39 protein-coding genes and 2 pseudogenes (1 of these 41 running past the window's edge) are annotated in these 57,671 nt (G+C 72.1%); 24 read left to right on the forward strand and 17 right to left on the reverse strand.

Annotated elements, in window-relative coordinates; genetic code table 11:
* Nucleotides 1-78: 78 nt before the first annotated feature.
* Nucleotides 79-1,026 (reverse strand): nucleoside hydrolase, encoded by a 948-nt coding sequence (locus tag ABT084_RS18620; protein ID WP_351044779.1) that lies wholly within the window; start codon nucleotides 1,024-1,026, stop codon nucleotides 79-81.
* A 249-nt stretch (nucleotides 1,027-1,275) separates the two neighbouring features.
* Between ABT084_RS18620 and ABT084_RS18625 the strand changes: the two genes are divergently transcribed.
* Complete coding sequence (locus ABT084_RS18625; RefSeq protein ID WP_351044781.1) at nucleotides 1,276-3,342, forward strand: SpoIIE family protein phosphatase; 2,067 nt, start codon at nucleotides 1,276-1,278, stop codon at nucleotides 3,340-3,342.
* A gap of 27 nt (nucleotides 3,343-3,369) precedes the next feature.
* Here ABT084_RS18625 and ABT084_RS18630 read toward each other — a convergent pair whose 3' ends face one another.
* The 5 genes from ABT084_RS18630 to ABT084_RS18650 all read right to left on the reverse strand — a co-directional run bounded on the left by ABT084_RS18630 (nucleotide 3,370) and on the right by ABT084_RS18650 (nucleotide 11,082).
* On the reverse strand, nucleotides 3,370-4,512 hold the full coding sequence (locus ABT084_RS18630) for a substrate-binding domain-containing protein (protein WP_351044784.1): 1,143 nt from the start codon (nucleotides 4,510-4,512) through the stop codon (nucleotides 3,370-3,372).
* 30 nt (nucleotides 4,513-4,542) lie between these two features.
* Nucleotides 4,543-5,586, reverse strand: a complete 1,044-nt coding sequence (locus tag ABT084_RS18635) for an ABC transporter permease (protein WP_351044787.1) — start codon at nucleotides 5,584-5,586, stop codon at nucleotides 4,543-4,545.
* Nucleotides 5,583-7,148: a sugar ABC transporter ATP-binding protein gene (locus ABT084_RS18640; RefSeq protein WP_351044790.1), complete on the reverse strand. Its 1,566-nt coding sequence runs from the start codon at nucleotides 7,146-7,148 to the stop codon at nucleotides 5,583-5,585. Before ABT084_RS18640 ends, ABT084_RS18635 begins: the two co-directional genes overlap by 4 nt.
* A 97-nt stretch (nucleotides 7,149-7,245) precedes the next feature.
* Nucleotides 7,246-10,038: a SpoIIE family protein phosphatase gene (locus ABT084_RS18645; protein WP_351044996.1), complete on the reverse strand. Its 2,793-nt coding sequence runs from the start codon at nucleotides 10,036-10,038 to the stop codon at nucleotides 7,246-7,248.
* A 102-nt stretch (nucleotides 10,039-10,140) separates the two neighbouring features.
* Entirely contained in the window at nucleotides 10,141-11,082 is a 942-nt protein-coding gene (locus tag ABT084_RS18650) for a cyclase family protein (RefSeq protein ID WP_351044792.1), read from the reverse strand.
* A 205-nt stretch (nucleotides 11,083-11,287) separates the two neighbouring features.
* Here ABT084_RS18650 and ABT084_RS18655 point away from each other — a divergent pair, with 205 nt between their 5' ends.
* The 4 genes from ABT084_RS18655 to ABT084_RS18670 all read left to right on the forward strand — a co-directional run bounded on the left by ABT084_RS18655 (nucleotide 11,288) and on the right by ABT084_RS18670 (nucleotide 16,303).
* A complete protein-coding gene (locus ABT084_RS18655; RefSeq protein WP_351044795.1) occupies nucleotides 11,288-12,478 on the forward strand; it encodes a PP2C family protein-serine/threonine phosphatase in 1,191 nt (396 codons plus the stop codon).
* Between the two features lie 517 nt (nucleotides 12,479-12,995).
* A complete protein-coding gene (locus tag ABT084_RS18660; protein WP_351044798.1) occupies nucleotides 12,996-13,829 on the forward strand; it encodes a class II glutamine amidotransferase in 834 nt (277 codons plus the stop codon).
* 56 nt (nucleotides 13,830-13,885) lie between these two features.
* Nucleotides 13,886-14,302 carry an SHOCT domain-containing protein gene (locus ABT084_RS18665; protein WP_351044801.1) on the forward strand — a complete coding sequence of 139 codons (417 nt, stop codon included), beginning with the start codon at nucleotides 13,886-13,888 and terminating at the stop codon, nucleotides 14,300-14,302.
* A gap of 126 nt (nucleotides 14,303-14,428) precedes the next feature.
* Complete coding sequence (locus tag ABT084_RS18670) at nucleotides 14,429-16,303, forward strand: glycoside hydrolase family 15 protein (protein ID WP_351044803.1); 1,875 nt, start codon at nucleotides 14,429-14,431, stop codon at nucleotides 16,301-16,303.
* A gap of 33 nt (nucleotides 16,304-16,336) precedes the next feature.
* Here the strand turns inward: ABT084_RS18670 and ABT084_RS18675 are convergent, their stop codons facing one another.
* Nucleotides 16,337-16,984: a dihydrofolate reductase family protein gene (locus tag ABT084_RS18675; protein WP_351044806.1), complete on the reverse strand. Its 648-nt coding sequence runs from the start codon at nucleotides 16,982-16,984 to the stop codon at nucleotides 16,337-16,339.
* A gap of 281 nt (nucleotides 16,985-17,265) precedes the next feature.
* Here ABT084_RS18675 and ABT084_RS18680 point away from each other — a divergent pair, with 281 nt between their 5' ends.
* Nucleotides 17,266-19,056, forward strand: coding sequence for a virginiamycin B lyase family protein (locus tag ABT084_RS18680; RefSeq protein ID WP_351044808.1), 1,791 nt, complete (start codon nucleotides 17,266-17,268; stop codon nucleotides 19,054-19,056).
* A 97-nt stretch (nucleotides 19,057-19,153) separates the two neighbouring features.
* On the opposite strand, the gene ABT084_RS18685 is transcribed toward ABT084_RS18680, so the two are convergent.
* From ABT084_RS18685 to ABT084_RS18695, 3 genes are all read right to left on the reverse strand, one after another.
* Nucleotides 19,154-20,272: an alpha/beta hydrolase gene (locus ABT084_RS18685; RefSeq protein ID WP_351044811.1), complete on the reverse strand. Its 1,119-nt coding sequence runs from the start codon at nucleotides 20,270-20,272 to the stop codon at nucleotides 19,154-19,156.
* Between the two features lie 75 nt (nucleotides 20,273-20,347).
* Complete coding sequence (locus ABT084_RS18690; protein WP_351044814.1) at nucleotides 20,348-21,187, reverse strand: hypothetical protein; 840 nt, start codon at nucleotides 21,185-21,187, stop codon at nucleotides 20,348-20,350.
* A gap of 85 nt (nucleotides 21,188-21,272) precedes the next feature.
* Entirely contained in the window at nucleotides 21,273-21,827 is a 555-nt protein-coding gene (locus ABT084_RS18695; protein ID WP_351044816.1) for a winged helix-turn-helix transcriptional regulator, read from the reverse strand.
* A 90-nt stretch (nucleotides 21,828-21,917) separates the two neighbouring features.
* On the opposite strand from ABT084_RS18695, the gene ABT084_RS18700 reads away from it, so the two are divergent.
* From ABT084_RS18700 to ABT084_RS18710, 3 genes are all read left to right on the forward strand, one after another.
* Nucleotides 21,918-23,312: an MFS transporter gene (locus ABT084_RS18700; protein ID WP_351044818.1), complete on the forward strand. Its 1,395-nt coding sequence runs from the start codon at nucleotides 21,918-21,920 to the stop codon at nucleotides 23,310-23,312.
* 65 nt (nucleotides 23,313-23,377) lie between these two features.
* Entirely contained in the window at nucleotides 23,378-24,274 is an 897-nt protein-coding gene (locus ABT084_RS18705) for a TIGR04222 domain-containing membrane protein (RefSeq protein WP_351044820.1), read from the forward strand.
* Nucleotides 24,275-24,401: 127 nt separating this feature from the next.
* Nucleotides 24,402-24,629: a hypothetical protein gene (locus ABT084_RS18710; RefSeq protein WP_351044823.1), complete on the forward strand. Its 228-nt coding sequence runs from the start codon at nucleotides 24,402-24,404 to the stop codon at nucleotides 24,627-24,629.
* A 47-nt stretch (nucleotides 24,630-24,676) separates the two neighbouring features.
* On the opposite strand, the gene ABT084_RS18715 is transcribed toward ABT084_RS18710, so the two are convergent.
* Nucleotides 24,677-26,461 carry a PucR family transcriptional regulator gene (locus ABT084_RS18715; protein WP_351044826.1) on the reverse strand — a complete coding sequence of 595 codons (1,785 nt, stop codon included), beginning with the start codon at nucleotides 26,459-26,461 and terminating at the stop codon, nucleotides 24,677-24,679.
* Nucleotides 26,462-26,857: 396 nt separating this feature from the next.
* Between ABT084_RS18715 and dnaK the strand changes: the two genes are divergently transcribed.
* From dnaK to ABT084_RS18755, 8 genes are read left to right on the forward strand one after another with little or no spacing between them, the layout of a single operon-like run.
* Nucleotides 26,858-28,771, forward strand: coding sequence for a molecular chaperone DnaK (gene dnaK, locus ABT084_RS18720; RefSeq protein ID WP_351044999.1), 1,914 nt, complete (start codon nucleotides 26,858-26,860; stop codon nucleotides 28,769-28,771).
* A gap of 8 nt (nucleotides 28,772-28,779) precedes the next feature.
* Nucleotides 28,780-29,391 (forward strand): nucleotide exchange factor GrpE, encoded by a 612-nt coding sequence (locus ABT084_RS18725; protein ID WP_351044829.1) that lies wholly within the window; start codon nucleotides 28,780-28,782, stop codon nucleotides 29,389-29,391.
* Nucleotides 29,392-29,397: 6 nt separating this feature from the next.
* The gene (locus tag ABT084_RS18730; RefSeq protein ID WP_351044831.1) at nucleotides 29,398-30,372 is read left to right on the forward strand and encodes a DnaJ C-terminal domain-containing protein; all 975 of its coding nucleotides are present in this window, start codon (nucleotides 29,398-29,400) and stop codon (nucleotides 30,370-30,372) included.
* Nucleotides 30,369-30,776 (forward strand): chaperone modulator CbpM, encoded by a 408-nt coding sequence (locus tag ABT084_RS18735; protein WP_351044834.1) that lies wholly within the window; start codon nucleotides 30,369-30,371, stop codon nucleotides 30,774-30,776. Before ABT084_RS18730 ends, ABT084_RS18735 begins: the two co-directional genes overlap by 4 nt.
* A complete protein-coding gene (clpB, locus tag ABT084_RS18740; protein ID WP_351044837.1) occupies nucleotides 30,767-33,406 on the forward strand; it encodes an ATP-dependent chaperone ClpB in 2,640 nt (879 codons plus the stop codon). The genes ABT084_RS18735 and clpB overlap by 10 nt, the downstream gene beginning before the upstream one ends.
* Nucleotides 33,403-33,861 carry a thioredoxin gene (gene trxA, locus ABT084_RS18745; protein WP_351044840.1) on the forward strand — a complete coding sequence of 153 codons (459 nt, stop codon included), beginning with the start codon at nucleotides 33,403-33,405 and terminating at the stop codon, nucleotides 33,859-33,861. The genes clpB and trxA overlap by 4 nt, the downstream gene beginning before the upstream one ends.
* A 7-nt stretch (nucleotides 33,862-33,868) precedes the next feature.
* Nucleotides 33,869-34,129, forward strand: coding sequence for a UBP-type zinc finger domain-containing protein (locus ABT084_RS18750; protein WP_351044843.1), 261 nt, complete (start codon nucleotides 33,869-33,871; stop codon nucleotides 34,127-34,129).
* Nucleotides 34,129-35,910: an FAD-dependent oxidoreductase gene (locus ABT084_RS18755; RefSeq protein WP_351044846.1), complete on the forward strand. Its 1,782-nt coding sequence runs from the start codon at nucleotides 34,129-34,131 to the stop codon at nucleotides 35,908-35,910. Before ABT084_RS18750 ends, ABT084_RS18755 begins: the two co-directional genes overlap by 1 nt.
* A 48-nt stretch (nucleotides 35,911-35,958) precedes the next feature.
* Here the strand turns inward: ABT084_RS18755 and ABT084_RS18760 are convergent.
* A pseudogene (locus ABT084_RS18760) lies at nucleotides 35,959-37,047 on the reverse strand (alcohol dehydrogenase catalytic domain-containing protein).
* A gap of 126 nt (nucleotides 37,048-37,173) precedes the next feature.
* Here ABT084_RS18760 and ABT084_RS18765 point away from each other — a divergent pair.
* Together ABT084_RS18765 and ABT084_RS18770 are read left to right on the forward strand one after the other, a co-directional pair.
* Nucleotides 37,174-38,070, forward strand: a complete 897-nt coding sequence (locus tag ABT084_RS18765) for a LysR family transcriptional regulator (RefSeq protein ID WP_351044848.1) — start codon at nucleotides 37,174-37,176, stop codon at nucleotides 38,068-38,070.
* Between the two features lie 518 nt (nucleotides 38,071-38,588).
* Entirely contained in the window at nucleotides 38,589-39,083 is a 495-nt protein-coding gene (locus ABT084_RS18770; protein WP_351044851.1) for a hypothetical protein, read from the forward strand.
* Between the two features lie 266 nt (nucleotides 39,084-39,349).
* Here ABT084_RS18770 and ABT084_RS18775 read toward each other — a convergent pair whose 3' ends face one another.
* Nucleotides 39,350-39,754 carry an FKBP-type peptidyl-prolyl cis-trans isomerase gene (locus ABT084_RS18775; protein WP_351044852.1) on the reverse strand — a complete coding sequence of 135 codons (405 nt, stop codon included), beginning with the start codon at nucleotides 39,752-39,754 and terminating at the stop codon, nucleotides 39,350-39,352.
* A 280-nt stretch (nucleotides 39,755-40,034) separates the two neighbouring features.
* Here ABT084_RS18775 and ABT084_RS18780 point away from each other — a divergent pair, with 280 nt between their 5' ends.
* Together ABT084_RS18780 and ABT084_RS18785 are read left to right on the forward strand one after the other, a co-directional pair.
* Nucleotides 40,035-40,946 (forward strand): hypothetical protein, encoded by a 912-nt coding sequence (locus tag ABT084_RS18780; protein ID WP_351044855.1) that lies wholly within the window; start codon nucleotides 40,035-40,037, stop codon nucleotides 40,944-40,946.
* 87 nt (nucleotides 40,947-41,033) lie between these two features.
* Nucleotides 41,034-45,440 (forward strand): AAA family ATPase, encoded by a 4,407-nt coding sequence (locus tag ABT084_RS18785; RefSeq protein WP_351044857.1) that lies wholly within the window; start codon nucleotides 41,034-41,036, stop codon nucleotides 45,438-45,440.
* 60 nt (nucleotides 45,441-45,500) lie between these two features.
* Here ABT084_RS18785 and ABT084_RS18790 read toward each other — a convergent pair whose 3' ends face one another.
* Nucleotides 45,501-45,746 (reverse strand): hypothetical protein, encoded by a 246-nt coding sequence (locus tag ABT084_RS18790; protein ID WP_351044859.1) that lies wholly within the window; start codon nucleotides 45,744-45,746, stop codon nucleotides 45,501-45,503.
* A gap of 129 nt (nucleotides 45,747-45,875) precedes the next feature.
* Nucleotides 45,876-46,739, reverse strand: coding sequence for a Gfo/Idh/MocA family protein (locus tag ABT084_RS18795; protein ID WP_351044861.1), 864 nt, complete (start codon nucleotides 46,737-46,739; stop codon nucleotides 45,876-45,878).
* Nucleotides 46,740-46,801: 62 nt separating this feature from the next.
* Here ABT084_RS18795 and ABT084_RS18800 point away from each other — a divergent pair.
* Both ABT084_RS18800 and ABT084_RS18805 read left to right on the forward strand, forming a co-directional pair.
* Nucleotides 46,802-47,542 (forward strand): annotated as a pseudogene (locus ABT084_RS18800) (helix-turn-helix transcriptional regulator); the annotation flags it as partial.
* Nucleotides 47,543-48,033: 491 nt separating this feature from the next.
* A complete protein-coding gene (locus ABT084_RS18805; RefSeq protein ID WP_351044863.1) occupies nucleotides 48,034-48,159 on the forward strand; it encodes an SRPBCC family protein in 126 nt (41 codons plus the stop codon).
* Between the two features lie 9 nt (nucleotides 48,160-48,168).
* On the opposite strand, the gene ABT084_RS18810 is transcribed toward ABT084_RS18805, so the two are convergent.
* Nucleotides 48,169-48,498: a TfoX/Sxy family protein gene (locus ABT084_RS18810; RefSeq protein ID WP_351044866.1), complete on the reverse strand. Its 330-nt coding sequence runs from the start codon at nucleotides 48,496-48,498 to the stop codon at nucleotides 48,169-48,171.
* Between the two features lie 90 nt (nucleotides 48,499-48,588).
* Between ABT084_RS18810 and ABT084_RS18815 the strand changes: the two genes are divergently transcribed.
* Nucleotides 48,589-49,701 carry a sulfite oxidase gene (locus ABT084_RS18815; RefSeq protein ID WP_351044868.1) on the forward strand — a complete coding sequence of 371 codons (1,113 nt, stop codon included), beginning with the start codon at nucleotides 48,589-48,591 and terminating at the stop codon, nucleotides 49,699-49,701.
* A 1,305-nt stretch (nucleotides 49,702-51,006) separates the two neighbouring features.
* On the opposite strand, the gene ABT084_RS18820 is transcribed toward ABT084_RS18815, so the two are convergent.
* Nucleotides 51,007-57,671, reverse strand: the 3' portion of a protein-coding gene (locus ABT084_RS18820; RefSeq protein ID WP_351044871.1) for a LamG domain-containing protein. Its footprint extends 658 nt past the window's final position; only the last 6,665 of its 7,323 coding nucleotides appear in the window; its start codon lies off the right edge, out of view; it ends in the stop codon at nucleotides 51,007-51,009.

The raw sequence follows: 57,671 nt of genomic DNA on the forward strand, positions 1-57,671 counted from the left end.
TACACCTGTTAACTCACAATCTGTCCCCCCCCGACGCTCTTCCTTTCCCGGGTCAGGCAAACGTTGCCTGACGCGGCACTAGCGCGGCGCTCGGGCGCCGAGCGCCGTGACGGCGGCGATCATCCGGTCCCAGAACAGGTCGGTCTCCAGCCCCACCGCCACCCGGGCGTTGACCGGGCGGTCCACGTAGCGGTGCAGGTCCACCACGGTGGCGCCGCGCGTGTACCGGCCGTGCAGCTCCACGACGACGTTCGCCTCCGCGCAGTGCACGATCCCGGAGTCGATCACGCGGGCCACCGCGACGGGGTCGTGCACCGGCGGGTGCGGGAATCCCCACAGCGTGCGGTAGGTGGACGCGAAGAAGGTCAACAGCTCGGCACAGGTGCGCCCGAGGGGCGTGCCGAGCCCTTCGAAGCGGGCCACCACGTCGGGCGTGGCCAGGGCCTGGTGGGTGACGTTGAGGCCGCACATGGTGACGGGCACGCCGCTGCGGAAGACGATGTCGGCGGCCTCCGGATCCGTGTGGACGTTGAACTCGGCCGCCGGGGTCCGGTTGCCCCCGTTCGTCGAGCCGCCCATCAGGACGATCTCGCGGATGCGGGAGGCGTCCTCGGGATGGCGGGTCAGCAAGAGGGCGATATTGGTCAGCGGGGCGGTCGGGACGAGGGTGACCGGCTCGGGATGCCCGTTCAGGATCCGGTGGATGAGGTCCACCGCGTGCTCCGCGACGACGTCCACAGTGGGCTCGGGGAACATCGGCCCGTCGAGGCCGGAGGCACCGTGCACGTCGTCCGCGACGCCGAGCGGCTGGACGAGGGGCCCCGCGCAGCCTGCCGCGACGGGCACGTCGGTGATGCCCGCGACCGTGCAGACGCGTCGGGCGTTCAAGGTGGTCTTGTCGAGCGTCTGATTCCCCGCGACCGTGGTGATGGCCAGCAGATCGACCGCCGGATCGCCGGCCGCCAGCATGATCGCGAGGGCGTCGTCGTGTCCGGGATCGCAGTCGATGATGATCGGTACTGGCACGTCGCTCCTGCCGCCGCGGGGTCGGGGTTCCCTCAGTGTGCCGCCGTGCCGGTCCCGTGACCAGAAGGCGCCCGCGCGCCACGACGAGGCGCCGAGGGCACCCAGGGTGAGCGGATGCGCGCGGTGCGTCGCGGCGCCCGGGCCGGGAGGCGGCGGCAGGCCACCAGGCAGACGATGGAACCGTGGACACGTGGTTCCCGGTCCGCCCGCCGGAGCGACTCGGGGTGCCGGATGAATGAGCCCCTCCCGATGAACGAGCCCCTGCCGGTCGACGAGCTGATCACCAGCGCCGCACAGGCCGCGGGCGGCTGGCTGGGCGCCCTGCCGGTCGCGCTGGTCGCCGTCAGCGCCGACGGGATCATCGTGCGCTGGAACCAGGCCGCTCAGGGACTGCTGGGCTACACCCCGCCCGAGATGGTGGGGCGTCACATCGCCGACCTCCTGCATCCGGGATCCGACCGCAGTCTGGGCCGCTCGCTGTGGGAAGCCGCCGCCACCGGGCGGGGCGTGATGGGCACGGTGACCGCCTGGCACCGGGACGGGCGTCCGCTGGAGGTGGAGATCTGGGCCTCCCCGGTGTCCGACCGCCGGCACGGCGCCGCCGCGGTGCTGGTCTTCGCCGCCGATGCCCACGCGGCACGGCGCATCCGGGGCGCGTCGGCCGTGTGGGACGGCCTGTTCTCCCGCTCTCCGGTCGGCATCGCCATCCTCGACACGCAGCTCCGGTTCCTGCAGGTCAACCCCGCGCTCGAAGTCATGAACGGCCTGCCGGAGTCCGCGCACGTGGGGCGCGGCCTGGCCCAGATCCTGCCGGAGGTGAACGCCCGCGAGATGGAGGACGCCATGCGGCAGGTCCTGGAGACCGGGCAGCCGGTCCTGGACCGCAGGCGGGTCGGACGGACGCCGGCCGAACCGGACCACGACCGGGTGTGGTCGTGCTCGTACGTCCGGGTGGAGGATCCCGCGGGCATGCCGATCGGTGTCATCGCCTCGCTCGTCGACATCACCGAGCAGCAGCGCGACCACGTGGAGGCCGAAGCCGGACGGCGCCGGCTGGCCATGCTCAGCGAGGCCAGCATCCGCGTCGGCTCCAGTCTCGACCTGGAGCGCACCGCGCAGGAACTCGCCGACCTCGCCGTGCCGCGCCTCGCCGACGCCGTCACCGTCGACGTCCTGGACACACTGGCCCGCGGGGACGAGCCCGGTACGGGGCTGGACGGCGGGGCCGCCCTGCGGCGGCTGGGCAAGGCGCCGCTGTCCGGATCCCGGGTGACCGACGTCCTCGCCCCCCTCGGCAGGACCCTCGTCTTCCCCGCGAACGCTCCCTACACCCGGGCCCTCGCGGCCCGGCAGCCCTTCCTGATCGCCCGGCTCGACGAGCAGGCCACCGCGGCGGCCGCCCGGTACTCGGTCAAGCCGGCGCAACTGGTCGCGGTGGGCGTGCACTCGTTCGTCATGGCGCCCCTGATGGCCCGGGAGACGGTCCTCGGCGTGGCCACCTTCTACCGCACCCGCCCGGTGGGACCCTTCGGAGCCGAGGACGTGACCCTCGCCGGTGAACTCGCCGCCCGCGCCGCCCTCAGCATCGACAACGCGCGCCTCTACCACCGCGAACACGAGACCGCGGTCATCCTCCAGCGCAGCATGCTCCCCCAGCACATCACCCCGCCGCGCGGCCTCGAGGTCAGCCACCGCTACCTCCCCGCGAGCGACGTCAACGAGGTCGGCGGGGACTGGTACGACGTCCTGCCCCTGACGGGCGGCAAGGCGGCCCTGCTCATCGGCGACGTCATGGGGCACGGCATCGCCGCCGCCGCGGTGATGGGCCGGCTGTCCGCCTCGGTACGGGCCCTCGCGCGCCTGGACCTGTCGCCCGTACGGCTGTTGCACCAGCTGGAATCCACCCTCGGCGATCTCGCCGAGCCCATGCTGGCCACCTTCCTGTACGTGGTCTGCGACCCGGCCACCGGCCGCTGCACCCTCACCCGGGCCGGGCACCCGCCGCCCGCGCTCGCGCTCCCCGACGGCACGGTACGGCTCCTGGACACCCCGCCCGGGGTCCCGCTGGGGGTCGGGGGCATCGCCTTCACCCCCACCGACATCACGGTGCCCCCGGGGAGCGTTCTCGTGCTCTACACCGACGGACTGATCGAGGCCCGCGGCTGCGACCTGGACGAGCGGCTGGCCGAACTCACGCGCCTGCTCGCGCAGCCGCGGCGGCAACTGGACCAGGTGTGCGACTCGCTGATCACCCACCTCGTCCCGGCGGCGGCCGACGACGACGTCGCGCTCCTGGTCGCCCGCATCGGCGGCTAGTGCCGCGTCCCGCGGCCGCGCCCGGTGTCATGCGCGCCGCCAGATGCTCCGGTACGCCTCCCGGTAGCCCCGCGGGTCCCAGGACGTGGCCCCGCCGCTGTTCTCGGCCGTCACCACATGGACGGGGGCGACGTAGCCGCTGGGCGGACGGTCGGCGAAGGCGCGGTTGAACTCGTCGATGATCTGCCAGCCCTGCTGGGCCAGCGGTTCGGGGACGGTGGCCGCCTGGAACTGCCGGCCGGCGATGCGCTGGAAGGCGGAGGGATCGCCGTCTCCCGCCCCGATGTTGAAGGGCGGACCCCCGCCGGGGCGCCCGGCGCCGCGCAGCGCCGGGGCGGCGTCGGCGAAGTACAGGTCGTTGATCGCGACGGAGTCGGTCCACCGGTCCCGGAAGCGGGACACCAGCGACGAGACCTGCTGCGGGGTGCGCTGACCCGCGTCCGGGATGGGGATGTTCTCGGTCGCCAGCAGCGAGACCCCGGGGCAGGTCGCGAGCTGCCGTTCGATCAGCTCGGACTTGTTGCGGGCGAACGGGATCGAGTCGTCGGTGAAGACCACGACCCCGGCAGCGCCGCCGGACCGGGCGATGACCCAGTCCGCGCTGATCCGCGCGACGTCCTCCACCTTCGTGGTGACGTTGGTGAAGAGCGGGGGGCTCGTGCTCGGTCCGGGGGAGTCGAGCGCGTGCCAGCCGATCAGCGCGATGCCCGCGGCCGCTGCCCGCGCCGTCTGCTGCGCCGTGAGCCGGGGATCGAAGCCGCCGATGACGATGCCCGCGGGCTTGAGGGTGACCGCCTGGCTGAACGCGGCCTGGATGCCCGCCGGGGTGCCGTCCCCGTCGATCACCCGGACCTGCCAGCCGATGGCCGCCGCCGCTTCCCGCAGGCCCTGGGCGACCCCGGCGACACCGGGGTTGGTCATGGTCTGGGCGACGTAGACGACGGTCTTGTCCGGAACCGCCGCGGGGCCGGTCGTGGGACCGTTCCAGACGAGGTCCGTGCGCTCGGCTCCCGCGACGGCCCCCTTCGCCCGCGCGAGTGCGGCCGGGCAGCCCGCGGACGGGGCCGTGGCGGCGGTCCGCGACGGGCCGCCCCCGCAGCCGGCGAGGAGGGTGGAGGCGGCCGTCCAGAGGGCCGCGGCCGCGAGGACGCTGGTGCGATTCGGGTACACGGTGCTCCTGAGCGGGGGTGCGCTGGTGGTCTAGGGGGTGTCGTCCGCCCGCGGCGCCGACGGCCCGGGCGGGGCGGCGGGCGGGTGCGGGTCCGTCGCGGCCCGGGCGCGCAGCCGGCGCCGGGCCGTGTAGCCGGCCAGGCCGACCGCCATCAGCAGGGTGCTCCCGTTGAACAGCGGCGTGGCCCAGAACTGGGCGCCGAGCTGGCCGATTCCGGCGAGCCCGATGGCGAGCACGCTGACGGCGACGAGGGTCCCGAGCGCGTTGGCGCGGCCGGGCCTGATCGTGGTGGAGCCCAGCAGCGCGCCGACGAAGGCGGGCAGCAGGTAGTCCAGGCCGACGCTCGGGTTGCCGGTCTGCTGCTGCGCGGCGAGCAGGACCCCCGCGATGCCGGTGACCAGGCCCGATCCGGCGAAGGCGTAGACGCAGTACCGGCGGGTGGGGATGCCGATGATGTCGGCGGCGCGGGGGTTGGAGCCGACGACGTACAGGTACCGGCCGAACGGCAGCCGTTCCAGCACCACCCAGAGGACGACGACGGCGGCGAGGACGCAGAAGGCGGGCACCGGCAGACCGAGGAACCGGGCGTCGTACAGGTCGGTGAAGGAGGCGGGCAGGCCCTCCGGGCCGGGCACGATCCGGCTGCCGTCGGTGAGCCACCCGGTGAGGGCGTACATGATGCTGCCGGTGCCGAGCGTGGCGATGAGGGAGTCGATCCGGGCGAAGGCGACGACCGCGCCGTTCAGGGCGCCGACCAGCGCCCCGCCGAGCACGACGGCGAGGCAGGCGAGCGGCCAGGGCGTCCCCTCCTCGACGACGAGGTGCATCACCAGGACGTGCGCCAGGCCCAGCCCGTAGCCGAGGGAGAGGTCGAACCTGCCGGCGGCGATGGGGATCGTCACACCGAGGGCGAGGAGGGCGGGGATCGACTGGTCGGACAGGATCGAGGACACGTTGTCCCGGGTGGGGAAGGTGTCCGGCAGGGCGATGGAGAAGACCAGGAAGAGCAGGGCGGCCAAGGCCGGCAGGCCGTAGGTCCCGAGGACGTGTCCGCGCGCGGACCAGGAGGTCACGGGGCCGTGGTGCTTCCGGTGACGGCGGGCATCGCCGAGGCGGCCCGGGTGAGTTCGGCCGGGGTCAGGGCGGCGCCCGCCGGCTCGGCCGCCACCGTCCCGCGGACGAAGACCAGGGCGCGGTGGCACAGGTCCGCGACCTCCTCGAAGTCGGTGGACACGAGCAGGACCGCCAGGCCCTCGGCGACCGCTTCGTCGAGCAGCCGGTGGAGGGCCGCCTTGGCGCCGACGTCCACGCTCGCGGTCGGCTCCTCGAGGATCAGCAGTCGCAGCCGTCCCCGCAGCGCCCGGCCGAGGACCACCTTCTGCTGGTTGCCCCCGGACAGGGTCGCCAGGGGCACCTCGCCGTCGCGGGGGCTCACCGAGAACCGTTCGATCAGGGCGGCGCACTCGCGCCGCTCCCGCCGGGGCCCGAGCCAGCGCCATGCCGGCACACCGGCGGCCCGGGGATTGGCCAGGAAGTTCTCCCGGACCGTCAGATCGGGTGCGCAGCCCTCCTCCTGGCGGTTGGCGGCCACGAAACCGACACCCCGGCCGAGGGCTGCCGCCACGCCGCGCGGCTGGTACGGCGTGCCGCCGAGCAGGACCCGGCCGCCGAGCAGCGGCAGCGCGCCGGCGAGGGCGCGGCCCAGGTGCATGTGGCCGGCGCCGGTCAGCCCGACCATGCCGAGGATCTCCCCGGGCGCCAGGTCCAGGCTGACGGGCCCGGTGCCCCGCGTCGTCACGGCGTCGAGGCGCAGCACGGGAGGACGCCCGGCGGGTACGGCGGTGGCGGGCCCGCGCCCGGCCGGTACCCCGCCCGTGATGTCCCGTACCAGGCGGGCGGGTCCGTACCCGGCGAGCGGCCCCGCGCTGACGAGGCGGCCGTCGCGCAGCACGGCGAAGGTGTCGGCGACCCGGTACACCTCGTCGAGCCGGTGGCTGACGTACAGGACGGCGTGGCCCCGGTCGCGCAGGGTGTGCAGGACGTCGAAGAGCCGGGCGCAGTCGGCTGCCGGGAGCGTGGCGGTCGGCTCGTCGAGGACGAAGAGCTCGGCCCGCCGCGCGAGGGCCCGGGCGATGGCCACCAGGGAGCGTTCGGCGGGTGCGAGGTCCGCGATCCGGGCATCGGCGTCCAGGTGACCGGCGACGATGCCCAGGGCCTCGGCGCACCGCTCCCGGGTCCGCCGCCAGGAGATCAGGCCGTGGCGGCGCGCGTAGCCCGTCCCCAGGGCGATGTTCTCGGCGACCGTCATCCATGCGACCAGGCCGAGGTCCTGGTGGATGAAGGACATCGCCCCGGAGGCGGCATCGGATCCGAGCGGGTGCCCGGCCACCGTCACCTCACCCCCGTCGGCCCGCTGGACGCCCGCGAGCACCTTGATGAGCGTGGACTTCCCGGCGCCGTTGGGGCCGAGGAGGGCCAGTACGCTGCCGCGGTGCAGGTCGAGGGTGACGCCGTCCAGGGCGACGGTGCCGCCGAACCGCTTGCCGAGGCCGCGGATCCGGACGAGCGGCTGTGCGCCGGGGTGCCGGGGGCGACCGCTCGCCGGGGTGGCGGAAGTGTCATGGGCGTCATGCACGGACGTCTCCGGGGCCGGCCTCGGATCCCCCTCTCGGGAGGGCTGGGTCAGGAAGGATGCTAACGGCAGGTGAGGGCATTCCCGCGGATGCCGGTTGTTATGCCGCATCCAGGGCGCATTCGGCCCAGATGACCTTGCCGCGGTGGGTGTAGCGGGTGCCCCACGACTGGGCCAGCTGTGCGACGAGGAACAGGCCGCGACCGCCTTCGTCCGTGGTGTCCGCGCGCCGCAGGTGCGGGGCGGTGCTGCTGCCGTCGGAGACCTCGCAGATCAGCGCGCGGTCGTGGATCAGGCGCACCTGGATCGGCTCGGTGCCGTAGCGCACCGCGTTGGTCACCAGCTCGCTCAGCAGCAGTTCGGCGGTGAACGCGAGCTCGTCCAGCCCCCAGCGGGCCAGCTGGTCCGTGGCGGCGGCGCGGACCGCGGACACTTGCGCGGGATCGGCGGGCAGGTCCCAGGTCGCGATCCGGTCGGCGGGCAGGGTGTGCGTGCGGGCGACGAGCAGGGCGATGTCGTCGGCGGGATGATCGGGCGCCATGGCGTCGATGACCGTCCGGCAGGTGTCCTCGGGACTGCGGCCCGGGTGCGCGAGGGTGCGCCGCAACCGGTCGAGGGCGACGTCGATGTCGCGGCGGCGGTCCTCGACCAGCCCGTCGGTGTAGAGGACGAGCGTGCTGCCCTCGGGGAGCTCGATCTCGGCCGTCTCGAAGGGCAGCCCGCCGAGGCCCAGCGGGGGCCCGGCGGGCAGGTCGGCGAAGCTCGCGCTGCCGTCCGGACGGACCACGGCGGGCGGGAGGTGACCGGCCCGGGCCATGGTGCACTGGCGCGAGGTGGGGTCGTAGATGGCGTACAGGCAGGTGGCGCCGACGATGCCGGTGCTGCCCGTGGAGGGGTCGTCCCCCTCCTCCCGGTCCAGGCGCACCAGCAGGTTGTCCAGGTGGGTGAGGAGTTCGTCCGGGGCGAGTTCCAGCTCGGCGAAGTTGCGCGCGGCGGTCCGCAGCCGCCCCATCGTGGCGGCGGCGTGCAGCCCGTGGCCGACGACGTCGCCCACGAGGAGCGCGACGCGGGCGCCGGACAGCGGGATGACGTCGAACCAGTCGCCCCCCACCCCGGATTCGGCCGGCAGATAGCGGTGGGCGACCTCGACGGCGCCCTGCTCGGGCACGCCGCGCGGGAGCAGGCTGCGCTGCAGCGCCAGGGCCAGGGTGTGCTCCCGCGTGTAGCGGCGGGCGTTGTCGAGGCACAGCGCCGCGCGGGCCGCGAGCTCCTGGGCCAGCCGCCTGTCGTCGTCCCCGTACGGCACGGGGTCCTGGGAGCGGTAGAAGCTCGCGATGCCCAGCAGGACGCCGCGGGCGAGCAGCGGGACGGCGATGAGGGAATGCACTCCGCGCGCGAGGATCCGGCGCGGGTGTTCCGGGCCCCGGGCGAACCAGTCGGCCGCGGCCCCCGGCCCGGTCTCCATGACCGCCGCCCCGTCGCTCAGGCAGCGGAACTGCGGTGTCCCCGGGCCGATTCGCACCAGCTGTCCGACCGGGTGGAAGGGATGGTCGGCGCGGATGCCGTGGACCACCGTCCGGTGCAGGTCCGTCCCCGGCCCGGTGGGCTCGTCGCCGCGCAGCACGGCCTCGGGCAGGTCGACAGTGACGTAGTCGGCCAGGGCCGGGACCGCCGTCTCGGCGAGCTCCAGGGCCGTGCGGCCCACGTCCAGGGTGGTGCCGATGCGGGTGCTGGCCCCGGCCAGGAGTTCCAGCCGGCGGCGCGCCGCGACGGCGTACTTCCCGACCTCCGGCTCGCCCACCAGCACCAGGCCGCGGACCGAGCGGGAAGGGTCCCCGGGTACGGCGGACGGTGGAGGGGCGGGCTCCCGTCCGGCCGGTCCGGCGCGGGGCGCGGCCGAGAGATGGTGGACCGGCGGCGTGTCGCCGCCGAGCACGGCCTCGACGACCATTCCCTCGACCCCGGAGGGGCTCGTGACCGGGCGGCTCAGCAGGGTGACCTCGCGGCCATGGGGGAGCGCGATGTCGACGGCCGCCCGCAGGGGCGAGGAGATCAGCTCGGTCGCCTTCTCCGTGAGGACCGCCTGGTCGTGCGGGTCCAGACCGAGACCGGCCAGTCCGTGGAATGCGGCCGCTCCGTGCGGATCGGCCGGCCCGTCCGGCTCGGCGGCTCCCGCCGGAACGCCCGGCCCGAGGTGGTACCCGTCCTCGTCGCCCCCGCCCGCCCGGGCGCGCCGCTCGGCGTCGAGGTACGTCCGCAGCAGCCCGCGCTCGCGCTCCGAGCTCTGTTCCAGCAGCCGCCGCTCGATCGACTCGGCCGCCCGCCGGAGCATGACCGCGAGGGCCGGGCGCTCGTAGGCGTGCGGGTACCCGAAGCAGAGCACGCCCGCGATCCGCCCGCTGAGCTGGTCGCGGACGGGCACGGCGCAGCAGGCGTTCGACTGGCCGCGCTCGGCGAAGTGTTCCGCGCCGTAGACCTGGATGGGGCCGCGCTCCGCCAGCGCGAGGCCGATGCCGTTGGTCCCGGCGAACCGCTCGGCGAAGACGAAGCCGGGCACGCTCTGGATCGGGGGCAGGCTCCGGGCCAGGGAGGGGTCGCCGAACCGGCGCAGCAGGACCGTGCCGTTCGCGTCGGCCACCGAGAGGTTCATCCGGCTGCCGGAGAAGCGGGCCTGCAGCTGGTCGAGGACGGGCTCGGCCGCGCGCACGAGCCGGCTGTCCGGATCGAAGTCGTCCCGGTAGGGCAGGTCGCTCCGGTCGGGCGACAGGCCCAGCAGACGGCAGCGCAGCCACGAGTTCCGGATCGGGCTCCGGACCTCGCTTTCGGCCTCTTCGCCCACCAGGAACCGCTCACGGGAGCGTGCGGGGCCGATCTGCTCTCCCGTGACCCCCATCTGCATCACTTCCCCTTGCCGGTCATGCCCTCGGCCGTACCGGGATGATCGCCTGGAATTGGAATCAGTGTCGTTTGAGTATATTCCTGGCTATTTACGGCTTCACAGCAGAGCGACCGGATTGACCGGCGATCCGGTCCCGCCGGGGACGTCGAGGGGCGCCACGACGATCATGAACTCGTAGCGGCCCGCTTCCGCGCACGCGGCGGACAGCGCCTCCAGGTCCAGGTTGTCGAGCAGGGGCACCCCCATCGCCGCGACGGCGAGCGCGTGGACGGGCGAGTGGAGCCCCTCGACCGGGGAGGGCCGGACGTCGCTGTCGCCGTCGGCCCCGAGCAGCGCGATCGCGCGCTCGGCCAGCAGCGGCATCGCGTCCACGTGGAAGCCCGCGCTCGCCGCGTCCACGTCCCAGGGGCCCAGCTCGCGGCGGCGCCGGAACCGCCCGGAGCGCAGCAGCACCGCGCACCCGTCGTCGATCGCGGCGCCGAGCGCCCGCTCGGCGGCGATGACGTCGCGGGCGCGGACCGCGTGCCCGGGCTCCAGCCAGTGGGTCCCGAGAACAGCCGGCAGGTCCAGGAGCACGCCTCTGGTGACGAGCGGGCCGAGCGCCGCCACCGAGCCGAAGCGGGCGCCGCCGGATCCGATGAGCTCGCGTGCCGGATGCCCTTCGTACAGCTGCCCTCGGTAACCGATGTGCGACAGCGCGTCGAGGTGGGTGACGGCCTTGCCGTGGTAGTCGACGGCGAGGAAGTCCTTGTGGGCGGCCGGTTCCCCGGGCTCCACGTCGCCGAGGTCGGACATGTGGTGCAGGGCGGGCTTGGCGTTGTCGGGGCCGGGCCGGGTGTTCCAGGGCAACCCCAGGGGCACCGCCGTACCGTCCCGGACCAGGGCGGCGGCCCGGCGCACGTGGTCGGGGGTGACCCGGTTCCAGGCGCCCCGGTCGGCCCGGGCCCAGCGGCCCCAGGTGCGGACCGAGTCGAACAGGGCGTCGAACTCCTGGCGGGAGACCCGCGGGGCCTGCGGGGGGTCGGTGCTCACGGGCATGCGGTGCTCCAGGCTCGCGGGGCGGGCGGGGCGGCCCGCCGTTCGTGCATCCCTACCCGCTCGCGGCCGCGGCCGGACACCCGCGGTGCCGGGCGGCGCGGGCGGGGCGCGATCGGCCTGCGGTACCGGGCGGCGCGGGCGGGGCGCGATCCGTAAGAGACGGTCTCGGTGGCGGCCCGACGCCCCGGCGAGGCAGTCTGTAGTCATGAGAGCGCCCGTGCGCTCGCCCCCGGGACCGGGAGCCGGCGGCCACCACCAGGTCCTTTTCACCCTCGCGGAGTGCGTTCCCTTCGTGATCGCCCTGCTGGTGCTCCTCGTCGAGCTCACCCCCGCGCACGTCCTGTACACCGGCCCCCTGCTGGTCGCGACCCCCGCCCTGGCGGCGCTGACGATGGGTCCCCGGGGCACGCTCGCGGCCGCCGGGGTGGCCGTCGCCGTCAACGTGACCACCGCCAGCGTCAACGACGCCTGGGGCGGCCAGCAGGTCTACACGAACTTCCTCGCCCTGTTCCTGGTCTCGGTGGCGAGCTTCATGACCAGCCGCGCCGCGCGCACGCGCCAGGCGAGCGAACTCGACCAGGTCCGCCGGATCGCCACGGCGGCCCAGGACGTCCTGCTGCGGCCCGTCCCGGCCCGCCTGGGCCCCGTACGGGCCGCCAGCATGTACCTGGCGGCGGAGGAGGGCGCGCGGATCGGCGGCGACCTGTACGACGTGGTCCAGACCCGGTACGGCGTCCGGATGATCGTCGGGGACGTCCGGGGCAAGGGGCTGCCCGCCGTCCGGGCCGCCGCGGTCGTGCTGGGCGCCTTCCGGGAGGCCGTGCACTACGAGGACGAGCTGATGGAGGTCGTCAACCACTGCGGAGCGGCCCTGCGGCGGGACGCCGTCGTCGGGGGCACGCTCCTGGCCGGCGGCGAGGACATGCTCCTGGAGGGGTTCGTCACCGCGCTCGTGGCCCAGGTCCCGGACAGCCCCCACGTCGAGGTCGTCAACCGCGGGCATCCGCCGCCGCTGCTCCTGCGCGGCGGCGCGATCCGCTCCCTGACCCCCGCCACGCCCCTGCCGCCGCTCGGCCTGGAGGAGTTCATCGACGGTCCTCCCGGGCGGCCCGACAGCTATTCGTACGTCCCCGGGGACCGCCTGCTGCTGCACACCGACGGCGTCATCGAGGCCCGTGACGGGGACAACGCCTTCTTCGACCTGCCCGGGGCCATGACGGCCCTGGGCGGCCACACCCGGCAGGCGTTCCTGGAGGGCCTGCACCAGGCGTTGCTCCGGCACACCCGGGGCCGCCTGGAGGACGACGTGGCGGTCGTCCTCCTCGACCGGATCCGGGACGAGGCGTACGGGCCGGGCGGCGGCCCCGCGCCGGGAGGAGTCCCCCACCGTGGCTGAACCGGAGGCCGGGCGGCGTCGGCTCGCCGTGCCCCGCTGGATGCGCCGGAACACGTGCTCTCATCCCTCCGGACGACCCTGGGCCTGCGGGGTGGCGCGGCGGACCAGGTGCGGTCGGTGTATGCCGCCACCGGCGACAACTGTGCGTGGTCCGGGCGCAGTTGGTGTCCTGGGCGTCGAGGGTCTACAGCCCGGTGCCATGGCGCGCAGCCTGCGGCGGTTCGGCAGCCTCGGCTCCGTCTTCGTCCTGCTGTCCTGACTGATCGGTACTTCATCGTCGCCACGGCCGTCATCGCCCTCGGATACGTGGTGGCCCGCGAGCCACTGCCGACGCGCCTGCTCCGTACGCCCCCGGCCCACCGGCGCGCCGACCGCCCGCGTGGCGATCTTCCGAATCGGCCGCGAGAATGGGAAGGCCGGAGCGGGCGACGCCCGGGCGGCGTACCCGTACGGGGTGCTCCGCGGCGTCACTGGACCCCTCGCGCCACGCGGCAGTTGGGAACACAGGTGATCGCACATGTGTCGATGGCTCGCCTACTCGGGGACACCCCTGTTGCTCGACACCATCCTGTACAAACCGGCCCATTCACTGATCGACCAGAGCCTGCATTCCAAACTGGGCGTCGAGACGACGAACGGTGACGGCTTCGGCGTCGGCTGGTACACGGAGGACAACGACTCCCCGGCGCTCCTGCGGGACGTCGGTCCCGCCTGGAACAACCGCAACCTGCGCGAGATGGCGGACCACGTCCGCTCCCGGCTGTTCTTCGCCCACATCCGGGCGTCGACGGGGACGGCGGTGCAGCAGTCGAACTGCCACCCGTTCCGGCACGGCCGCTGGATGTTCATGCACAACGGAGCCATCGCCGGTTTCCACAGCATGCGCCGCGACCTCACCCTGCTCGTCGATCCCGCGCTGTACGCCGACATCGAGGGGACCACGGACTCCGAGGTGATGTTCTTCCTGGCCCTCACCTTCGGCCTGGACCAGGACCCGCCGACCGCCGTCGCCAGGATGGCGGGAGTGGTGGAGCGCGCCGGCCGTGACCACGGCGTGGAGTTTCCGCTCCAGATGACGCTCGCCATCACCGACGGGGAGCGCGTGTGGGCCTTCCGCTACTCCAGCCGGCGCAGCTCCCGGTCGCTGTTCTACAGCAGCCGGGTGGACACGCTGCGCAGACTCCACCCCGACGCCGAGTTCCTCCGGGGCGTCTCCGAGGAGACCCGCCTCATCGTGTCCGAACCCCTCAGTGACCTGCCCGGCGCGTGGAACGCGGTACCGGAAGGCACCTACGGCGTCGTCCAGCCCGGGGCGGACGAGCTCTACCCCTTCACACCGCAACCGGCATGACGCCGTGACGCCGTGACCGTTGCGGCCAGCCCGCCCCAACCGACAGGAGACAGGCCATGAACGGCGCGACCTTCGATCTGGCAGTGGACTACCCGATTCTGAACCTGTTCTGGACCATGATGCTGTGCTTCTTCTGGGTGCTGTGGTTCATGCTGCTCTTCCGCGTGGTCGGCGACATCTTCCGCGACGACGGGCTGCACGGCTGGGGGAAGGCGGGATGGACCCTCTTCGTCATCCTGCTGCCCTACCTGGGCGTCCTCGTCTACCTGATCGCCCGCGGGCGCGGGATGGGGGAGCGCGAGGCGAAGCGGGCTCGGCAGAGCGAGCAGGCGTTCCGTTCGTACATCCGTGAGAACGCCGGATCCACGGGCCACGTCGAGGAGTTGTCCCGGCTCGCCGAGCTCAAGAACCGCGGCGACCTCACGCCGGCCGAATACGAGCAGGCCAAGGCCAAGGTCCTCGTCTCCTCCTGAGACCGGCCGACCCGGCCGCTCGGCCGCCCGCCCGGCCGGCCGTCCCGCGCCGTCCCGCCGTCCCGGCGTCCCACCGCCCGCCCGCCCCCGCCGTCCCGCGGAGTTCCTGCCAGCCGTGGAGGGTCGATGCGTCCCTACCCGCCCATCGCCGAGCACGGACTGATCGGAGACCTGCAGACCTGTGCGCTCGTCTCGTCCGAGGGGGTGCTCAACTGGTTCTGCTCGCCGCGCTTCGACGCCCCCAGCGTCTTCGCGGGCCTGCTGGACCACGGCCGCGGCGGATACTTCGCCATCTCCGCGGGCGCTCCCGCCGCCCCCGACGCCGGGGAGCCGGTCCGCGAGGAGGCCGTCGTCACCCGCCAGCTCTACCTGGCCGACACCGCCATTCTGATCACCCGCTTCCTGACCCCCGAAGGCGTCGGCGAAGTCGTCGACTTCATGCCCGTCGCCGAACAGCACACGCCCACCGACCGGCACCAAGTGGTGCGGTACATCCGGGTGGTACGGGGGAGCGTGCGCTTCAGCCTGGAGTGCCGTCCCCGCTTCGACTACGGCCGGGCGCCGCACGAGCTGCTCCTGGACGGCCGCACCGCGCGCTTCGACGGGCCGGGGGTGAGCGCCCATCTGCAGGCCGTCGACACCATCGCCCTGGAGGCCGACGGTCAGGACGTGCGCGCGACCGTCACCCTGGCCGCCGGTGAGAACGCGGCCGTCCTGCTGACGGTCTGCGATGCGGGGAGCCCGGCTCCGCCACCCCTCGGGACGGCCGACGCGGTACGGCAGTTCATGGAGGTGCACCGCTTCTGGCACGAGTGGATCAGCCGCTGCAGCTACCGCGGCCGCTGGCAGCAGATGGTCAACCGCGCCGCCATCACCCTCAAGCTGCTCACCTACGCGCCCACCGGCGCCCCGGTCGCCGCGGCCACCATGGGCCTGCCCGAGCAGGAGGGCGGTGAACGCAACTGGGACTACCGCTACACCTGGGTCCGCGACGCCTCCCTCTCGGTACGCGCCATGCGGGACCTCGGTTTCACCCACGAGGCCGACGGGTTCCGCCGCTGGTTGCAGCAGCGGCTGCGGGCCGGCGCCGCCCCCAACGGGGAGCCCCTGCAGATCATGTACCGCGTCGACGGCGACCCGTACCTGACCGAGGAAGTCCTCGGCCACCTGGAAGGATGGCGCGGCTCGTCGCCCGTGCGCGCGGGCAACGGGGCCGCCGGCCAGCTGCAGTTGGACATCTACGGCGAGGCCGTCTTCGCCCTCGCCCAGGCAGGGCAGACGAGCGATGTCGTCGGCTACGACGCCTGGATGCACTCGGCGGGCGTGCTCGACTGGCTGTGCGACACCTGGGACCGCCCCGACGAGGGCATCTGGGAGACCCGGGGCGGCCAGAAGGACTTCACGTACAGCCGCCTCATGTGCTGGGTCGCCTTCGACCGCGGCATCCGCCAGGCCGTGGCCAACGCGCGCCCGGCGGACCTGAACCGCTGGACCGCCGTGCGCGACGCCATCATGGAACAGATCATGACCCGCGGGTGGAGCCCGGAACGGCAGGCGTTCGTCCAGCACTACGGCAGCACCGTCCTGGACGCCTCCCTGCTGATGATGCCGCTCGTCGGCTTCATCGCCCCCAAGGACCCGCGCTGGCTCTCCACGCTGGACGCGATGGACGCCGAACTCGTCTCGGACAGCCTCGTCTACCGCTATGACCCGGAGGCCTCTCCCGACGGTCTCCGGGGCACCGAGGGCACGTTCTCCCTGTGCAGCTTCCTCTACGTGTACGCGCTCGCGAGGGCGGGACGGCTCGAACAGGCCCGCTACGCCTTCGACAAGATGCTGACGTACGCCAACCACATCGGGCTGTTCGCCGAGGAGATCGGGCCGACGGGCGAACAACTCGGCAATTTCCCGCAGGCCTTCACCCACCTCGCCCTCATCACCGCGGCCCTCGCGCTCGACGCCGAACTCGACCGGTCCATGGGACGTGGCCCCGGCGCGTGACGCGCTCCCCGTGAGGCCGAGCGGATCCTCGCGTCACCTGCGCCAGAACAGGTGGTGCGTCACGCCGCTCGGGCTGGGTACGACCTCCAGGTGGAACCGGTCGAGGAGCTCGTCGGGGGACTCCCAGAGGCGTAGCCCGGAGCCGAGCTTCACCGGTGAGACCGCCACGTGCAGGGTGTCGACGAGGTCGGCGTCCAGGAACTGCCGGATGGTCGTGACCCCGCCGCCGAGCCGGACGTCCTGGCCCCCCGCCGCCTGCCGGGCCCGTTCCAGGACCGTGGCCGGGTGGCCGTCGACGAAGTGGAACGTGGTGTCGGAGAGCGTGAACGACGGACGCTCGTGGTGGGTCATGACGAACACCGGCGTGTGGAACGGGGGCTCCTCCCCCCACCAGCCGCACCACTCGTGGTCCTGCCAGGGCCCGCGCTGGGGTCCGAACTTGTTGCGGCCCATGATCTCGGCACCGATGTTGCGGGCGAAGTCCCGGGTGAAGTAGTCGTCCAGGCCCCGGCTGCCCCCGGAATCCGTACGCATGGGCCAGCTGGCCGTGGCTCCGGCCCAGGCGAACAGCTTCGCCGGATCGACGGCGTGGCCGAAGGGACGCTCGAGGCTCTGGTCCTCACCGGCACCGATCCCGTCACTCGAGACGCCGAAGTTCATCACTCTCAGCAGTTGACTCACGTGTTCTCTCCTCAGATCCTGTCGCGTCATCGTGTGGTGGACGCCGCACACGTGGACGCCGCACACCATGACGTCGAACGGGACACGGCTGGATCGACAGTGGCCCGCGATTCTTTTCCCAGCGTGTCAGGAAGCGGCCGGGGCGACCCGGCCGTACCCACCGGTGGGCACGGCTCCGATCGGGTGAAGATCTGGCGCGCCGCAGGTCCCGCGGGACCTGAAGAAACGATCGGGCCTTGGTACGACGGGCGCGTTGCCCCGCGACCGAAAGGTGCTCGCCCATGCCTCCCACGACCTTCAACGCGCCGGAGCCGGGGATGCCACCGCAGCCGGGACCCCGCCGTCGGCGGGGCCTGGCGGCGGTGCTCACCGGCGTCCTGATGGCCGCCGTCCTGCCCCTGGCCGTCGGGGCCCCGCAGGCCAGCGCCGCCGTCGGCATCGCCGAATACCCCGTACCCACCCCCAGCACCCCGGTCGGCATCACCACCGGCCCCGACGGCAACCTGTGGTTCACCGAGGCGGTCGGCAACAAGATCGGCCGGATGAGTCCGACGGGCACCCTCATCGCCGCGTACCCCTTGCCCGGCGAGTTCAGCACCCCGCACGACATCACCACCGGCCCGGACGGGAACGTCTGGTTCACCATGCAGCACTTCGACTCCCGGGTCGGGAAGATCGACATGAGCGGCGCGGTCACCGAGTACCACCTGCCCGACCAGTTCGACGAGCCCACCGGCATCACCGCGGGCCCGGGCGGGGCCCTGTGGTTCACCGAGCAGAACGCACACCGGATCGCCCGCATCACCACCGCCGGCGCCCTCACCGAGTACCCGCTGCCCGTCGGCTCCGGCCAGCCGTCCTACATCACCACCGGGCCGGACGGGAACCTGTGGTTCACCGAGATCGGTGACAACATCATCGGCCGCATGACCCCGTCCGGCGCCGTCACCCAGTTCCCGGTCCCCGGCGGCGGCGGCCCGACCGACATCACCACCGGCCCGGACGGGAACCTCTGGTTCACCGTCTTCGGCGGCAACCGGATCGGCCGGATCACCCCGTCCGGCGCCATCACCCAGTACGACGTACCGTCGGACGGCGCTTCGCCCCAGCCGCAGGACATCACCGCCGGGCCGGACAACAGCCTGTGGTTCACCGAACGCAACAGCGGGAAGATCGGGCGGATCAGCACCTCCGGCGTCATCGCCGACTTCCCCCTGCCCTCCTCGGAGCGCGGCCCCTGGGGCATCACCAAGGGCCCGGACAACGACATCTGGTTCGCCGAGACCTCCAGCTTCATCGGGCGCATCCACCTGACCGCCGCCGATCTGGCCGTCGCGAAGTCCGACGCGGGCTCCGACCCCGTGGTGGAGGGCCAGAACGTGACGTACACGCTCACCGCGACGAACAACGGTCCGGAGACGGCCGAGGGGGTCGTCCTCCAGGACACCCTCCCGGCCGGACTGCAATTCGTCTCGGCGTCCCCCGGCTGCACCGCGGCCGGTACCACCCCGGACGTCGTCACCTGTGGCATCGGCGCCCTCACCGCCGGAGCGAGCGCCGCGCGGACCATCACCGCGACGGCCACGACCGAGGACACCGTCAGCGACACCGCGGGCGTGGGCGGCGCGGTCTCGGACCCGGCCCCGGCCAACGACACCGTGACCGAGACGACCACCGTCAACGCGACCACCTGCTTCGGCGAGCAGCCGACCATCAACGGCACCCCCGGCGACGACCGGATCACCGGCACGCCCGGACGCGACGTCATCCTCGCCCACGGCGGCAACGACACCATCAACGCGCTCGGGGGCGACGACCTCGTCTGCGGCGGCCCCGGGGCGGACTCGATCGCCGGCGGCCCCGGCAACGACCGCATCGCGGGCGGCGCGGGCAACGACACGCTCCACGGCAATCCGGGCGACGACATCGTGACCGGCGGCCCCGGCGACGACTCCCTCTTCGGCGACGTGGGCAACGACAACCTCGACGGCGGGCCGGGCACGAACACCAACAACGGCGGCCCCGGCACCAACGTCTGCGCCAACCCCGGCACGGGCCCCGGCTGCCCGTGACCCGTCGCCCGTGGGCGAGCCCGGTCGGGGGCCCGGTCGGGGGCCCGGTCGCGGCGGGTGTCGAGGACACCCGCCGCGCGGGGGCGGGCGCGCTGGGTCAGGCCGCCGGGCTGAGGGCGGACCGGAGGCGGGGGACCAGGTCGAGGAGGTCCTGGTACCAGCAGCCGGCCTCGTGGCCGCCGCCCTTGCAGTACTGGCCCCAGGAGGCTCCGTTGCCGTAGTTCTCGTAGTGGACGGGGATGCCCAGGGCGTCGAGCTTGGCCTTCATGTGGACGGAGGCGCTCTCCAGCCACCACTCCCGGACGTCGTACTTCCCCCCGTCACCGTTGCCGACGTAGATGTGGATGCCCATCCCCCCGAGCTTGGCGGCGTTGGCGACCGGGTCGGCCTGGTTCCAGCGCCAGTCGGCGTTGAACACCGGGTACGGGGTGCCGAAGAGGGCGTCGCTGTCCACGCCGGGGGCGTAGGCGTTGCCGTCGCAGGCGACCGTCCCGGAGGTCGAGGCGCACAGCGCGCCCGACGCGTTCGTCAGGGAGGCCACGGTGGCCAGGCGCAGGGCCATCTGGTTGGCGCCCAGCTCCAGGTCACCGGAGAGGGAGCCGACCTGGCTGAACAGGTCGGGATGCAGTTGGGCGTAGTGGAAGGCGCCGAAGCCGCCCATGGAGATGCCGGCGATGGCGCGGGCCTGCTTCGTGGCGATGGTGCGCAGGCTGGCGTCGATGAACGGGATCACCTGCTTGATGTGGAAGTTCTCCCAGTTCTGGGCACCGGCGGCGGTGTGCTGGTTGAGCCAGTTCGCGTACCAGCCGCGGTTGCCGCCGTCCGGGACGACGGTGATCATTCCGGCGGCCCCGGTGAGTGCCTCGTTGCCGTAGAAGGCGTTGGAGGGGTCGTCCGGCGAGCCGTGCAGGAAGTACAGGACCGGGTACCGCTTGCCCGGGTTGGCCGCGTAGTCATCGGGCAGGATGATCCGGATGTTCTGCTCGCCCTGGACCTCGGCGGACTTCACCGTGATCACGAAGTTGGTGTCGGTGTTGGCCGGTGCCGAGCCGGCGGTGCTCGCGACCTGGGTCAGCCCGAACCCGTCCGCCAGCGGCGGCCGCGCCGAGGCGTGGGCGGCGGGAGCGAGCAGCACCAGCAGGGCGGCCGTGGCCAGCACGCCCACGGTGCGCTTGAGGGAACGCAGCACGGTCGGGCGGGGCGTCGGGGGAGGCATCCGATGTAACCGATGTGTCCTCATGACGTACTCCTCGCATGGAATCGGAAGCGGTGTCCGGTCGGAGCTGACGGCCTACCGGATCTTCGGCTCCGCGACCGGCGGAGTCAAGGTCGTGCCCGGCCGCGCACTCATGCCCGATGGGACGGCCTGGGAGAGGGTGAGGACGCGGTCGGGGCGGTCGGTGTCGCGGGCCTCGATGGTCGGGTAGACGCGCCACTGCCCGTCGCGGAGCTCGGCGACCGGACACGACCAGTTCTCGTGCGGTGCGGGGTCCACCACGTGGGTGGTGGCCGTCGCGACGTCGTGGATCACCAGAGAGAGGACCGCGATCGCGCCCATGCCCACATATCCCTGGAGGGGGTGGTCGTCCGGGGCGGCCATCTCCGTGACGTAGAAGCGGTCGCGCACCCAGTAGCCGGTGGAGTCCAGGAAGTTGGGCGTCTCCACCCGGATCCCGTCCACCCACAGCGTCACCCAGGACCACTTGTCCCGGACGGTCACCGCCCGGTGGCGGTCGTCGGCGGTGAAAGCGACCCGCACCGCGTACGGGGTGAAGAGGTCCCAGAAGTTCCCGCAGGCGCCGGCCACCGGACCCTGGCGCGGTGCCGGCCGCTCGCCCGCGGGCGGCGGAACGGGGTCCTGCGAGCAGGTCCACGGTTCCCGGCAGGAGCGGTCGATCCGGCGGGTGCAGCCGAGGCCGAGCGCCGCGAAGTCGCGGGGTGACAGCCGGGAGAGCAGCTCGCCCAGCCGCTCGCAGTACCCCTTCTCGCCCAGCCGCGCGGTCTGCTCGGCCGCGTCCGCCCACCACTGCCGGACCGCGAGCGCCTCGGGCGAACGGCTCAGCCAGTCCCGCCACGGATCGTCGGCCCCCGGCTCGGTCGCCCGGTCTTCCCGCCTGCGCCACAGCCGCATCGCGCACCACCCCCGGCGACGGATCGTAGACCGCGTACGGCGCGGGGCGCCCCCGGGTTTCCGCGCCCCGCCGCACCCTCGTGGCTCACGCGGTACCCGTGCCGGGCGGCGGCTTCGGGCCCTGGCGTTCCCAGCCGGGGGAGTGGATCTCCAGGTGGAGGTCCGGGTTGCGCACCTCCGCCCCGCAGGTGCGGCAGGTCCAGGCCGCGTCCAGCGGGTGGTCGGGGTGGTCCGGCCGGTCCGCCGGGTGGTGCCGCAGGACCACCGGGGGCTCCGGGGACAGCCAGCGGTCGCCCCAGGCGAGCAGCGCCTGGGTCAGCGGGGCGAGGTCCCGCCCGGCGTCGGTGAGGTGGTACTCGTACCGCGGCGGGCGCTCGCTGTAGGCGCGGCGCTCGACCACCCCCGCCTCCTCCAGCGCGCGCAACCGGGCGGTGAGGCGGTCCCGCGGCGCGCCGGTGTTGGTGACGATCCGGTCGAAGCGGTGGTTGCCGTAGAACAGCTCGCGCACGGCGAGCAGCGCCCACTTCTCGCCGAGGACCTGCAGCGCGGCGGCGATGGAACAGGGGCGGCCGGGCAGCGGGGCAGCGGCCCGACGGCCGGGGGTGGGGCCGGCGGAGCGTTCGGCGGGGGACTGGTTCACCCCACCAGCCTGTCATAGAGGGTTGCGTATTCAAACTCACCTCCGCTACCTTTCCGGGCCATGGAGCTAGTTGGAATATCAAACCCAGTGGTGGAGCCCGCCGACCCGGACCGGCCCCGCCGCCGCGCCGCGTTCCTGGTCATCGCCGCCGCGGTCTTCGTCTCGAACCTCGACCTGTTCATCGTCAACGTCGCGCTTCCGGCGATGCAGGAGCACTTCCACGGCAGCAGCCTGGCCACCCTCTCCTGGGTGCTGAACGGCTACGCCATCGTCTTCGCCGCGCTGCTGGTCGTCGCCGGACGGCTGGCCGACCGGATCGGCCACCGACGGGTGTTCCTCGCCGGGCTGGCCGTCTTCACCGCCGCCTCCGCGCTCTGCGCGCTCGCTCCCGCCGTCGGCTGGCTGGACGCCGCCCGCGTGGTGCAGGCGGCGGGCGCGGCGGCGCTGATGCCGACCTCGCTGGCGCTGCTGCTGGACGCCACCCCCCAGGCCGAGCGCCCCGGCGCCATCCGCGCCTGGGCCTCCATCGGCGGGATCGCCGCGGGGCTGGGGCCGGTCCTCGGGGGACTGTTGGTCGAGGCCGATTGGCGCTGGGTGTTCATCGTCAACGTCCCCGTCGGCGTGGCCGCCCTCGCCGTGGGCGCACGCGTCCTGCCCACGGTGCGGGGCCGGGAGGACGGGCCGCTGCCCGACCTGGTCGGCGCGGCACTGCTCACCCTCGCCATCGGCGCCCTCGCCGTGTCCCTGGTCAAGGCGGACGCCTGGGGCTGGGGATCGGCCAGGGTGCTCGGCGGCCTGCTCGCCGCCCTCCTGCTGACCGCCGGTTTCCTGCGCCGCTCGGCGCGCCACCCGGCGCCCGTCGTCGAGCTGTCGATGCTGCGGGTGCCGAGCTTCGCCGCGGCCAACACCGCCGCCCTGCTGTTCACCGTCGCCTTCGCGGGGATGCTGCTGACCTCGGCGCTCTGGTGCCAGCAGGTCTGGGGGTATTCGGCGCTGCGCACCGGGCTCGCCATCGCCCCGGGGCCGCTGCTGGTACCGCCGGTCGCGCTGGGCAGCGCCGTACTCGTGCGCAGGCTCGGACCCGGCCGGCTCGCCGCCCTCGGCACCCTGCTGTTCGCCGGCGGCATCGGCTGGTGGGCCGCCGGCATCGGGGTCCGCCCCGGCTACGCCACCGAACTGCTTCCGGGGATGCTGCTCACCGGCCTGGGCGTGGGGCTGGTGCTGCCCACGCTGATCGGGGCCGCGGCGGCGGCGCTGCCGCCCGCGCGCCTCGCCACCGGATCCGCGGTCACCACGATGGCGCGGCAGATCGGAGCCGTGGTGGGCGTCGCCCTGATGGTCAGCCTGATCGGCACCCCGGACGGGCCCCAAGCCGCACTCGAGGGCTTCCGGCGCGGCTGGATCGCGGTGATCGTGGCGGTGCTGCTGGCCGGCGCGGCGGCCCTGGTACTCGCCAACGCCCAGCGCAGGGCGGCGGCAAGGTAGCCGCGGCCGCCGGGCCGTGGTGCTTGGCCATTGCCCTGTACGGGGGTGGCCCTCAGACTCGGGGCGTGTGGGTCTTCATCTTCGCGGGGGCGGGCGCGCCGCTGCTGGGCGTGAGCCTCGCCCGAGTGCGGCTGTACCGCGGGCTCTACCCCCGGGACCGGCCGGACCGGCGGGCGGACGGCGCGCCGCTCGGCCTGTACGAGGCCGCCTACCTGGAGCGCGGCCGCCGCGGGGTCGCCGAACTGGCCCTGTGCGCGCTGTACCTGGGCGGCCGCCTGACCGTGGACGACGACGGCCGGATCGCGGTGGTCCGGGGCGCCGGGGGTCCGGAGGATCCCGACCCCGTCCAGGCGGCCGTCCTCGTACCGCCGGCCGGCACCCCACCGCCCCACGCGCGGGAGGTGGCGGCCCGGGTCGCCGACGGCACCGCCGTGGCCGACGTCGAGCGGAGGCTGGTGGAGCGCGGGCTGGCGGTGGACCCCCGGCGGCGCGGCCGTACCGAATCCGCCGAGCTGGGGCAGACCGTGTGCCTGCTGGTCGCGATGCTGGCGACCGTCGCGGCGTGCATCACGGAATCCGCCACCGGGCAGGGCACGGGCCTGCGCCCGTTCCTCGCGTTCGCGGCGCTCGGGGTGGTGACGGGCCTGGTCACCCTGCTCGCTGGGCCCGTCATCCCGCACCGCCACGCGACGGCGGCCGGGCAGCGCCGCGCGCGCGACGCCGCCGCCGACGGCAGGTGGGCCCCGCCCCTGCCGCCCGGGGCTCTCACCGGGACCCGGCACGCCCTGACCGGCGTCGCCCGCGACGGCCCAGGCTCCGCCGCAGCCCCCGCCCTGGCCCCCCTCGCGGCCCACCTGCGCCCCGTTCCCGGACCGCGGGCGCCGTCGCCCGCGGCCAACGAACCCCCGAGCGTCGGCGGCTGCGGCGCGGGCTGCGGCGGGGGCTGCGGCGGGGGGATCTGACGGGTCACCGCCCGTACGGGTCCGGGCGGGGGCCGGCACGCGGACGGTGCGACTGCATCTTTTGGCCTACTGCCTTTTCCGCCCTGCGGAGGACCCTCGCGCGGCGCCGCCGCGAGAGGGTTGATCCGTGCGGACAACCATCGGATACACCGTCGAAAGCATCGGCTACGTCGTAGGAGGCCAGGGGCTCGTCAGCTTCGCCTCGCAGGCCCTCTTCGGGACGGAGTGGGGCTGGATGCACAAGGTCGTCGACCTTCCGTCCACCGCCTACCTCGGCATCGTCGCCGTGGGGCTGGCGCTCATCGTCGGCGGCATGAAGACACGCAAGCCCCCCGAGCACCGGGCGGCCGCCTGACCGGCGCGCCCTTCAGCCCGCGACGTCCCCCTCCATGGGGACGCGCATCAGTCCGGTCCGCCCAGCACGATCCTCCACACGCGGGTCGCCACCTGGAGGTTCAGCCGGTCCTCGACGTTCGCGAGGTCGTTGCCGCTGATGTCGCGGATGCGCTGGAGCCGATAGCGCAGCGTGCTGCGGTGGATCGCGAGGGATTCGGCGGTCTCGTCGTAGTTGCCGCCGCAGTCGAAGTACCGGGACAGGGTCTCCACCATGGTCGCGTGGTGCAGGGCGTCGTAGTCGATCAGCTCCCCGAGCCACTCGTGAACGAACGTCTCCAGCTCCCGGACATCGTTGCCGGGGCCCAGGATGCGGTAGAGGCCGAGCTCGTCGAAGAACGTCGTGCCGTAGCGCTCGCGGGAGTGGCGGCGCACTTCCAGGGCGCGCTGCGCCTCCTGGTAGCGGTGGGGGATGTCGTCCAGGGAATCGCAGGGGGCGCTCACCCCGATCGTCCCGGACCGTGTCCCGGTCTCCCGGGCGAGCGCCTCGTACAGGGCGCGGGCGTGCGGCCTGGCGTCGGCGACCAGGACCACGTGGTCGGGACGTGGGGTCAGCAGCGAGCGCATGCCCACGGCAGAGGCCGCCCGGCCCACGGTCTGAGCGAAGGAATCGTCCGCCGTCCGGCTCGGCCACTGCACCACGACCACGTAGTGGCTGCGGTGCAGGTCGTGTCCGACCGCCTCGGACCGGGCGTAGGCGCTCGCCTCGTCCGTCCCCGCCAGGAGGTCGTCGACCAGCTCGCGGTGCAGCCTCACCTCCACTTCGGCCAGGCTGCGCAGGTGCGCCAGCTCCAGGGCGAGCGACGTGGCGGCGTGTTCCAGCGCGAGCACGGTGTGCTCGTCGGCCTCGCCCCCGGCATCGACCAGAGCCAGCACGCCCAGGATCTCGCCGTGCGGGCGGATCAGGGTGACCAGCCGGTCCTTCATCCGCACCGGCCCGACCTCCCGTGCGAGGGCCCGCAGCATGTCGTTCCGGCGCGCGGGGTCCGGTTCCGGATAGGGGTCGGGGCGGCCGGGGCCGGTCCAGGACCGCAGCCGGCCGAAGCGGTCCTCGACCAGCGCGGGGAGTCCGGTGAGCCCGTGCAGTGCGCGGGTGATGGTTTCCTCGCCGCCACCCGAGGCGGCGACGTCGGCCATGAGCGCGTGAACGTCCCGCTGGAACCCCAGCTCGGCCGCGACGGAGATCAGCTGACGCTGGAGGGCGCTCCGCTCCTCCTTCAGCCGGCCCAGCTCCGCGGCGTCCTCGCGTTGGCGGCGCTGTGCGAAGGCGGCCGACAGAGCGGCGGCGGTGTGCCCGACGAGCGTGGCGAGCAGGGACCGCTCGGCCGCGGTGGGCCGGGAGCGGGACGTCACCACGAGGCAGCCATGCAGGCCCTCGAGACCGCGCAGGCCCAAGGCCCAGCCCCAGCGCCGGCCGGGCACGATCACGGGGCCGTCCTGCCCGGCGAGCTCCCGCACTCTCCGGTCCACGGCCGAGGCGTGGATCCGTCCGGCCTCCCGCGGGCTGTGGACCAGCTCGTCGTCCACCCTGAGGTATCCGGCTTCGGCGCAGTAGGGCCCTACGGCGGCCAGGTGGTCCATGGCCAGGCGCAGGATCTCGCCTTCGTCCCGGGAGTCGGACAGGGCGTGGGAGAGCACCACCAGTTCGTGGAGGGCTCGGGCGCTCGGCGTAGCGGCGGGTGCGCGGGGCCCCCTCCGCGCGGCCGTGGGGCGCCGCCCGGCGCTGCCCCGGGGACGCGTGCCCCCACGCTCGGGGCGTCGGCGGTACAGGTGGTACACCCGGCTGCCGGGCATGGGATTGCTCCCTTCCCGCGAGCCCTCAGGGAGTTAGCGGCGGCCTTTCTTCTCTTCGGCCCCTCATTTTACGCCTTTCGGGACAACCCGCCCCATGTCCTCGTGCTCGCGGGCCGACGGGCTCCGTCGCTTTTCGACCTGCCGGGGGCAGGCGTCAAGCCGCTCGGGTCGCGAGTCTGGGACGTGTACGCCCTGTAGTGGGGCCTCCGGGACTTCGCCTCCGTCCGCTCGATGCAGTCCGGCCGGTACGACGTCGTCGTGGACGAAGCGCTCGCCGGCGAGGCCGTACGGCTGCCCGGCGGGCCGCGGGCCACGGCGTCGGCGGACGTCCCGCCCCTACCCGAACGTTCGGATCCGCAGTGCCGGCGCGCGCCGCCGCACCGGGAGGAGTTCCTCATGGCCAAGGCAGTGGGCATCGACCTGGGCACCACCAACTCGGTCATCGCCGTGTGGGAGGGCGGCGAGCCGTCCGTCGTGCCCAACAGCGAGGGCAACCGCACGACACCGTCCGTGGTGGGCTTCACCGATACCGGCGAGCGCCTGGTGGGCCAGCTGGCCCGGCGCCAGGCGATCCTCAACCCCAAGGGCACCATCTACTCGGCCAAGCGGTTCATCGGCCGGCACTTCGACGAGATCTCCGACGAGGCCAGGGCGGTCGCGTACGACGTCGTCGAGGGCGACGGCGGGGCGGCCCGTTTCAAGGTGCGCGACAAGCTGTACGCGCCTGAGGAGATCAGCGCCCAGGTGCTGCGCAAACTCGCCGACGACGCCTCCAAGCAGCTGGGGGAACGGGTCACGGAGGCAGTCATCACCGTGCCCGCCTACTTCAACGACGCCCAGCGCACCGCCACCAAGGACGCCGGACGGATCGCGGGACTGGAGGTGCTGCGGATCGTCAACGAGCCGACCGCGGCAGCCCTCGCCTACGGCATGGACAAGAAGGAGCACGAGACCGTCCTCGTCTTCGACCTGGGCGGCGGCACCTTCGACGTGAGCATCCTCGACGTCGGCGGCGGGGTGGTGGAGGTGCGCTCCACCGCCGGCGACAGCCACCTGGGCGGCGACGACTTCGACCGGCGTCTGGTGGACCACCTCGCCGACGACTTCCAGAAGGAGAACGGCATCGACCTGCGCAAGGACCCGCAGGCGCTGCAACGCCTCTTCGAGGCGGCGGAGAAGGCCAAGACCGAGCTCAGCTCGGTGACACAGACGCAGGTGAGCCTGCCGTTCATCACCGCGGACGCCGCGGGCCCCAAGCACCTCACCGACTCGATCATGCGGTCCACCTTCGAGCAGATCACCGGCGACCTGGTGGAGCGGTGTCTGGGACCGGTTCAGCAGGCCATGACCGACGCCAAGGTCGGAGAGAGCGACATCGACGAGGTCATCCTCGTCGGCGGATCCACCCGCATCCCCGCCGTCCAGTCCCTCGTGCGGCGGCTGACCGGCGGCAAGGAACCCAACATGAGCGTCAACCCCGATGAGGTCGTGGCCCTGGGTGCCGCGATCCAGGCCGGGGTGCTCAAGGGTGAGGTCAAGGACGTCCTGCTGCTCGATGTCACGCCCCTGTCGCTGGGCGTCGAGACGCGCGGTGGCGTGATGACGAAGATCATCGAGCGGAACACCACCATCCCCGTGCGCCGCTCCGAGACCTTCTCCACCGCCGAGGACAACCAGCCCGCCGTCGACATCGTCGTCCTCCAGGGCGAGCGCGAGCGGGCCGCCGACAACCGGGTGCTCGGCCGGTTCCAGCTCACCGACATCCGGCCGGCGCCGCGGGGCGAACCCCAGGTCGAGGTCACCTTCGACATCGACGCCAACGGCATCCTCAACGTCACGGCCCGCGACCGGGACACGGGCAAGGAACAGGGCATCACCATCAGCGAGAGCTCCAACCTGGACCGCGGTGAGGTCGACCGCATGGTCGAGGAGGCCGAGCGCAACCAGGGCCAGGACCAGGCACTCCGCGAAGCCGTCGACGCCCGCAACGCGCTCGACGCCGTCGCGTACCAGGTCGAGAAGCTCCTCGCGGAATTGGGCGACGCGGCGCCCGCACACGAGAAGGCGCGCGCCGAGATGCTCGTGGCCGACGCCCGGGCGGCGGTCAAGGAGGAGGCGGGCGTGGAGCGCGTACGGCCCCTGACCTCCGAACTCCAGCAAGTGCTCGCCGGGATGGCGGCCCATCAGGGCGCCGCCGCCCCAGGCGGCCCCGACCAGGACGGCACCGGAGGCGGCGCGACCGGTGGCGGCGCGAGCGGCGGTGGCGGTGACGACGACGACGTCATCGACGCCGAGTTCGACAAGGAGTGAGGCGCGTCATGGCCAGCCACCCCCAGCACCCCGACCGGGCCGCGGCTGATCCGGTCGAACCGGGCCCCGAGGGCGCCGTACGCCCTCCCCGCGGCGATCTGCCCCCGCCGGGGCCGCCGCCCCGGCCGGAAGCGGGGTACGACGAACCGGGACCCGACGCCGCCGGCCCCGCCTCCGCCGAGGACGAGTACACGACCGCGATCCGGGAACTGGAGGACCGCTGGCGGCGCGCGCTCGCCGACCTCGACAACCTCCGCAAGCGCCACGCCAGGGAACTGGAGCGGGAGCGGGCGGTGGAGCGCTCCCGCACGGCCGCCGCGTTCCTGCCCGTCCTGGACAACCTCGAACTCGCCCTGGCCCATGCCGGCGCCGATCCGGGCGCGATCGTCGAGGGCGTCCGGGCGGTCCGCGACCAGGCGGTGAACGTCCTCGAACTGCTCGGCTACCCGCGGCACGCCGAGACCGGCGTGGCCTTCGACCCGGCCCGGCACGAGGTGGTCGGTGTCGTCCAGGACCCCGAAGCCCCCGCGGGCACCGTCGTCGAGGTGCTGCGCCCCGGCTACGGGGACGGCGACCGGCAGCTCAGGCCCGCCGCCGTGACGGTCGCGAAGCGGGAGTGACCGGTCATGGCACGGGACTTCTACGAGGTGCTGGGCGTTTCCCGGACCGCGGGCCAGGACGAGATCCAGCAGGCGTATCGCAAGCTCGCCCGCAAGTACCACCCCGACGTCAACAAGGACCCGGACGCGGAGGAACGCTTCAAGGACCTCAACGAGGCGTACAGCGTCCTGTCGGACCCGAAGACCCGGGGCCGTTACGACCGCTTCGGCGAGGACTTCCGCAAGATCCCCGAGGACTTCGACGAACGGGTCGCGGCCGGAGCGGGCGGTGGCTCCCGCGCTCGCAGGACGGCGGGCGCGGCGGGCGCGGGCGGCCCCCGTGTCCGGTACACCACCGGCTTCGGCGACGGCTTCGGCGACGGCTTCGGAGCGGAAGGCATCGACATCGAGGACCTGTTCGGTTCGATGTTCGGAGCCGGCGCCGCCCCGGGCCGCGTCCCGGGGGCGGACCAGGAGGCCGAGCTGCCGCTGACCGTCGAGGAGGCGTACCGGGGCGGTCGGCGCGGTGTCACGCTCGCCGGTCCCACCGGGCAGCCCCGGCGGTACGAGGTCGACGTCCCGCCGGGCGTCACCGACGGGCAGCGCATCCGGCTGGCGGGTGAGGGCGGCCGGGGCAGTGGTGAGGCCCCCGCGGGCGACCTGTACCTGCGGGTGCGCATCAAGCCCGACCCCACGTTCCGGCTGGACGGCCGTGACGTGCACGTCCAGGTCCCCGTCACCCCCTGGGAGGCGGCCCTGGGCGCGACCGTGCCGGTGCCCACCCCCGGCGGTGGCACGGCCAAGGTGACCGTGCCCGCGGGCTCGTCCAGCGGCCGCAAGCTGCGGCTGCGGGGCGAGGGCATGCCGAACCCGCGCGGGGCGGCCGGTGACCTGTACGCCGAACTCCGCGTCATGGTGCCGCCCACCCTCGGCGACCGGGAGCGCGAACTGTTCGAGGAGCTCGCCGCCACCTCATCGTTCGACCCCAGGAGGACGCGATGAACCACCGACCCGCGGGAGCGGCGGGCACCGGCGGGACCGGCGCGGGCGACCGCCCGGTGCGAACGGGCACCGACGTCACCGCCTCGACGGTTGTCCGGTACGCGCTCGTGCCCGTGCCCGGGCTCTCCCTGAACGCCGTGGCCCGTCGTTCGGGCCTGCATCCCGATCTGGTCCGGCGGTTCGTCGCGCTCGGCCTGGTCGACGCCGAGCGCGACGCCGCGGGGCACCTGGTGTTCGACCCCGCGGCGCCGGCGGTCCTCGCCCGCATCCAGCGGCTGCGCTCCGGACTCTGCCTCAACTACGCATCCATCGGTCTGGTGCTCGACCTGCTCGACCGCATCAGCCTGCTCGAAGCCGCCCTGCGCGGCCGCGGCACGAGGAGTGAAACACCCCCATGGACATGAACCGTCTCACCCAGAAGTCCCAGGAAGCCCTCCAGGAGGCCCAGAGCGCGGCCCTCGGCATGGGGCAGACCGAGGTCGACGGGGAACACCTGCTGCTCGCACTGCTCGATCAGGACGACGGTCTGATCCCGCGACTGCTGCAACAGGGCGGCAGAGAGCCGGAGGAGCTGCGCGCGGCCGTGCGAGAGGAACTCGCCCGCCGCCCGAAGGTCACCGGCCCCGGCGCGACGCCCGGCCAGGTCTTCGTCACCCAGCGCCTGTCCCGCCTGCTCGACGCCGCCGAACGGGAGGCCAAACGCCTCAAGGACGAGTACGTGTCCGTGGAGCACCTCCTGCTCGCCCTGGCCGAGGAGGGCTCCTCCACCGCCGCCGGGCGGCTGCTGGGCCGGGCCGGCATCACCAGGGATTCGTTCCTGAGCGCGCTCACCCAGGTCCGTGGCAACCAGCGCGTCACCTCCGCCAACCCCGAAGTGGCCTACGAGGCGCTGGAGAAGTACGGCCGCGATCTCGTCGCCGAGGCCAGGGCCGGCAGGCTCGACCCGGTCATCGGCCGGGACGGCGAGATCCGCCGGGTCACCCAGATCCTCAGCCGCAAGACCAAGAACAACCCCGTCCTCATCGGCGACCCGGGCGTCGGCAAGACCGCCATCGTCGAGGGTCTCGCCCAGCGCATCGTCCGCGGCGACGTGCCCGAAGGACTCCGGGACAAGATCGTGTTCGCCCTCGACATGGGCTCCCTGGTCGCCGGCGCCAAGTACCGCGGTGAGTTCGAGGAACGCCTCAAGGCCGTGCTGTCCGAGGTGAAGGCCGCCCAGGGGGGCATCCTGCTCTTCGTCGACGAACTGCACACGGTCGTCGGCGCGGGCGCCGCCGAAGGGGCCATGGACGCGGGCAACATGCTGAAGCCGATGCTCGCGCGCGGCGAACTGCACATGATCGGCGCCACCACCCTCGACGAGTACCGCAAGCACATCGAGAAGGACGCCGCTCTCGAACGCCGCTTCCAGCAGGTCCTGGTCGACGAGCCGAGCGTGGAGGACACCATCTCCATCCTGCGCGGACTGCGCGAACGCCTGGAGGTCTTCCACGGCGTGAAGATCCAGGACACCGCGCTGGTCTCCGCCGCCACCTTCAGCCACCGCTACATCACCGACCGCTTCCTGCCCGACAAGGCCATCGACCTCGTCGACGAGGCATGTGCCCGGCTGCGTACCGAGATCGACTCGATGCCCGCCGAACTCGACGAGATCACCCGCCGCGTCACCCGTCTGGAGATCGAGGACGCGGCCCTCTCCAAGGAGACCGACCCCGCCAGCAGGACCCGCCTGGAGGAACTGCGCAGGGAACTGGCCGACCTGCGCGCCGAGGCCGACGCCAAACACGCCCAGTGGGAGGCCGAACGCCAGGCCATCCGTCGCGTCCAGGAACTGCGTCAGGAACTGGAACAGGTACGTCACGAGGCGGAGGAGGCCGAACGCGCCTACGACCTCAACCGCGCCGCCGAACTCCGCTACGGCCGCCTCCGGGACCTGGAGCGCCGGCTCGCCGCGGAGGAGGAGCAACTGGCCTCCAAACAAGGGCAGAACCGGCTGCTGCGCGAGGTCGTCACGGAGGAGGAGATCGCCGACATCGTCGCCGCCTGGACCGGCATCCCGGTCGCGCGTCTCCAGGAGGGCGAACGCGAGAAACTGCTGCGCCTCGACGAGATCCTGCGCGAGCGCGTCATCGGTCAGGACGAGGCCGTCGAACTCGTCGCCGACGCCATCATCCGCGCCCGCTCCGGCATCCGCGACCCGCGCCGCCCCATCGGCTCGTTCATCTTCCTCGGCCCCACCGGCGTCGGGAAGACCGAGCTGGCCAAGACCCTCGCCCGGGCCCTGTTCGACTCCGAGGAGAACATGGTCCGCCTCGACATGAGCGAGTACCAGGAGCGGCACACCGTCAGCCGGCTCATGGGCGCGCCGCCCGGATACGTCGGCTACGAGGAGGGCGGCCAGCTCACCGAAGCCGTACGCCGCAAGCCGTACTCGGTCGTGCTGTTCGACGAGATCGAGAAGGCGCACGCCGACGTCTTCAACACCCTGCTGCAGATCCTCGACGACGGCCGGATCACCGACGCCCAGGGCCGCACCGTCAACTTCCGCAACACCGTGATCATCATGACGTCCAACATCGGCTCCGAGCACCTCCTCGACGGCGCCACCGCCGAGGGTGAGATCAAGCCGGACGCCCGCGCCCGGGTGATGGGCGAGCTGCGCGGGCACTTCCGCCCGGAGTTCCTCAACCGCGTCGACGACATCGTGCTGTTCAAGCCGCTCGGCGAGCGGCAGATCGAGCGGATCGTGGAGCTGCAGTTCGACGAGCTGCGCCGGCGCCTCGCCGAACGCCGCACCACCGTCGAGCTCACCGATGCGGCCCGTGAGGTGATCGCGCACGAGGGATACGACCCGGTGTACGGGGCCCGGCCGCTGCGGCGTTACATCTCCCACGAGGTCGAGACACTGGTCGGGCGCGCCCTGCTGCGCGGCGACCTCCAGGACGGCGCGAAGATCCGCGTCGACGCCGAGCACGGGGGGCTGGTGGTCACCTACGACCAGCCCGAGGACGTGAGGGAAGCGAGGGCGGCATGAGCACCACGCAGGCCACCCACGTCACCTGCCCGCACTGCGGGCGCACCAACCGGGTACCGGTGGCCGCCGAGGGCCGCCCCCGGTGCGGCAACTGCAAGCGGCCCCTGCCGTGGATGGCCGACGCGGGCGACGACGACTTCACCGAGGTCGTCGAACGGGCCACCGTGCCCGTCGTCGTCGACCTGTGGGCCACCTGGTGCGGCCCCTGCCGCATGGTGAGCCCCGCGCTGGAGAAGGTCGCCACCGACCTCGCGGGAACGATCAAGCTGGTCAAGGTCGACATCGACAAGAACCCGCGCCTGGCGCGGCGCTTCGAGGTCCAGGCGGTACCGACGCTGCTGGTCCTCGACAAGGGGAAGACCATCGCCCGGCAGGCGGGTGCCGCGCCCGCCCCCGCCCTGCGGCGATGGGTGGAGCAGTCGATCGCGGGCCGCGAACCGGCCGGCAAGGAGTGATCCGGCCATGACCGTACGAACCGACCCCCACCTCGCCCTCGTACGCCCCGTCACCCCGCGTGCCACGGGGTGCGAGGAATGCCTGGCCACGGGGTCCTTCTGGGTCCACCTCAGGCTGTGCCTGACCTGCGGCCACGTCGGCTGCTGCGATTCCTCGCCGAACCGGCACGCCCGCCGGCACGCCGCCGCCGACGGCCACCCGATCGTCGCCTCGCTGGAGCCCGGCGAGGACTGGCGCTGGTGCTACGTCCACGAGGCGTACGTGTGATGGCCGGCGACGAGACGCGGCCGGACGCGGCGCCCGTGCCGGACGAGACGCAGGAGACCAGCCCCTTCGAGACCCCCGACCTCCACGGCGCCTATCCCCGCTTGCCGGACGATCAGATGGCCCGCCTGGCGGCGCGCGGCCGGCGGCGCGCGGTCGACGCGGGTGACGTGCTGATCCGGGAGGGCGAGCGGTGCGAGACGTTCTACGTCGTCCTCAGCGGCTCGGTCGCCATCGTCGAGGGCCACGGGACGCCCGGCGAACGTCTGCTGCGCGTGCACGGCCCCGGCCGCTTCCTCGGCGAACTCGGGCTCCTGAACGGACAGGTGGCCTTCTACACCGCCGTGGTCAGGGACCCCGGCGAGATCCTCGCCCTGTCCATGGACCAGCTGCGCGACCTGGTGACCCGGGACTCCGTCCTCGGTGACGTGGTGCTGCGCGCCTGCCTGGGCCGCCGTGCCCTGCTCGTCGGGCAGGGCGCGGGCTTCCGCATCATCGGCTCGCGCTACTCGCCCGACACCCGGCGGCTGCGCGAGTTCGCCGTCCGCAACCGGCTGCCGCACCGCTGGATCGATCTGGAGACGGACGAGGAGGCCGAGGCGCTGCTGCGCCGCTTCGCGGTCGGTCCGGAGCAGACGCCGCTGGTGATCTGGCGGGACACGACCCTGCTGCGCAATCCGAGCAACGCCGAACTGGCCCGGTTCATCGGTCTGCCGTCCCTGCCGTCGGGCAACGGCGGCGGAGATCTCCTCATCGTCGGCTCCGGTCCGGCCGGTCTCGCCGCCGCGGTGAACGCCGCCTCCGAGGGCCTCGGCACGACCGTGGCCGAAGTGCTGGCCACCGGAGGCCAGGCCGGGACGTCCTCCCGCATCGAGAACTGCTTCGGCTTCCCCTCCGGCATCTCCGGCGCCGAACTCACCGAGCGCGCCGTGCTCCAGGCGGAGAAGTTCGGCGCCCGGATCAGCGTCCCGGCGGAGGCGACCCGGCTCGAACGGCGGGACGGCCACTACGCCGTCGGGTTCGCCGACGGCAGCGAGATCACCGCCCGTACCGTCGTCCTGGCCACCGGCGCCCGCTACCGACGCCTCCATGTGCCCGGCATCGAGCCCCTGGAGGGCGCGAGCGTCCACTACTCGGCGACCGTCTACGAGGCCCAGCAGTGCCGTGCCGACCCGGTGGCGGTGGTCGGCGGCGGCAACTCCGCCGGGCAGGCCGTGCTCTTCCTGGCCGGATACGCACCGCAGGTGCATCTGCTCGTCCGTGGGCCGAGCCTCGAGGCGCACATGTCCCGTTACCTGATCGACCAGATCGAGGGCCACCCACGGGTCCAGGTGCTGCTGTACACCGAGATCACCGAGGTACTGGGCGACAAGGTCCTGGAGGCGGTCACCGTAATCGACCACCGTACGGGCGAGCACCGCCGCCTCGCGGTACGGGGCCTGTTCGTCTTCACCGGCGCGGACCCCCACACCGATTGGCTGTCCGGCACGCTCGCCCTGGACACGCGCGGCTTCGTGCTCACCGGGGCGGAGGCACAGGCGTGCTCCGTTCCCGAACTGTGGCAGAGCCAGGGCCGCGACTGTCTGACCTTGGAGACCAGCCTGCCCGGCGTCTTCGCCGCCGGAGACGTCCGCAGCGGCTCGGTGAAGCGCGTGGCCTCGGCGGTGGGAGAAGGCGCGATGAGCATCCACTACGTGCACCGCCACCTGCGCCGCACGGCCGCGCCCGGCGGCACCGACAGCTCCCCGGACACCCGCCCGAAGGAATCGGCTTGGCTCGCATGACACCCGGCGGGCGGCGCGTTCACGAGAGGCCGGCGAGGGGCGGTGCCGTCAGCGAGCCGATGGGGTGAGGGCGGTGCGGTCGAACGGGCCGCCGTGTGCGGCGGCGTACGCGACGGCGTCGTTGACGGCGTCGAGGCCGAACGACCGGACCCGTTCGGGGGCGAGGTCCAGGGTTCCCGAGGCGAGGAGCCGGATGATGCCGACGTTCGCCGTGCGCGGATACATCTACTGGCCGCGCACGGTGACCGAGTTGCGCATGATCCAGGGGTACGGGAGTGCGAGGTCGTCGCCACCGAGCATGCCGACGCCGCCCATGAGGACGACGCGGCCGTACTCGCGCACGGTCATGGCCGCCGTGCGCGCCGCCGAGCTGGGCGCCCCCGGCGGTAGCAGGTCGATCACCATGTCGATCGGGCCGCCGCCCGCCGCGGACATCGCCGCCCGGTCGGCCGCCTCGTCCCCGGTGAGCGGGACCGGGCGCACACGCGGACCGAACCGGTCGGCGAGGAGGTCGAGCGCGGCCCGGTTGCGGCCCGGGGCGACCACACGGCCCGCACCCATGGCGAGCGCGACCGCGACCGCACTGCTGCCCAGGTTGCCGGTGGCCCCGCTGACGAGCAGCGTCTCACCGGCCGCGAGCCCGCCCGCCAGCAGCCCGCCGTACGGGATGACGTGCACGCCGAGCGCGGCCCAGCGGGCCGGGTCGTCCCCCGCCACCGCGGGCAGCGGGTGGACGTTCTCCGTCGGGACCCGCATGAGCTCGGCGAACGATCCGTCGTGCAGGTGCCGGGCGAGCCGCGCGCCGCCCTCACCGCGCGAACTCCAGCCCTGGAGCGTGATGTCGGGCGTCAGCGCGTCGTCCCGGGAACGCACCGTGCAGTCGCACCACACCAGGTCGCCGGGGCGCAGCCGGGTGGCGTCCGGGCCCGCGTGGACGACCCGTCCCACGCCGCCGGTCCCGGGCACGACGGGAGGGACCAGGGGGTAGTTGCGCGCGCCGCTGAAGACCTCGGCCGCGTACGGGGCCACGCCGGCGGCGAGGACCTCGACCACCACCTCGCCGCCGCCGGCCTCGGGGTCGGGCACCTCCCGCACCGTGAGCGGGGCGCCGAACCCCGTCAGAACTGCTGCTCGCACGTGCTGACCTCCGTGGTCGTCCGTTCGTCGGTTCGTCCGTTCGTCCGTGTTCGTCGGGATCGGCACTAGGAGCCGGGCGGACATGCGGGAAGCGACGATCCTGCATGTCTGGTATGCGTATGCCGCATGGACATCTCCAGCACAGGCCTGCGGGTCCTGCGGCAGATCGCCGAGTCCGGCAGCTTCACCGCGGCGGCCACCCGGCTCGGCTACACGCAGTCGGCGGTCTCGCGCCAGGCCGCCGCCCTCGAACGCAGTGCGGGCACCGCCCTGTTCGAGCGCCGCCCCGACGGAGTGCGGCTCACCCCCGCGGGCCTTACCCTGCTGCGCCACGCCCGCACGATCCTGGACTGCCTGACGGCGGCCGAGCGCGACCTCTCCGGCACCGTCCCGCAGACCGAACCGGTGCGCCTCGGGCTGTTCCTGAGCGCGGGCGCGGCCCTCCTGCCCCCCTCGCTCGCCCGCCTCGCGGCAACCGACCCGCAGATCTCGGTCACGACGACCGAGGGCACCACGCCCACCCTGATCCGGGCCCTGCGTGCGGGTTCGATCGACCTCGCCGTCCTGACGTCCCGCCCGCCCCACCGGCCGTTGGACGGCGAGTCGCCGCGCCTGCACGTCGAGACCGTGGCGGACACCGAACTGGTCGTGGCCGTGCCCTCGACCGGAGCGTTCGCCGGCCGCGCGGCGGTGCACGTCGACGAACTGGTCGACGCCCCGTGGATCGCCACCCCGGCCTCGCACGCCGAGCCACTGCTCGGTGTCTGGCCCGGTCTGCCCGGGCGGCCGCGCGTCGTCCACCGCGCGCGGGACTGGCTGACGAAGCTTCAGCTGGTCGCCGGCGGCTTCGGGGTGACGACGGTGCCCTCCCGGCTCTCCCCGATGCAGCCGCCCGGGGTGCGCCTCCTGCACGTCGAAGGCGCACCTCCCGAGATCCGCCGGGTCCTCGTCGCGCGACTCCCCGGCCGCCCGACCCCGACGCTCACGGCCGTCACCCGGGCGATCACCTCGACCGGGCTCTAGAAGAAGCCGAGCTTCTTCGGGGAGTACGACACGAGGATGTTCTTCGTCTGCTGGTGGTACAGCGGTTACACCCATCCTGAACTGGTGAAACGGTGGATTGTGCGGCCATCTGGCGGCGGTTGGTCCGGGAATGGTCCGGATCTTGGTGTCCGCAGACCCGGGCGGGGGATCGGGCAGGGGGAGTCGTGGAAGCGGCCGGGGCGGGGAAGGCGCTCCTGCGGGGGCCCGTTCTGTCGACTACGGCCGGTGGTCGTCCCAGAGGCATCCGGCGTGATAGAGATGCGCAGGCGCCCCGCATGGCGGACCCAGCCCCGCGCTTACCCGGGTAGGCGATCGGCGCTGACCTCGTCACTGGCCGGCCTTGCGCTCGGGACGGACTCTGACGCTCGTCGGGAGCATGCTGTTGCAGTCAGGCGCGGAGGGTCGAGGAGCCCGCTTCAGCGCGGCGACATCGTCGCTGCCTGCCGGGCTGTCTGCCATGTTCTCGCGATGTGCGGCATGCTGCAGTTTCGCAGATTGTGATCATCACCCTTGGTCAGACGGTCAAACTCACGATCCTCGACCCGTTCAAGCCCGCCGATACCATGGTCACGAAGATCGACAAGTCGCTCGTCGGCGCCGTCATCTACATCACCATGGCCCGCGGTGATGCCAAGCCCGCCAGGCTCACCACGGGGAAGGACAGCACGGCCACCGCCAGGCTGCCCGTCGCCGCGCGAGGGAACCTCTTACGTGGCGACCGAGACGCGGCCCCTGAGGGATACCAGCTGGACTTCACCCCGGTGAGGATCACCGCGAAGCCCGGAGCCCCGACCGCGGCCGCCTTCACCAATACCAAGAAGGTCCAGTCGACCCGGCCGCCCACCACCCTTGCGCTCACCCCTACGAACCCCGCCATCCTGCCGACCACCCCGTCGGAGCCCACCAGCACGCCGGAGCCGTGCACCTCGGCTTCGGCCTCCACGGCCCCGGCCCCGACGCGATTGAGCGGCCCCATTCCGTACTTAACGTGACGTTCCTGCGTCTTTGGGTAACGCTTCGGAAGTGACTTCGGGAGGGTAATTTCCCGTCCAAAAGCTCGACTTGGCACTCTAGAAGAACCCAACAGCTTTCGGGGAATAGCTGCAATAAACGTTCTTCGTCTGCTGGTGGTACAGCAGCTGCACCGGTGCTGACCAGGTGAGACGGCAGTCGGTGCGGCTCCTCGGCAGGGGTTGGTTCGGAAACGGTCCGGATCTTGGTGCGTGCGGTGCTCGGCGACAGCCTTCTGCAACACCCTTTAGGCGTTGCGCCACCCGGCTGTGCTGGAAAACGAGTCGAGCAGGTCCACCACGAAAACCAGGGTCGAGCCCGCCGGGATCAACGGCGAGGGCGACTGATTGCCGTAGCCGAGACGCGGGGGAACGATGATCTCGCGCCGACCGCCGACCTTCATCCCCCTCACCCCCCGGTCCCAGCCCTTGATGACCCTGCCACTGCCCAGGGCGAACTTGAACGGCTGGCCCCGATCCCAGGAGGCGTCGAACTCCTTCCCGGACTCGAAGGTCACCCCGACATAGTGGACCCTGACCACCATGCCCGGCTTCACCTCAGCCCCGTCCCCGACGACCAGGTCGCGGATGGTCAGCTCGGTAGGAGCGTCACCCTCCGGAACATTGACCTCGGGCTTCTTCAGTTCACTCATCGCCGCCTCTTCACTCTCCGTCGGGAGCCCTCGCACGGACCAGCCGGACACATGGACACCCCATGTATGCTCCGTTTCCAGTCCCCGGTCCTCCGGAGCGCCCCGGAGGACCTTGACGCTCCCGTGCCTGATCACGGCATGCGAAGAATATTGCAGGTCAAGCTCCGCTTGATGTAGCGCTGGCCCCGTTACCGAGGGCCGGAGGCACCGGGCCAGAACCGCCATTCCTGTGCGCGGCGGCAGTCGGCCACGGCACACTGGCCCGGGTCAGCCCGAGTACGTGGGCCAAGTCGCGCTGGAGGAACGTTTGGCAGCGGTGGTGCTGGTACACGGAATCTGGAACAGGCAGCGCGGCGTGACGCCCGCGGCGGCGGCGCTGGGTCTGGCCGACAGCGCCAGATCCCGACTCGAGTACGGGTTCTCCGCCGCGGGTCTGTCCCACGTGGCTGTACCGGACGTGTCCATGGCCTACTACGCGCATCTGCTGGCCGACGACCTTGCCGAAGAGCAGGCGGGAGATGGCGGCGACGGATTGCAGAGCCTGACGCCGCTCCAGTTGGCACAGGCCTGGGAGTGGCTGGTGGCGGCAGGCGTGCCCGAATTGAAGGAGGCACAGGCCACGTACCTGATGCCGGTGCGGCAGGGTCTTGGCTGGCTCGTTCAGCGCCGTGTCGGGCAAGGGGCGAGCTCTCGGGTTCGACAGCAACTGACGGAGCGCCTCTCGCGGCTGGTCGTGGCCCTGGTCCATGACCTCGATGCCTATACGTCACGCCCGGGACGCAGGCGCGCGGTGTGCGAAGCCGTGGCGCACGTCATTCGCACAGAGCGACCCCGGGTGCTGATAGCGCATTCGCTGGGTTCAGTGGTCGCCTACGAGACGCTGCATGCTCATCCGGATCTAGAGGTGGAGGTGCTGGTGACCGTCGGCTCCCCGTTGGGTCTGCCTACAGTGACGCGCCGGTTGGAACCGGAGCCACGTGAGGGCCGAGGGACGCGGCCGAAGGGGATCCGGCGGTGGATGAACATCGCTGACAAGGGTGATTTCGTCGCCATTCCGCCATGTTTGGGAGACGCGTTCCCCGTTGATGTCCACGAGACCGTGGACATCGGCCTGCTCGATCCGCACACGTTGGGCAGCTATCTGGCCAATGGGGTGCTCGCCGCCGGCATTGCCCCCTACGTTGCTTTCTGACAGGTCGGTCTCCGGCCGGTCGTCCATGCCTCGGCGCCAACGGCTCGTCGGCGCCGCGATACGGCGGACAACTGCGTGGGAGCGTCAATGACAGGACGATCACTGGTCGTGGGCGCCGGTGGTTTTCCGGCCCGGGTCGTATCCGAGGAGGACCAGGCCTTCGGAAGGATCCTGTTCGCACCCCTTCCGAGCGTGGCAGGAGCGGTCACGGATCTGGCACATGCCCTGGCGAGAGTGGGAATGGCAGCCGTCCCTCCCCTTCTGGACCCGGACCGGCACGAGATGCTCACGTGCTGGAAGCGCACCCAGGAGGAGGCCGCGGACCAGCCGCTGGTGGTCCACTTCTGCGGCCACGGGACGGTAGGCGCCGACGGCGGACTGTATCTGGCGGTTCGGGACAGCGAAGGAGCGCTCGACCGAGTGCGAGCCACCAGCATCGAGGTCGACTCCCTGCTGAGGGATGTGGAGGGTGGGTCGGGCGGTCCGGTGCTGTTTCTGCTGGACGTGTGCGGCGGTGGGCGCGCGGTGACGTCGCAGTTGGCGCACCAGTTGTCGGGACGGGGCCGACGGGCCTGGCTGATCGCGGCGTGCGCCGATGACGAGGTCACGCACGAGGCCAGGTTCACCACGGCGACCACCACAGTGCTTGACCGGCTCGCTCGGGGATGGCTCGACCTGTCGCCAGCGCTGGAATACGTACCGGTCGACCTCCTTGCCGCGGAAATCGACCGAGAACTGGCCTGTGCCGACCGGCAGGCCAGCCGCGTCGGACAATCGGTGGTCCGCACTACGCAGGAGAAGGCCGCCTCGGACGTACCGTCCTTCTTCCGGAATCCGGTGTACGGAAATGATGCGACGAGTCGATTCCTGGCCCGTACCGACGCCGCGCTGCGGCAGTTCGCCATTGAGAGCGACCCGGGGCTGGACCTCGTGCACTTCGCCACCCGCGCGGCCGGAAGCAGCCGCGCCGACACCAGCTTGTTCAGCGGTCGCACCACACAACTGCAGCGCATCGCGGATTGGCTCGACGACAGAGAACGGAGCCAGGAGCGGCTTCTGGCCGTCACGGGTGGGCCGGGCTCGGGCAAATCCGCCTTGCTGGGGGTGACGGTGTGCGTCACCCATCCAGTGTTCGCCCCGCTCAAGCGCCGCATCGTCAGCCGTGTTCGAGGCTTTCGTCCCACCGTCGGGGCGAAGCTACTGGCGGTGCACGCCCGACAACTCACGACCCGGCAGATCATCACCTCCTTGCTGCACCAGCTCACGGACCAGATCTCCGACGCCGCAGGCAGAGCTGCTTCGCAACGGCCGCAACCGGTGGATCCGTCAGTTTCCGGTCCGTACCCCGAGGACACTTCTGCGGACTTCGGTCGGCTGACGGACTCTATGCGGAACGCGGGACCGGTCGTGGTCATCCTTGACGCGCTCGATGAGGCCGTCGATCCTGCCGAGGTCTTGAGGGAAGTCTTGCTGCCGCTGTCCGGGCACGGCGAGGAGGATCCCGTATCCGATCCCGTACCCGACTGCCGGGTCATGATCGGAACTCGTCTGTGGCAGGACGCTCTGCCTTCATTGCACGGCATTACCGCCGCCAAGCCGGCCACGCGCCTGGACCTTGACACACAGCATCGCAAGGACCTGACAGAGGACCTGGCACGCGACCTCGCCGAGTACCTGAGCGATTTCATGTACCCGCACTATCCGCAAGCCACCACGGACGCCATCGCGCACAGACTCGCCCACTCCACCGAGCACGGAGCCTTTCTGATCGCGGCCCTCTACGCCGACCACCTGCTCAGCGAACGCGCCGCAGGGCGCCACGTCCCCGACCAGCAGATCGCCACTGGCCTGCCCTGCAGCATCACGGAGATGTTCGACCTGCACACGACCACTCTCGCCGGTGCTGACCCATGGATCCGACCCGTGCTCGCCGCTCTGGGACAAGCCCGAGGTCAAGGCATGCCTCTGGACCTCATCCACGCAGTGGCTCTCGCCCACGCTCCGCCGGAACTGCGTGAGCGGCCCCTGCCCTTGACTCTGCAAGACACCCGTGACGCGCTTACCACGGCCACCTTCTACCTGCGCACCTCTTTGGACGACGACCAACGCGTGCTCTATCGCTACTTCCATCAAGCGCTGGTCGAGCACACGGCCTCGGCCACCGATCCCGCAACCACCCTCAAGGCCCTCCTCGACACGGTTCCTCCGGCCGACGAGCACGGCATCCGCCGCTGGGACATCTCACACCTCTACCTGCGTCGCCACGCTGCCGCCCATGCCGCGGCCGCCGGGCCCGGAGCGCTCGACCCACTTCTCGAGGACCATCTTTTCCTTCTGTACGCCGACCCCGACCACCTCAACGCGAACCTCCACCATGCCGACGGCCCCCAAGCCGTCCGCCGAGGCCGCATGTACCGCACCACCGTCGCCTACCACTCCCACCGCCACAGCGTGGCAGCCCGTCGCAGCTTCCTGGCCCTCGACGCTGTGGTGTGGCACGATCACCTGTTGGCCCGCACCCTCACCACCACCCCCCTCAACCACCAGACCGCCCCCGCCACTCCCCAGTGGGCGACCCGGCTCAGTGCGTCCGTCGATTCCGCGCCGGGTACGCAGCGGCAGGCGAAGCCAGTGCTCGCGGTCACCACGGCATCCTTGCAGGACGGCCGCGCCCTGGTTCTCTCCAGCCGCGCCGGCGAAGGGGCGACCGTTTGGGACATGGGGTCCGGCAGACGCCTCAGGCACCTCGTCAGTCCAGCCGGCGAAGTAACCGCCCTGGCTGCGTCGTTCCTTCCCGATGGACGGAGCATTTCCGTCACCGGTGACGTCGGTGGCCACCTGATCATGTGGGACCTGGCTTCCGGCGAACGCCTGCGAACGTACAAAGGGCATGCGGGCCCCGTGTCCACCATCGCCCTCGGGAGCCTGGCCGACAGGCCGGTCGCCGTCACGGGAAGCCACGGCAACGGGCGCACGGTCGTATGGGACTTGAGCACCGGCGAACGTCTCCGTGTGGTGAACGCTCACCGGAGCTGGGTTTCCTCTACCGCCCTCGGTGAAGTCGGCGGACGGAGCATCGCGGTCACAACCGGAGGCCACCGTGGTGGTGCGGTCGTGTGGGACGTGACGTCCGGAGAGCGCTTGCACGTGCTCGGCGGACGAGAGGAGCAAATGTCGGCAGTTGCCGTCGGTGAGCTCGAGGGGAAGCCGATTGCGGTGACGGGCAGTAGCGGATTCGGGCGGGTGGTCCTGTGGGATCTCTCGTCCGGACTGCAGATCCGCACCCTCACCGGCCTCGGACACGAGGTCTCCGCCGTAGCCGTCAGCAAGCTGGGTGGGCGGGGCATCGCGGTGGTCGACGGTGGCAACGGACAAGTGATCGTGTGGGACCTGGCATCAGGCCAGGAGACCCGCTCACTCGCCGGTCAGAGCCAGAGGCTCTCCGCCGTGGCGGTGGCCCACCCGCCTGGTGAGGGATGTGTCGCCGTCACCGGTGACAGCGGTGGCGAACTGTTCCTGTGGGACGTGGGAACCGCCGGACAGATCCGCGCCTTCGTCGACCAGTACGACGGGATATCCGACATCGCCACCTACGGCGACGGCCCGTACGAGGCAGTCGTGACAGGGCGGCATGACGGTCAGGTCGAGGTGTGGAACCTGGCAACCGGACAGCCTTCGAACGCATTCCCCTCGGGTGTCAGCTCGGTCTCCGCACTCGCCGTCGCGCCCGTCCCGGAAGCACGGCACTCCGCCCTCGTCGGTGGCACCGATGGACGCGTGATCGTGTGGGACGCGGAGGGCGACCGTCCGCTGCACCGCCTCGCCGGCCACGTCGGTGGTGTGTCCGTGGCCGCCGGGGGAAGGCTGAACGGTCGGGGCATCGTCGTGACCGGTGGCGCCGACGGTCGAATCGTGGTCTGGGATCCGGCGTCCGGCGACTACGTCCCTCCGATCTTCGGGAACCACGTCGGCGGCGTATCGGCACTGGCGACGGGAACCCTTGCCGACGGTCGGGACATCGCCATCACAGGAGGCACCGACGGTCAGTTGACCATCTGGGATCTCGCCACCCGTCAGCCAATCCGGTCGCTCGCCGGGCATCTCGACGGCGTGTCCGCGCTTGCCACAGCGTCCCTTCCCGACGGCCGCAGCATCGCTGTTGCGGGCGACTGGTCCGGACGCGTGATCATGTGGGACCTGGTCACCGGCCGGCGCCTTCGGACCGTCCCCGGCAACGTCGGCTGGGTGTCCGGGGTCGCCGTGGCGAGGCTCGGTGATCGGCCCGTCGCCATCATCAGCAGCGGCACGCGAATCTTGTTCTGGGACCTGGCCTCCGGCGAACTGCCGTGGCAGCCGCTGCAACTCCCCACGTTCATCGACGCCGTGGCGGCGACAAGCATCGGCTTCATCCTCGTGCATGGCCCTGATATCGCCTACTTCAGGTGGAACGTCCAAGCCGAGAGTCACGACACGACTGACCTTGAGAGGTCCTAGTACTCCAGCCGTACTTCGGTATTTGGGCGAGGAGCGGGCTGCGCTGCTCTCGTGGCCGTGTCAGCGCCGTGGTATCGAATGCGCAGTACCAGGGCGTTCGTTGACGCTGAGGACGTACTCCTCCCAGCGGGGCATGCCGTGGTGGGCGGCGCGCATGTGGATGTGGTCGGTGACCTGGCGTACGTACGGCGTCGGCATGGCGCGGTGATGGGTGTACGAGGAGGCCAGGCGCTGGTGGAGGTGAGGTGGGAGGCGGGTGGCGGACTGGGTGAGGAACCAGTCGCGGGCGCCGGGGCTGATGCGCATGACGTCGGGGTACACGGTAACGGCGCCTGCTCGAAGAAGAGCTCCAGGTCGAGCCCGACCGTACGGCCCAGCCCCTGGCAGGCGGGGCAGGCGGCTTCTTCTTGCCGGTCATGGTCGTACTCCTGGTCCTCAGCGAGCGGTCAGCTGCTGGTGGATGCCCAGGGCCAGGCGCAGCGTGTCCGTGGCGGCCTCGGGGGTGAACAGGTTGTCCCTCGTGCCGGTGGCCAGGCAGTCCAGGACGTGGCCGATGGCGGCGGCGTAGTTGTCGAGCGGGGCCAGGGCGATGTCCCGGTGCCCGGCGGAGGTGTACTCGGTCAGCCGCATGGCCGGACCGGCCGGGTCGTATGGCGTCTCGTGGAGCTGGAGGACGCCGCCGGTGAAGGCGGCCTCGAAGCCATGGGTGACACCGTAGGAGGCGGGCACCATGGAGGAGGCGGTGAACTCCACCACTGTGGTGTCGTAGCCGAGGATCGTCTCGGCGGCGGCACGGTCGGGCCCGGCGCTGACGCCGCGGGCCTGGACGGAGGAGGGCAGGCCGAGGGCGGCGACGATGTAGTCGAGGTCGGAGAGCATGACTTCCAGCGCAAGCTGTTCCAGGCCCAGCTTCACCGGGCCCCAGACCGGACCGGCCTTGCGGTACGTGCGCAGGGTTTTCAGCTCGCCCAGCGATCCGTCTGCGATTACCGAGTGCAGGTGCCGTACAGCGGGGTGCACCCGCATGAACATGTCGATGAACACCTGCTTCTCGCTCGCCTCGGCAGCGCGGCAGATCTCCTCCGCGTCCGCCACACTCGGGGCGATCGGCAGCTCGCACAGCACGTGCTTGTCGGCCGCCAGCGCCTGCAGGACGTGCTCCCCGTGCAGGGCGGTCGGCAGACACACATCCACGAGGTCCACCGCGGGGTCGGCGTAGATCTCCCCGACGTCCGTGGTCGTGGCGAAACCGAACTTCTCGCCGAACATCGCGAGCTTCTCGGGGCTGCGGCCGAACACGACAACCTCGGTGCCGGGGCGTGCGGCGTAGACGGCGGCGTGGGCTCCGACTGCTGTCCCTGATGCAGACCCGCCGCGAATGACCAGGTCAGGAACTCGCAGACCGCCTGAACGTCACCCTGCGCACCGTGCGCCGCGACATCGACCGCCTGCGCGAGCTCGGCTACCCCGTCGAGGGCATTACGGGCCCCGCCGACGGCTACCGACTCACCTCGGGCACCGACATGCCCCCGCTCCTCCTCGACGACGAGGAAGCCGTCGCCATCGCCGTTGCGCTGCGCACCGCAGCCGCAGCATCCGGCGTCACCGGCATCGGCGAGACCGCGCTCCGCGCCCTGGCCAAACTCGAACAGGTCCTCCCCACCCGCCTGCGCACCCAGGTCAGCGCCCTCCAACAGGCGACGACCGCGCCTGTCACCTATGGCGCCGAGGGAGACGGGCCCCAGGCCGCCCCGGCCATGCTCGCCGCCCTGGCCGCCGCCTCCCGCGACCACGAGATCGTCACCTTCGGCTACACCACGCGCCATGGCACGCCCAGCTCCCGCCGTGTGGAACCCCACAGCCTCGTCCCCGCCATGGGCCGCTGGTACCTCGTCGCGTTCGACACCCGGGCGGAGGACTCGCGGATCTACCGCCTCGACCGCATCACCGGCCCCGTCCCCACCGGCCACCGACTCCCCGCGCGCACCTTGCCCGCGCGCGACCCCGCGGCGTTCGTCGCCGCCAAGATCGTCACTGCACCCGCCCGCCACCGTGCCGTCGCCACCGTGCACGCGCCGGACCTTGCGCCGCACCCAACCGGTGGGCGAGTCCTGGCCGGAGCCCGACTGAAGGGGAGGCAGGTCAGCCGCCATTGGTCCTTGGGCAGCCAGTCCCACAGGTCAGGAGGGCTCCAGGGGTGCACAGCGGTTGGTCTTGATCGCATCTGAGGATGTTCTGAGGCATGGCCCCGATGGGCGACGTGAGCGTGCGGGGCGACGACAGGCCGGTCGTTCTCCACCTGGGTGAGCACGAGGCCGCGGCTGCGTGCCTGCCTGGCGTCGGGCTGCGTGCTCTGCTTCGTGAAGCAGCACCCCCGCCGCGCGGCACTACCAGCGCCAGCGGGTCACCAAGACCGATCCCGAGTCCTGAGCGGCGGCTCTCCGATGAAGGTCGACGTGCTGACCGAGGCCGTGATCGCCGCCCCGTGCGACAGGGTCGCCGCCTACGCGGCCGACCCCGCGCACGCACCTGAGTGGTACGCGAGACCACTTACACCTGGGAGCCGTACGGGGAAGGCTCGGACCGCACCCGCATGACCCTCCGCAACCGGGGTGAGCCCAGCGGATTTTCCTCCCTTGGCGCCACCGTGATGGCGGCGGCCATGCGTCGCGCCCAGCACAAGGATCTCGCGGCACTCAAAGCGCTGCTGGAGCAGTGAGTACGGATCTCACTTGGGCGGCAGCATGTCCGCGAACGCCACTGCCGTCGAGACCCAGTGATCCAGCACGGCATCCTCCGCAAGGGCCGGGCCGCTCACCGTCACCCAGCCGCGCATCGGACGACCGGTGAAGTCCATGGGCCGGGCCTCGGGGCGGGCGAGAGCCTCTTCGGTCCGGTCCGGACCCACACGGACAGCGACCTCTTCACCGGACACGGCCATGGTCATGTTGCCGTGCAGCAGGAACGCGAGACCGCCGAACATCCGCTTCTCGGTGACGGCGGGCCGCTCACCGAGCCGCTCCCGGATCCGCTGGGTGAGCCCTTCGTCGTACGCCATGACTTCACTGTCCTGCGCGGTCCGGGTGCCCGCGCGCCGGGGCACCGCCGCCGACGTGCCCGTGCGGGCGGCGCACGCGACCATGGGGAGATGGAGCCGGCGTCACTGGGAGATGTCAGCACCCCCGGGCGGGTCGCGTCCGCCGGAGAGGGTGTCGGCCTGGACGAGCTGGCCCTCGCGGCCCGCAACCACGGGCTGCCCCTGGAGGCCCTGCGCTACGAGGTCACCCCGGCCGGGCTGCACTACGTACTGGTCCACTACGACATCCCCGCCGCCGAAGCGGCCACCTGGCAGCTCACCGTCCGCGGTCGGGTCCGCACGCACCTCACCTGGGACATGACCGCCCTGCGCGCGCTCCCCGCGGTGACGCACCGGGTCACCATGGAGTGCGCGGGCAACGGTCGGGCACGCCTGTCCCCGCGGCCTGTGAGCCAGCCGTGGCTGGTGGAGGCCGTGGGGACCGCCGACTGGACGGGAGTGCCGCTGCGCGTACTGCTCGCGGAGGCGGGGGTGGAACCGGATGCCGTCGAAGCGGTCTTCACGGGCGCGGACCACGGTGTGGAGCGCGGGGTCGAGCAGGACTACCAGCGCAGCCTTCCCGTGCCGCTCGCCATGGGCGCGGACCCGGAGGTGTTGATCGCCTACGCGATGAACGGCCTGCCCCTGCCCCCGCAGCACGGTTATCCGCTGCGCCTGGTCGTGCCCGGTTGGTACGGCATGGCACACGTGAAATGGCTCCGGGACATCACCTTGGCAGACGCCCCGTTCACCGGCTTTCAGCAGGTCGCGGCCTACCGACTGCGGCAGACGCCTGACGAGCCCGGCGAACCGGTCACCAGGATCGCGCCCCGGGCCCTGATGCTCCCGCCCGGCTTCCCCGACTTCATGTCGCGCACCCGAGTCGTGCACCCGGGACCCGTGTCGCTGGAGGGGCGAGCCTGGTCGGGGTACGGGCCGGTCGCGCGGGTCCAGGTCAGCGCCGATGGAGGCCGTACCTGGGTGGAAGCCGAGGTGGCCCCAAGGGCGCGGCGCACGTGGGCATGGCAGGCATGGCATTGCGACTGGACGGCCACCCCCGGGACGTACACCCTCATCGCGCGCGCCACGGATGCCGAAGGACAGGCCCAACCCCTCGAACAGCCGTGGAACCGGGGTGGCTTCGCCAACAACCTGGTCCAGCACGTTCCGGTCCTGTGCTGCTGATCACGGCCGTTCCGCAAGGACATCGAACGGCGATGATCTGAGGACGTACCGGTGCTGGGCACGTGGAGTAGCCTCAGACGGCGCCACGGCAAGCGGGAACACCTGGCCGAGACCATCCGCTGCCCCTGACCGAGCCGTCATGCGGTGATCACCCATCAGCCGGATCGCCAGGCCAACACGCTCCCATCCCAACTGGGAACATGGGCATGAGGAATCGGCAGGGAGCAGAGCTCCTCCCGACCCGAAATCCTCCGGAGGGTGGGGCGGCCGCAGGTGCGGGGGCCGCGTTGTCGATCCGCACCACGACGCTGTCTTGGGATTCGGCGATGCTGACGTGCGTGGCAGCACCAGGCGCGTGCTTGACCACGTTGGTGAGGGGCCTTTTGCGCGATGCGGTAGATGCCGTGCTGCGCGGAGGGGGACAAGACGGTGCGGGTCGCGTCGTCGAGGACCACGGGCAGGCCCGCGGAGCGGGAGTGCTCGACGAGGTCGGGCAGGTCCGCCACCGTGGGCCGAGGTGTGAGGGAGGCAGGCAGGGTGCCGGGGGCCCGCAGGCACCCGAGGAGGTCCCGCAGTTCCTGTAGGGCCTCCCGGCCGGAAGTCCGGATGTGTCCCGCCTCCTGTCCCATCCATTCCCGGTCACCGCTGGCCGCCCGGCCCCCGAGAACCGCGCTCTCCAGCGCGCCTGCGCGCAACACCCTGTGGCCGGTCGTTTGTACAGGTCAGGTACCGTTCTCAGCTTTTAGAAGAAGCCGAGCTTCTTGGGGGAGTAGCTGACCAAAAGGTTTTTGGTCTGCTGGTGGTACAGCAGTTGGAATAGGGCTGACCAGGCAAAACAGTGGTTCGGGATGTCCATCCCGGCAGTATGGTCCGCGGATGGACCGGATCTTGGTCCCGGCCGGCCCGACACGGGTTGCTCATCCGGAGCGCCAAGCTGCCGGGCTGGCGACGTCGGTGCAGTGCAGGATGCGGTGGGCGGTTGAGGGCGTGATCCCGGTCGGGGCGGTCAGCCGCAGGGGTCGATCCGGCAGCCGGTTGGCATGTCTGGCAGTGGCGCGTGGGCCGCGCGCCGCGAGTGTGTGGAGAGCCTGCTGGGTCTGGGGCTGGCCCGGGACGCGTACGGTCGGCGTCGGGTGGCGCCCGTTCCTCGCCCGGCTGCACCAACTCGGTGATCGGCACCGCCGCCAACACGGTCACCGCCTTCATCCCCGTCCGTGCGCAGCGCCTCTCCTTTCCGCAGTGGGATGCTGTCGCCGGACGCCTGGCGCGCCCGGCCCTCCGAGGTGACGGAGGGCCGGGCCCAGGTCAGTTGTCCATGCCGAAGTAGCGGCTGAGGTAGTCGATGATCTCCGTGGAGTGGGGCAGGAGTTCGGGCAGTTGGGCGGCCAGGGCCGCGCGGGTGGCGGTGGCGAGGGAGGCGGTGCTGGTGGCGGCGGGGCGGACGTACGGTTCGAGGCGCTTGATCAGCTCGTAGTTGCTGTCGATGTTCTCGGCGCGCATCGCCTTCTCCAGGGGCGGCGCTCCGGGCGGTGGGACGGGTGCGAGCACCCGGCTGACGTAGGTGACGCGGTGCAGGATCCGCCAGCACGGGGGCTTGGCGGAGTTCTGGCGGGTCTGCCGCAGGGCGGCGGCGTCGGGGGCGTCGCTGCCCGACAGCCAGGTGGGGTCGACGACCTTGTGGTAGAAGTCGTCGAAGTTGGCGCTGTTCTCGCCGAGGTAGAAGGTGAGGAAGCGGTAGGCGTCGACCTTGCCCGGCACCAGGACGGGCTTGCCCGCCGTGTCGTAGACGGGCTTGCCGTCCTTGTCACGGCGCTGCAGGTCGCCCGGGGGTGCGCACTGGACGTCGAGGCCGAAGGAGCGGGAGGCGTCCTTGCCCTTGGCCCGGGTGACGCTGAAACCGCCGCCCACGGAGGCCTCGAGCTGGCCGTAGAAGTTCACACCTTTGAAGCCGAAGTTGCCCCCGTAGGTGCCGCCGATGCTGCCGCTGAGCGCGTAGGAGCCGGAGGTGGTCTCGCTGACGGCGTCGGTGGCCTCGGTGGTCTCGGCGAAGAAGCCGCCCTGGGCCGTCCAGACGTAGGTGTTGACCAGGTCCCGGTGCGAGAAGCCGGTGGCGGCGGCGCTGCCGGCGGTGCTGCGCCCGGTCTCCTGCTGCTCGACGGACATGCCCATCGAGCGCAGGAGCGCCTTGGCCTGTCCCTGGGTCGGGTCCGGGCGGTGGGTCTCGGTCGAGACCGATTCGTAGAAGGCGTGCAGCCGCTGCTGGTCGCGGGTGATCCGGCGCTTGAGCGCGTAGGCGTCCCGCGGCTTGAAGTAGCTGTACTCGCCGTAGCCGGTGGCGGTGGGGTAGTCGGGGTCGGTGACCTTGCCGCGGTCGTCGAAGCCGACCGCGCCGTCCAGGGTGCCCTGCTTGGTGTAGCGGGGGTTGATCGGGAAGTGGATGAGGTTCCAGTCCGGCGGGATGTCCGGGTTGGGCAGCATCCGGTAGGCGACCAGGGCGCCGGTGTGCGCCAGGCGCAGCGCGAAGACGTCGGCGGTCTGGGACTGCACCAGCGCCATGCCGGTGTTGGCGGGCACGTACCGGCGGCCGACGGCGGAGTTCAGCACCTTGGCGGCGTCCTCGGTGTAGCCGGTCAGGGCCAGCTTGGCCTTGCGGGCGGTGTTGGTGCCCTGGCTGACCTTGGTGTCCTCGCTCCAGGTGTTGGAGAACTCAAGGCGGCCCGTCAGGCCGACCTTCAACTGGGCGTCGGCGAGCGGGGACGCGATGCCGAAGCCGGCCGGAGCGGTGATCGACAGGACGCTGGCATCGGTCTCGAAGCCCACCGCGAAGCCGAAGGCGGCGTTGACGCTGCGGGTCTTGCTGGAGGACAGGCTCCGCACCACCTGGTTGGCCTCGGCGAACTCCACCGAGGAGGCGGCGGCGTAGCCGTCGGCCTTGTCGGTGAGGTTCTCCGAGGGCACCGGCGGGGCGCCCTCGATGTAGCCCATGAGTTGCGGATCGAACTGGGCCTGGCCGACCCACTCGGTGGTCAGGTCGCCCACCTTGTACCCGGTGACCAGGTGCCAGCGGCCGTCGCGGACGAAGCCGTAGCAGCGCTTGAGCACACCGAGCGTCTCGCCCTTCGCGTCGTACTGGAGGTCGGCGTACTCGGTGGCACTGGGGGCGCCCGCGATGGTGTCGTGGAAGGGAGTGCGGACGTCGGCGAGGGCCGAGCGCACCTGGGCGGTGTCGGTGGACACGGGGGCGGTGGAGAGCAGGACGCGGGGCCGCTTCGCGGAGAAGGCGAGGTTGTTGCCGCGCAGGCCCTCGTCGCGCACCGAGGTGGTGCCGGGTTCGGTGGAGTCCCGGTCGAAGGGCCAGTAGCCGAGCAGGTCCCGCTTGTTCTCGCGCAGGCGGGTGAACAGGTTGTCGCTGATCTGCTCCCGGGTGCGGACGGTGCGCCAGATCCGCACCTCCTCCAGCGTTCCGGTCAGCAGCTCCGTCGGTTTGCCCCCTTCCAGGCGGGCGCCCAGGGTGAGCTGGGCATCGCCCCAGGAGGCGGTGTCCTGGGCGGTGACGGGGGCCTCGGACAGCGGCTCGCCGTTGCGGTACAGCCGCAGCGGGCTGGCCGTGGGGTCGACGTCGCGGGTCCAGCGGGCGCCCCGCAGCTTGGCCGGGAAGGAGCCGGAGACGTCGACGGTGACGTTCCCGGCGTTCTCGTTGAAGGGCCAGCGGGCCAGCAGCCCCTTCTCACGCGCGGTGACCGGCTGCCCGAGCTGGACGGCCGGCCGTGCGGAGTTCCACAGCCGCACCTCGCACAGGACACCGTGCAGCCCACGGCCGATCTCCAGCTCGCCGGAGTTGGACTGGGCACCAGGGCCGCTGTACAGGTGGCTGCCGGCGGCTGCGCCGTCCAGGTGGAAGCGGATGTCCTGCTCGGACTGGATGCTCGCGTTCGCCTGGGCGGCGGCGGAGGTGTCGGGTTTGCGGCGCTGCCGCACCACGGTCACCCGCTGGAAGGCGCCGACCGTCACCGGGCGGTCGGAGGTGTAGCGGACGGCCTTGCCGTCGGCCTCGGCGAAGGCGAACTCCACCCGGCCGTCGGCCAGGATGCCCAACTGGTACGGGACGCCGTCCCGGCCGCCGTCGACCACCGTGCCCTTGGCGAGCAGGCCCATCGGGGCGCCGAGCTTGTCGATCCGGACGAACGCCTCGATGGTGAGGTCCTCCAGGACGTCCAGCGAGTTCTGCGGGGCCACCGACAGGCCCGCGCCGCCGTTCAGGCTCAGGGCCCAGGACTGGGTGAAGGTGGCGGCCAGGTGCGCCCATTCGTTGCACGGGAAACGCTCCGCCGAGCGCACCACCCGGTCGCCGACCCGGGCCACCACCTGGTAGCCCTTGATCGGTGAGGGCGGGCTGCTCGGCCCGTCGAAGGTCCAGTGGCCGAGCAGGCCCGGTTCGCGGCCGGAGAGCCGCTGGTGGCGCTCGGAGGAGATCTCGTGCTGGGTGCGGGCCCGGCCGAAGACGCGGACCTCGTCGATCCGGCCGTCGAGGTAGTCGCCGGTGAAGGGGAAGTGGCCCAGGATCAGCGGGCCGTTGCCGGTGTAGGCCCCAATGGAGGTGCGGCGGGCGACCTCGACGCCGTCCCGGTAGAGGATCTGCTCGCGGGTGGCGTTCTTGTAGACCGCGGCCCAGTGGTGCCACTCCAGGTCCGGGTAGGCCTGGGTGGTCTTCAGGTCGTCGCCGTACAGCGAGAAGTAGAAGGTCTCGTCGGGGTGGACCCACAGGTGCAGGGACTGGTCGACCCGGCCGTCCGTCGCGCCATGGAACAGCAGCGGCTCGACGCGGCCCCGGGACTGGTTGCGCTTGGCCCACAGCTCGATGGTGAAGTCCCGGTTCGCCAGGTCGAGCGAGGGAGTCAGCTGGGCCTTGGTGCCGCCGACGAACTGCCAGGCCGGCAGGGTGGCCGGGGCGAGCGCCAGGGAGTAGCCCGATCCGTCCGTCCTGGCGTGGACGATCCGGCCCCCTCCGGCCTCGGGGTTGACCCAGGCCTCCAGGCTCAGGTCACCGGTCGGGGCGCTGTTCTGCTGCTGGCCGGCGGGCAGGGTCAGGTACTGCTCCTTGCCGTCGAACAGGAAGGCCCGGCCGGGCATCTCGGCCCGCCAGCGGCAGCCGCGGCCGGTGATGGTCGCCTTGGCCGTGCCGTTGGGGACGGAGTCGACGCCGCCCGCGGTGAGCCCGATCAGGCGGGATCCGGCGGACAGCAGGACCCCGGCCCGGGTGGACTCCGCCCGGGCCCAGTCGTAGCCGACCAGGCTGACCTTGTCGCCGGGCTTGATCGCGGTGCCCGCCGTCGTGAGGGTGAGCGTCTTGGCGCCGGTGGGGCTGTCGGCCTCCGCGGCGTAGCCGGTGCTGCCGATCACGAGGTGGGCCCTGGCCGGGACCGGCATGGTGGTGGCCCCGGTCAGCTCCACGTTTCTGCCCGTCACCCGGGCGACCGCGCCGACCGTCACCGGCCGGCCGGGGCTCCCGGCCAGGGCGGCGGCCATCAGGTCGGCCTTGCGCGGCAGCGACCGCCAGGTCTCGGTGTCGGAGCCGACGGTGACGGTCAGGTCGCAGCGGCCGGGCGCGTCGCCGTCGGCGACCTTGATGGTGGCGCTGTCCAGGGGAACGGCCGGGTCGCGGGCGAGGAAGGTGAGCGTGCCGCCGTCCCCGGCGAGGGTCTGGGCACCGCGGACGACGCCGGTGTCGTAGTACACGACGAAGAACTGGTTCTCGGCGCCGCGGAAGTACAGCACGACGTTGCCGGTGCCGCTGTCCAGCAGTGCGGGCCGGTCGGTGCCCCGGGCGAATTCGAGCAGGCAGCCGGACAGGCTCAGACCGGTGGAGTCCACCGCCAGCAGCGGCATCGCCACCGTCAGGTCGTCGTCCCCCTGCAGGGCGGTCGACAGGCGGGCCAGCTGGTCCCGGGCGTCCTTGAGTTCGGCCTGCTTGGCGGCCAGCACGAGCTGCAGTTCGGCGACCCGCTGTTGGGCCGTGCGCGCCTCCTGGAGGAGCTGGCGCGCGGCGTCCAGCTTCTCCTTGGCCGCGAGGTACGCCACGTCCACACCCGAGCGCATGGACAGGCGCGTCATCTTGAACAGGCCCGAGTCCGCTGTGAGGCATTCGCTCGACTGGACCAGGTGGGGTAACTGGTACGTGGAGGGCGAACCGATCGCCAGTCGGCTGCCGCGGTTGACGATGCGGACGTACTCGCCCTCGGCGATCAGCTGGAACTGCGCGCTGACGTTGCCGGGTTCGCGGACGATCGTGCTCAGCCGGGCGGTCTCGGACGTCGAGTTGCCGGTGACGCGCAGGTCCCGGTTGCGCTCGCGGGCGACCAGGAAGTAGCAGGGCCGGCCGTTCTGGCTCTGGCCGGTGTCGGCCAACCACCAGGTCGTCCGGGGGCCGTTGGGGGGGATGAACTGCACCCCGGCCTCGTACTCCGAGGTGAGGATGGCGAAGAGCGACTGCGCCAGGTGGCCGCTGGCCAACTGGCGCGGTGTCTTGAGCTCCAGGCTGTAGGTCCAGGAGGTGACCAGGTCCTTCTCGGCGAGGTATCGCCGCTCCAGGTCGTCGAAGCCCGGCTTCAGCCGGTCGACTTCCGCCTGGTACTCGGCCACCCTGCCCGCGGTGCCGGCCAGCCGGGTCATCTCCGACTGAAGGGACGCGACCTCCGGCTCCAGCCGCTTGATCAGCTGCTGCAGGGCGCTGACCTGCTCCGAGTCCTGGCCCTTCGTCGGCCGCTTGAGCACCGCCGGGTCCAGCACGTCCGGCGCCTGGGCCAGCCGGCCGTCGCGGCCGACCGCGAAGTCCAGGCCCGCCAGGCACGGGTTCTGGCCGTACCTGGCGGCGAACGCCAGCAGCACCCGAGCCTGCCGCTTGGCGGGCTTGGGGTCGGGGCGGTACCCGGCGACCACGTTCTCCTGCTGGTGGTACAGCACGGCCGACAGGCCGGACACCACCGAGCGCCCCTTGAGGGTGAAGCTGTCGCGCCGCACCCCGGGGTGGTCGCCGACCGGGGCGTCCGAGCCGGTCCACTGCACGCCGCCGCCGAGCATGCCGTGCAGCGCCCGGTCGCTCTGGTCGTTCGCGGTGCTCCCCGTGCCCTCGTCGAACCGGTAGTAGGCCACCAGTCCCGGCTCGTTGCCGATCAGCCGGTAGCTCATGTCCTCGGTGAGCTCGGCGGCGGAACGCACCCGGTCCCAGATCCGGAGCTCGTCGACGTCGCCCTTGAAAAGCTTGTCCGTACCGCCGGAGGAGTCCTTGCCGACCAGGGTGTTCACACCGGTGGCAGGGGTGAACGGCAGCGCCCCGCTGCCGGCCGGCCTGCCGTTGACGTACAGCTTCGCGGTGGTGCCGTCGAAGGTGGCGGCGATGTGGGTGTAGGCGTCCGTCGGCACCGAATCGGTGGACAGCAGCGGCGACGGCGCGCCCTGGTGCGTGAGGCTCACCAGGCCGGCGGCGTCCACTGCCAGCAGGTACTCCCCGCTCCTGGCCAGCACCGGCCCGTCGAGGGCAGCCGGTTTGACCCAGGCCTCGATCGAGTACGCCTTGCCGCCGAACCGCAGCGCCGCCGGATCGCCCAGGTCGACGTGGGCGCCGGTGCCGTCCAGCCGCAGTGCGGTCTCCGCACGCCCCTCGGTGCCCGTCACCGGCACCAGCTCGCGTCCGGTGAACGGGCAGTTGCCCGGGCTGCGCTCGAATACCGCGTCGCGGTACAGAGGGTCGGGGCTGGTGTAGAAACGGGTGCCCCGGGTGTTGAACAGGCCCTGGGCGCCCTGCTCGACGCTGAAGGAGTCGACCCGCCCGGTGGCGTCGTTGTGGGCGAACAGCTGCCAGCGCTGCACGCCGCTGATCGCGGTGGGCACCAGCACGGCGGCGAACCGGCCCTGGGTCAGGTTCCGTACGAAGGACAGCTCCTGGGTCGGCTCGTGGAAGGGGCGGCCCTCCA

Origin of the sequence: Streptomyces sp. NPDC002138 (assembly GCF_040296485.1) — a bacterium.
Lineage (GTDB): Bacteria > Actinomycetota > Actinomycetes > Streptomycetales > Streptomycetaceae > Streptomyces.

Excerpts from the sequence above, each read along its gene's own strand:
- ABT084_RS18625 (WP_351044781.1), top strand. The coding sequence starts at position 1,276 with ATGAACGAGCCCCTGCCGGTCGACGAGCTGATCACCAGCGCCGCACAG.
- ABT084_RS18645 (WP_351044996.1), bottom strand. The coding sequence starts at position 10,038 with ATGGGGGTCACGGGAGAGCAGATCGGCCCCGCACGCTCCCGTGAGCGG.
- ABT084_RS18650 (WP_351044792.1), bottom strand. The coding sequence starts at position 11,082 with ATGCCCGTGAGCACCGACCCCCCGCAGGCCCCGCGGGTCTCCCGCCAG.
- ABT084_RS18655 (WP_351044795.1), top strand. The coding sequence starts at position 11,288 with ATGAGAGCGCCCGTGCGCTCGCCCCCGGGACCGGGAGCCGGCGGCCAC.
- ABT084_RS18660 (WP_351044798.1), top strand. The coding sequence starts at position 12,996 with ATGTGTCGATGGCTCGCCTACTCGGGGACACCCCTGTTGCTCGACACC.
- ABT084_RS18665 (WP_351044801.1), top strand. The coding sequence starts at position 13,886 with ATGAACGGCGCGACCTTCGATCTGGCAGTGGACTACCCGATTCTGAAC.
- ABT084_RS18670 (WP_351044803.1), top strand. The coding sequence starts at position 14,429 with ATGCGTCCCTACCCGCCCATCGCCGAGCACGGACTGATCGGAGACCTG.
- ABT084_RS18680 (WP_351044808.1), top strand. The coding sequence starts at position 17,266 with ATGCCTCCCACGACCTTCAACGCGCCGGAGCCGGGGATGCCACCGCAG.
- ABT084_RS18685 (WP_351044811.1), bottom strand. The coding sequence starts at position 20,272 with ATGCCTCCCCCGACGCCCCGCCCGACCGTGCTGCGTTCCCTCAAGCGC.
- ABT084_RS18690 (WP_351044814.1), bottom strand. The coding sequence starts at position 21,187 with ATGCGGCTGTGGCGCAGGCGGGAAGACCGGGCGACCGAGCCGGGGGCC.
- ABT084_RS18715 (WP_351044826.1), bottom strand. The coding sequence starts at position 26,461 with ATGCCCGGCAGCCGGGTGTACCACCTGTACCGCCGACGCCCCGAGCGT.
- dnaK (WP_351044999.1), top strand. The coding sequence starts at position 26,858 with ATGGCCAAGGCAGTGGGCATCGACCTGGGCACCACCAACTCGGTCATC.
- ABT084_RS18725 (WP_351044829.1), top strand. The coding sequence starts at position 28,780 with ATGGCCAGCCACCCCCAGCACCCCGACCGGGCCGCGGCTGATCCGGTC.
- ABT084_RS18730 (WP_351044831.1), top strand. The coding sequence starts at position 29,398 with ATGGCACGGGACTTCTACGAGGTGCTGGGCGTTTCCCGGACCGCGGGC.
- ABT084_RS18735 (WP_351044834.1), top strand. The coding sequence starts at position 30,369 with ATGAACCACCGACCCGCGGGAGCGGCGGGCACCGGCGGGACCGGCGCG.
- clpB (WP_351044837.1), top strand. The coding sequence starts at position 30,767 with ATGGACATGAACCGTCTCACCCAGAAGTCCCAGGAAGCCCTCCAGGAG.
- trxA (WP_351044840.1), top strand. The coding sequence starts at position 33,403 with ATGAGCACCACGCAGGCCACCCACGTCACCTGCCCGCACTGCGGGCGC.
- ABT084_RS18750 (WP_351044843.1), top strand. The coding sequence starts at position 33,869 with ATGACCGTACGAACCGACCCCCACCTCGCCCTCGTACGCCCCGTCACC.
- ABT084_RS18755 (WP_351044846.1), top strand. The coding sequence starts at position 34,129 with ATGGCCGGCGACGAGACGCGGCCGGACGCGGCGCCCGTGCCGGACGAG.
- ABT084_RS18765 (WP_351044848.1), top strand. The coding sequence starts at position 37,174 with ATGGACATCTCCAGCACAGGCCTGCGGGTCCTGCGGCAGATCGCCGAG.
- ABT084_RS18775 (WP_351044852.1), bottom strand. The coding sequence starts at position 39,754 with ATGAGTGAACTGAAGAAGCCCGAGGTCAATGTTCCGGAGGGTGACGCT.
- ABT084_RS18785 (WP_351044857.1), top strand. The coding sequence starts at position 41,034 with ATGACAGGACGATCACTGGTCGTGGGCGCCGGTGGTTTTCCGGCCCGG.
- ABT084_RS18790 (WP_351044859.1), bottom strand. The coding sequence starts at position 45,746 with ATGCGCATCAGCCCCGGCGCCCGCGACTGGTTCCTCACCCAGTCCGCC.
- ABT084_RS18805 (WP_351044863.1), top strand. The coding sequence starts at position 48,034 with ATGACCCTCCGCAACCGGGGTGAGCCCAGCGGATTTTCCTCCCTTGGC.
- ABT084_RS18810 (WP_351044866.1), bottom strand. The coding sequence starts at position 48,498 with ATGGCGTACGACGAAGGGCTCACCCAGCGGATCCGGGAGCGGCTCGGT.
- ABT084_RS18815 (WP_351044868.1), top strand. The coding sequence starts at position 48,589 with ATGGAGCCGGCGTCACTGGGAGATGTCAGCACCCCCGGGCGGGTCGCG.